47 protein-coding genes and 1 riboswitch (1 of these 48 running past the window's edge) are annotated in these 57671 nt (G+C 38.1%); of the genes, 36 read left to right on the forward strand and 11 right to left on the reverse strand.

The window, feature by feature from the left end; translation table 11 throughout:
- The 3 genes from IGL32_RS05405 to IGL32_RS05415 all read right to left on the reverse strand — a co-directional run.
- Positions 1 to 607: the 5' portion of a sugar ABC transporter permease gene (locus tag IGL32_RS05405; RefSeq protein WP_002360454.1), read on the reverse strand. 257 nt of this gene lie to the left of the window's left edge; only the first 607 of its 864 coding nucleotides appear in the window; its start codon is at positions 605 to 607; the stop codon falls past the left edge of the window.
- Between the two features lie 3 nt (positions 608 to 610).
- Positions 611 to 1954 carry a carbohydrate ABC transporter permease gene (locus IGL32_RS05410; protein ID WP_156210050.1) on the reverse strand — a complete coding sequence of 448 codons (1344 nt, stop codon included), beginning with the start codon at positions 1952 to 1954 and terminating at the stop codon, positions 611 to 613.
- Between the two features lie 85 nt (positions 1955 to 2039).
- Complete coding sequence (locus tag IGL32_RS05415) at positions 2040 to 3290, reverse strand: extracellular solute-binding protein (RefSeq protein WP_002382263.1); 1251 nt, start codon at positions 3288 to 3290, stop codon at positions 2040 to 2042.
- Between the two features lie 259 nt (positions 3291 to 3549).
- On the opposite strand from IGL32_RS05415, the gene IGL32_RS05420 reads away from it, so the two are divergent.
- The 9 genes from IGL32_RS05420 to lpdA all read left to right on the forward strand — a co-directional run bounded on the left by IGL32_RS05420 (position 3550) and on the right by lpdA (position 18291).
- Positions 3550 to 5316 carry a glycoside hydrolase family 13 protein gene (locus tag IGL32_RS05420; protein ID WP_002379398.1) on the forward strand — a complete coding sequence of 589 codons (1767 nt, stop codon included), beginning with the start codon at positions 3550 to 3552 and terminating at the stop codon, positions 5314 to 5316.
- A 27-nt stretch (positions 5317 to 5343) separates the two neighbouring features.
- Positions 5344 to 6969 (forward strand): glycoside hydrolase family 13 protein, encoded by a 1626-nt coding sequence (locus IGL32_RS05425; protein WP_002379399.1) that lies wholly within the window; start codon positions 5344 to 5346, stop codon positions 6967 to 6969.
- A 1-nt stretch (position 6970) separates the two neighbouring features.
- On the forward strand, positions 6971 to 8584 hold the full coding sequence (locus IGL32_RS05430) for a glycoside hydrolase family 13 protein (RefSeq protein WP_002379400.1): 1614 nt from the start codon (positions 6971 to 6973) through the stop codon (positions 8582 to 8584).
- 170 nt (positions 8585 to 8754) lie between these two features.
- Complete coding sequence (locus IGL32_RS05435; protein ID WP_002407466.1) at positions 8755 to 9336, forward strand: TMEM175 family protein; 582 nt, start codon at positions 8755 to 8757, stop codon at positions 9334 to 9336.
- 81 nt (positions 9337 to 9417) lie between these two features.
- Positions 9418 to 9585: riboswitch (M-box (ykoK) riboswitch) on the forward strand.
- 223 nt (positions 9586 to 9808) lie between these two features.
- Complete coding sequence (gene mgtA, locus IGL32_RS05440) at positions 9809 to 12421, forward strand: magnesium-translocating P-type ATPase (protein WP_002413922.1); 2613 nt, start codon at positions 9809 to 9811, stop codon at positions 12419 to 12421.
- Between the two features lie 598 nt (positions 12422 to 13019).
- A complete protein-coding gene (pdhA, locus tag IGL32_RS05445; RefSeq protein ID WP_002357768.1) occupies positions 13020 to 14135 on the forward strand; it encodes a pyruvate dehydrogenase (acetyl-transferring) E1 component subunit alpha in 1116 nt (371 codons plus the stop codon).
- A 2-nt stretch (positions 14136 to 14137) separates the two neighbouring features.
- The gene (locus tag IGL32_RS05450; protein ID WP_002357767.1) at positions 14138 to 15115 is read left to right on the forward strand and encodes an alpha-ketoacid dehydrogenase subunit beta; all 978 of its coding nucleotides are present in this window, start codon (positions 14138 to 14140) and stop codon (positions 15113 to 15115) included.
- Between the two features lie 142 nt (positions 15116 to 15257).
- Positions 15258 to 16877 (forward strand): dihydrolipoyllysine-residue acetyltransferase, encoded by a 1620-nt coding sequence (locus IGL32_RS05455; RefSeq protein WP_002357766.1) that lies wholly within the window; start codon positions 15258 to 15260, stop codon positions 16875 to 16877.
- A gap of 7 nt (positions 16878 to 16884) precedes the next feature.
- Positions 16885 to 18291, forward strand: coding sequence for a dihydrolipoyl dehydrogenase (gene lpdA, locus IGL32_RS05460; RefSeq protein ID WP_002357765.1), 1407 nt, complete (start codon positions 16885 to 16887; stop codon positions 18289 to 18291).
- Positions 18292 to 18403: 112 nt separating this feature from the next.
- Here the strand turns inward: lpdA and IGL32_RS05465 are convergent, their stop codons facing one another.
- The gene (locus IGL32_RS05465; protein ID WP_002382271.1) at positions 18404 to 19390 is read right to left on the reverse strand and encodes a PocR ligand-binding domain-containing protein; all 987 of its coding nucleotides are present in this window, start codon (positions 19388 to 19390) and stop codon (positions 18404 to 18406) included.
- A gap of 160 nt (positions 19391 to 19550) precedes the next feature.
- Here IGL32_RS05465 and IGL32_RS05470 point away from each other — a divergent pair, with 160 nt between their 5' ends.
- The 5 genes from IGL32_RS05470 (at position 19551) to IGL32_RS05490 (ending at position 23606) form a co-directional block, all read left to right on the forward strand.
- On the forward strand, positions 19551 to 20690 hold the full coding sequence (locus IGL32_RS05470) for a glycerol dehydrogenase (RefSeq protein ID WP_002363858.1): 1140 nt from the start codon (positions 19551 to 19553) through the stop codon (positions 20688 to 20690).
- A 12-nt stretch (positions 20691 to 20702) separates the two neighbouring features.
- Positions 20703 to 21101, forward strand: a complete 399-nt coding sequence (gene dhaM / locus IGL32_RS05475) for a dihydroxyacetone kinase phosphoryl donor subunit DhaM (protein WP_002357762.1) — start codon at positions 20703 to 20705, stop codon at positions 21099 to 21101.
- A complete protein-coding gene (gene dhaK / locus IGL32_RS05480; protein WP_002357760.1) occupies positions 21102 to 22085 on the forward strand; it encodes a dihydroxyacetone kinase subunit DhaK in 984 nt (327 codons plus the stop codon).
- A gap of 12 nt (positions 22086 to 22097) precedes the next feature.
- On the forward strand, positions 22098 to 22700 hold the full coding sequence (dhaL, locus tag IGL32_RS05485; protein WP_002360441.1) for a dihydroxyacetone kinase subunit DhaL: 603 nt from the start codon (positions 22098 to 22100) through the stop codon (positions 22698 to 22700).
- 123 nt (positions 22701 to 22823) lie between these two features.
- Complete coding sequence (locus tag IGL32_RS05490; RefSeq protein WP_197080435.1) at positions 22824 to 23606, forward strand: hypothetical protein; 783 nt, start codon at positions 22824 to 22826, stop codon at positions 23604 to 23606.
- 72 nt (positions 23607 to 23678) lie between these two features.
- Here the strand turns inward: IGL32_RS05490 and IGL32_RS05495 are convergent, their stop codons facing one another.
- Positions 23679 to 24830: a hydroxymethylglutaryl-CoA synthase gene (locus IGL32_RS05495; protein WP_156210048.1), complete on the reverse strand. Its 1152-nt coding sequence runs from the start codon at positions 24828 to 24830 to the stop codon at positions 23679 to 23681.
- Between the two features lie 185 nt (positions 24831 to 25015).
- On the opposite strand from IGL32_RS05495, the gene IGL32_RS05500 reads away from it, so the two are divergent.
- Positions 25016 to 27427 carry a hydroxymethylglutaryl-CoA reductase, degradative gene (locus IGL32_RS05500; RefSeq protein WP_156210047.1) on the forward strand — a complete coding sequence of 804 codons (2412 nt, stop codon included), beginning with the start codon at positions 25016 to 25018 and terminating at the stop codon, positions 27425 to 27427.
- Positions 27428 to 27446: 19 nt separating this feature from the next.
- Here the strand turns inward: IGL32_RS05500 and IGL32_RS05505 are convergent, their stop codons facing one another.
- The 5 genes from IGL32_RS05505 to IGL32_RS05525 form a co-directional block, all read right to left on the reverse strand.
- Positions 27447 to 28499 (reverse strand): AI-2E family transporter, encoded by a 1053-nt coding sequence (locus IGL32_RS05505; RefSeq protein ID WP_002357754.1) that lies wholly within the window; start codon positions 28497 to 28499, stop codon positions 27447 to 27449.
- A gap of 16 nt (positions 28500 to 28515) precedes the next feature.
- Positions 28516 to 29721 carry a YdcF family protein gene (locus IGL32_RS05510; RefSeq protein ID WP_010817250.1) on the reverse strand — a complete coding sequence of 402 codons (1206 nt, stop codon included), beginning with the start codon at positions 29719 to 29721 and terminating at the stop codon, positions 28516 to 28518.
- A gap of 155 nt (positions 29722 to 29876) precedes the next feature.
- Positions 29877 to 30077, reverse strand: coding sequence for a cold-shock protein (locus IGL32_RS05515; protein WP_002357750.1), 201 nt, complete (start codon positions 30075 to 30077; stop codon positions 29877 to 29879).
- 297 nt (positions 30078 to 30374) lie between these two features.
- Entirely contained in the window at positions 30375 to 31496 is a 1122-nt protein-coding gene (locus tag IGL32_RS05520; RefSeq protein ID WP_002357749.1) for a hypothetical protein, read from the reverse strand.
- 338 nt (positions 31497 to 31834) lie between these two features.
- Positions 31835 to 32185 carry a helix-turn-helix domain-containing protein gene (locus IGL32_RS05525; protein WP_002357747.1) on the reverse strand — a complete coding sequence of 117 codons (351 nt, stop codon included), beginning with the start codon at positions 32183 to 32185 and terminating at the stop codon, positions 31835 to 31837.
- 191 nt (positions 32186 to 32376) lie between these two features.
- Here IGL32_RS05525 and IGL32_RS05530 point away from each other — a divergent pair, with 191 nt between their 5' ends.
- The 5 genes from IGL32_RS05530 (at position 32377) to IGL32_RS05550 (ending at position 37437) form a co-directional block, all read left to right on the forward strand.
- Complete coding sequence (locus IGL32_RS05530) at positions 32377 to 33810, forward strand: MFS transporter (protein ID WP_002357746.1); 1434 nt, start codon at positions 32377 to 32379, stop codon at positions 33808 to 33810.
- A 204-nt stretch (positions 33811 to 34014) separates the two neighbouring features.
- Positions 34015 to 34689 (forward strand): metal-dependent hydrolase, encoded by a 675-nt coding sequence (locus IGL32_RS05535; RefSeq protein ID WP_002379405.1) that lies wholly within the window; start codon positions 34015 to 34017, stop codon positions 34687 to 34689.
- A gap of 9 nt (positions 34690 to 34698) precedes the next feature.
- Complete coding sequence (locus IGL32_RS05540; protein WP_002382281.1) at positions 34699 to 36018, forward strand: DRTGG domain-containing protein; 1320 nt, start codon at positions 34699 to 34701, stop codon at positions 36016 to 36018.
- Positions 36019 to 36031: 13 nt separating this feature from the next.
- On the forward strand, positions 36032 to 36985 hold the full coding sequence (locus tag IGL32_RS05545; protein ID WP_002357742.1) for a DHH family phosphoesterase: 954 nt from the start codon (positions 36032 to 36034) through the stop codon (positions 36983 to 36985).
- Positions 36986 to 37098: 113 nt separating this feature from the next.
- On the forward strand, positions 37099 to 37437 hold the full coding sequence (locus IGL32_RS05550) for a zinc ribbon domain-containing protein YjdM (RefSeq protein WP_002357741.1): 339 nt from the start codon (positions 37099 to 37101) through the stop codon (positions 37435 to 37437).
- A gap of 60 nt (positions 37438 to 37497) precedes the next feature.
- Here the strand turns inward: IGL32_RS05550 and IGL32_RS05555 are convergent, their stop codons facing one another.
- The gene (locus IGL32_RS05555; RefSeq protein ID WP_002382283.1) at positions 37498 to 37896 is read right to left on the reverse strand and encodes a hypothetical protein; all 399 of its coding nucleotides are present in this window, start codon (positions 37894 to 37896) and stop codon (positions 37498 to 37500) included.
- A 55-nt stretch (positions 37897 to 37951) separates the two neighbouring features.
- On the opposite strand from IGL32_RS05555, the gene IGL32_RS05560 reads away from it, so the two are divergent.
- The 16 genes from IGL32_RS05560 to IGL32_RS05635 all read left to right on the forward strand — a co-directional run bounded on the left by IGL32_RS05560 (position 37952) and on the right by IGL32_RS05635 (position 57358).
- A complete protein-coding gene (locus tag IGL32_RS05560; protein ID WP_430600110.1) occupies positions 37952 to 39133 on the forward strand; it encodes a VanZ family protein in 1182 nt (393 codons plus the stop codon).
- Between the two features lie 53 nt (positions 39134 to 39186).
- On the forward strand, positions 39187 to 40545 hold the full coding sequence (locus IGL32_RS05565; protein ID WP_002382285.1) for a DEAD/DEAH box helicase: 1359 nt from the start codon (positions 39187 to 39189) through the stop codon (positions 40543 to 40545).
- Between the two features lie 546 nt (positions 40546 to 41091).
- Positions 41092 to 41775 (forward strand): helix-turn-helix domain-containing protein, encoded by a 684-nt coding sequence (locus IGL32_RS05570; RefSeq protein WP_002381934.1) that lies wholly within the window; start codon positions 41092 to 41094, stop codon positions 41773 to 41775.
- A 345-nt stretch (positions 41776 to 42120) separates the two neighbouring features.
- The gene (alaS, locus tag IGL32_RS05575) at positions 42121 to 44763 is read left to right on the forward strand and encodes an alanine--tRNA ligase (RefSeq protein ID WP_002357736.1); all 2643 of its coding nucleotides are present in this window, start codon (positions 42121 to 42123) and stop codon (positions 44761 to 44763) included.
- Positions 44764 to 44965: 202 nt separating this feature from the next.
- On the forward strand, positions 44966 to 45682 hold the full coding sequence (locus tag IGL32_RS05580) for a tRNA (adenine(22)-N(1))-methyltransferase (protein ID WP_002357733.1): 717 nt from the start codon (positions 44966 to 44968) through the stop codon (positions 45680 to 45682).
- Positions 45666 to 46784 carry a Nif3-like dinuclear metal center hexameric protein gene (locus IGL32_RS05585; protein ID WP_002379409.1) on the forward strand — a complete coding sequence of 373 codons (1119 nt, stop codon included), beginning with the start codon at positions 45666 to 45668 and terminating at the stop codon, positions 46782 to 46784. Before IGL32_RS05580 ends, IGL32_RS05585 begins: the two co-directional genes overlap by 17 nt.
- A gap of 29 nt (positions 46785 to 46813) precedes the next feature.
- Positions 46814 to 48043 (forward strand): peptidase T, encoded by a 1230-nt coding sequence (gene pepT / locus IGL32_RS05590; protein WP_002360428.1) that lies wholly within the window; start codon positions 46814 to 46816, stop codon positions 48041 to 48043.
- Between the two features lie 145 nt (positions 48044 to 48188).
- Entirely contained in the window at positions 48189 to 48455 is a 267-nt protein-coding gene (locus tag IGL32_RS05595; protein ID WP_002379410.1) for a DUF1294 domain-containing protein, read from the forward strand.
- Positions 48456 to 48474: 19 nt separating this feature from the next.
- Positions 48475 to 49503, forward strand: coding sequence for a lysylphosphatidylglycerol synthase transmembrane domain-containing protein (locus IGL32_RS05600; protein WP_002360426.1), 1029 nt, complete (start codon positions 48475 to 48477; stop codon positions 49501 to 49503).
- A 139-nt stretch (positions 49504 to 49642) separates the two neighbouring features.
- The gene (mobA, locus tag IGL32_RS05605; protein WP_002371211.1) at positions 49643 to 50218 is read left to right on the forward strand and encodes a molybdenum cofactor guanylyltransferase; all 576 of its coding nucleotides are present in this window, start codon (positions 49643 to 49645) and stop codon (positions 50216 to 50218) included.
- A 15-nt stretch (positions 50219 to 50233) separates the two neighbouring features.
- The gene (locus tag IGL32_RS05610) at positions 50234 to 51058 is read left to right on the forward strand and encodes a formate/nitrite transporter family protein (protein WP_002357725.1); all 825 of its coding nucleotides are present in this window, start codon (positions 50234 to 50236) and stop codon (positions 51056 to 51058) included.
- Positions 51048 to 51629, forward strand: coding sequence for a hypothetical protein (locus tag IGL32_RS05615; RefSeq protein ID WP_002371209.1), 582 nt, complete (start codon positions 51048 to 51050; stop codon positions 51627 to 51629). The genes IGL32_RS05610 and IGL32_RS05615 overlap by 11 nt, the downstream gene beginning before the upstream one ends.
- Positions 51617 to 52105: an NAD(P)H-dependent oxidoreductase subunit E gene (locus IGL32_RS05620; protein WP_002357722.1), complete on the forward strand. Its 489-nt coding sequence runs from the start codon at positions 51617 to 51619 to the stop codon at positions 52103 to 52105. Before IGL32_RS05615 ends, IGL32_RS05620 begins: the two co-directional genes overlap by 13 nt.
- An 11-nt stretch (positions 52106 to 52116) precedes the next feature.
- Positions 52117 to 53415: a complex I 51 kDa subunit family protein gene (locus tag IGL32_RS05625; RefSeq protein ID WP_002371208.1), complete on the forward strand. Its 1299-nt coding sequence runs from the start codon at positions 52117 to 52119 to the stop codon at positions 53413 to 53415.
- A 2-nt stretch (positions 53416 to 53417) separates the two neighbouring features.
- Positions 53418 to 56138 carry a formate dehydrogenase subunit alpha gene (gene fdhF, locus IGL32_RS05630; RefSeq protein ID WP_002371207.1) on the forward strand — a complete coding sequence of 907 codons (2721 nt, stop codon included), beginning with the start codon at positions 53418 to 53420 and terminating at the stop codon, positions 56136 to 56138.
- Positions 56139 to 56155: 17 nt separating this feature from the next.
- Positions 56156 to 57358, forward strand: a complete 1203-nt coding sequence (locus IGL32_RS05635) for a molybdopterin molybdotransferase MoeA (protein ID WP_002371206.1) — start codon at positions 56156 to 56158, stop codon at positions 57356 to 57358.
- Positions 57359 to 57671 lie beyond the last annotated feature (313 nt).

The following is a 57671-nucleotide window of genomic DNA, read 5'->3' on the forward strand; positions in this document are numbered from 1 at the left end:
TAATTGGTTTCGACAATGGCAACGTAATTTTTGTGAAAATTTGCCACTTGTTGGCACCGTCAATCATAGCCGATTCGTCTAAAGCCATCGGAATGGTGTCGAAGAAACCTTTGGCGATGTAAAAACCTAGCGCCGAGCCTGCAGAGTAAACCAGAATTAAAGCGAATAAACTTTCAGTTAAATTTAAGGCTTTTAAAATATAGTAAACGGCAATCATACTCATAAAACCAGGGAACATATTTAAAACGAGCGCCACTTTTAAAAATGGTTTTCTTAAGCGGAAACGCAACCGTGACAGCGCATAAGCCATTGCGATTGTAATGAAAGTTGATAACAGACAGCTTGCGATGGAAACGAACAAGGTGTTCAAAAACCAACGGACAAAGGGGAAGTTGCCAGTCTGATTTGTTAATAATACTTTATAATTTTCTAAAGTGAATGTTTTGGGAATGATATAGGGAACAAATGCACCGCCTTCGCCACGAAAACTTGTTAAGATAATCCACACAATGGGGAACATCCAAAAAACTGCTAAAATGGTTAGAATGATGTAAACGCTGGTAAGTGCAGTGCGTTGTTTTTTCTGGTAACTTTTTGCTTTAGCCATAAGTTACGCCTCCTTAAATGAATTCGTACGTGTATAGGCAATTAAACTGAAGACTGCGGAGAGAATGAAGATTAAAATACCAATCACAGAGGCTAAATTGTAATCCATTGTATCGACAGTCAATTTGTATAGCCAGGTAACTAAAAGGTCAGTTGAGCCTGCACCGTAGAAGTTAGAATTGGCTGGCCCACCACCTGTTAATAGATAAATGACATTGAAGTTATTGATGTTGCCAATAAACTGTTGAATCAGCGCTGGGGTCATCACAAATAGAATTTGTGGAAACGTAATACTTTTAAAAATTTGCCATTTATTGGCACCGTCAATTCTAGCTGCTTCGATTTGATCTTCAGGAAGGTTTTGGATAATCCCTGTAGAGATTAACATCGTAGCAGGAATACCAATCCACATATTGACAACAATAATGGTTAATTTTGCCCAATTCGGATCTGTTAAGAAGGGGATAGAAGAATCGATTAAGCCCCAATTTAACAACAGAGCATTGATAGGTCCAGAACCATTTAAGAGGTTTCGCATAATTAAAAGTGAAACAAACGGAGGTACGGCCATCGTGATAACAAAAATAGTCCGCCAAAACGCTTTATATTTTAAGCCTTTTGTATTGATAAGCAAGGCTAAAATGATTCCAAAAAAGAAACAAGTTGCGGTTGCGAAAACAGCCCAAATCAAGGTCCAGCCAAGTACTGGAAAGAACGTTGAAGCCATATCGCCTGTGACTACATTACCTAGATTTGCCAATCCAACCCAAGTAAAAAGGTTTTTCGGTGGTAAATGGTTATGGTCGTAGTTGGTAAAAGCAATTGAAATCATATATAACAACGGCAAGATGGTAAAGAAAAGAACGCCTAGTAAGGGGATCGTCATTAAAGTTGCATGGAAACGTTCGTTTAACAAGCTGCGTAAATCATCCATAGTTGTTGGAATTTTTTTGCCGGCTGTCTTTAATTCATATAGGTGACGGGCGCTTTTTAAATTGATTACATATAAAATGATTAGCGATAAACAGACTAAAATTGCTGCAATTCCGAATAATAATAAGAGCATTGAATTATCGCCTTCTTTTAGAACTTCAATCCCTAAAGAATCATCATATACTAATCCTTGCTGTTGGGTCCCTAGTGTTCCTAGCATCATTAATGCGTGGAAACCATTACGGATTAACCAATAGATAAAGCCAATTTCAGCTGTTAAAAAGATGATTCCCTTTAACCACTGCTTGTTGGCGAAGTTTGCAGCACCCATAACTAAAAAAGATAGTTTTGTAGCGAAGTCGCCTTTTTTAAAGACCTCTCGAAATGACGTCTGGGCTTTCTTTTTCTTGAACATCTTCGTTCACTCACTTTCTACTTAAATAAAAAAGATAGAGGAAATGGGACAGCAGATTGAAGCTCGTCCCATTTCTTTACTCTTTTTATTCTTTTGCTTCTTTTGATGTGTCTTGGACTAATTTATCTAATTTTGCTTGATAATCCGCAGGTTTGATATTGCCTTTGTACGTATCATTGATCACTGCATCCATCGCAGGCCAGAATGAAACGATTTCTGGGATTTTTGGCATTACCACAGAGTGGGTTGGTTGCGCCATTTCTAAGATAGCTTTTGCAACAGTATCTTGTGTAATTTCTTCGTTTGTTTGTAATTTTTTGTTTGAGGGGACAAAACCGATTTCTTTGAAGTAAGTCATTTGTGCTTTTTCACTTGTTAAATAGTTTGCTAATGTCATTGCGGCCAATGGTGCTTGTGTTTGTTGGTTGACAGCAAAACTACGAACGCCCAAGAAAGCTTTCATTTGTTTTTCTCCATTGCCAAAATCAATGGTTGGGTAGGCAGCGGCCCCCATTTTGTCGCCAAGAGCTTTTTCTACATCGTTTTTAGACCAAGGACCAGAAAGGAAGGCATCCGTTTTGCCAGAACCTAGATTAGACAATGCTTCTGTATTTGATTGGATCACACCAGGATTATTTTTTTGATCGGCAATCCATTGTAATACTTCTATACCTTGTTGGTTGTTAAAGTTGGTACCTTTCGGATCTTCGCCATTTTCACCATATAAGTAATCGCCGTTACTCATAAATAGAGGACCGAAGATATAATTTGCGCCATCTTCGCCAAAATTGGTACCGATTTTGCCTTTTTCAGTTAAAGACTTCCAAGTTTTAATTTCCTCTGGAGAATACGTATCTTTGTTATAATAAAGAACTTGTGACTCTACGGCATAAGGGTAGGCATAGACTTTGTCTTTCCAAGTGACTCCTGCGACTGCCGAGTCGATATTGTTTTCTTTGACTTCTTTTTCATATTTTGTGTTAGGGTAAATCAGACCAGCTTCTGCCATTTGACCAATTTGATCATGTGGCATCATGAAAACATCTGCGGCAGCTTTAGGATCTTTTGCAATGTCTTTTTTAGCATCTGCCGAATTTCCAGCAGTTAAGTTAACTTTAATATCGGGGTTTTCTTTTTCAAAATCGGCGACAACTTTTTTAAAGACGCCCATATATTCAGTATCAACCCATAATTTTACGTCACCAGCTGCTTTATTTGCTGAACCGCTTTCATTTTCAGCTTTCGTTTTTTCTGCGCCACCACAGGCAGTAAGTAAAACCGCGGAAGCACTTAAAAGGATACCGCCCATTAAAATCTTTTTCCAATTCGCTTTCATTTTTGAACCCTCCAAAAATTATTTTTTACAAGTCTTATTATGCAACCGATTGCGGAAATAATCAAGTGTTTTTCATCGAGAAAGTTAAAAAAGTTTTTTTGTTATAAATAACATACTGTTTATTTAAAGTGGTGTATACCACTAATTGAGCATTTTAAATAAAAAAATAAAAAAGGGTATACAAATGCAATCGTTTGCGCTAAAATGTGTTCGAGTATTAGAAAATACACGAAAAGCGACAATTAAAGGAGAGAATTAAATGAACACTGCTGCAATCTACCATCGTCCAGAAAGTGAATTTGCTTATCTTTATACAGAAGAAACCATGCATATTCGTTTGCGTACGGCAAAAGGCGACATTGCCTCTGTCCAATTAGTGCAAGGAGATCCTTATCTTTTAGGGAAAGAAAAGTGGTACCAACAGTCGTTAACCATGGAGAAGTTAGTATCTACGGAGTTATATGATTACTGGTTTATTGCATTAAGTGCAAAATTTAAACGCCTTTCATATGCTTTTACTTTAGTAGGGGCGGATGGTTTGAGGGCGTTTTATGGCGAACACGGCATTTATCCTTTAGAAGAAAAGTATTTAGAGATGGCGAATAATTATTTTCGGATGCCGTATTTTCATGAAATCGATCGTTTTAAAGCACCTGAATGGGTAAAAGAAACGGTTTGGTATCAAATATTTCCAGAGCGTTTTGCAAATGGTGATCTCGCCAATGATCCTGAAGGGACGTTGCCGTGGGGATCTAAAAGACCAGATCGACAAGATTTTTTTGGTGGGGATTTGCAAGGGGTGCTAGATCATCTTGATTACATTGAAGATTTAGGTGTTAACGGCTTATATTTTTGCCCAATTTTTGAAGCGTTTTCTAATCACAAATATGATACGATTGATTATTTAAAAATTGACCCAGCTTTTGGTGATGGTGCTACCTTTAAGCGTTTAGTCGAAGAGTGTCATCGACGGGGCATCAAGATTATGTTGGACGCCGTTTTTAACCATATGGGGGACACTTCGCCTCAATGGCAAGATGTGTTAAAAAATGGCCAGGACTCAATTTATGCCGATTGGTTCCACGTAAATGAGTTTCCAGCTAGCTATGAAGAAAGTGCTGATTTTGAAGAAGCAAGCAACATTACCTATGATACTTTTGCATTCACTCCGCATATGCCTAAATTAAATACAGCAAATCCAGAAGTGCAAGCCTATCTTTTAGAAATTGCTCGTTATTGGATTGAGGAATATGATATTGACGCCTGGCGTTTAGATGTGGCAAACGAAGTGGATCATGCGTTCTGGAAAAAATTCCGGCAAACATGTGATGACGCAAAAGAAGATTTTTATATTTTAGGAGAAATTTGGCACTCGTCGCAAAGCTGGCTCCAAGGAGACGAATTTCATGCAGTGATGAATTATGCATACACAGATGCGATTATGGGCTACTTTGTCAAGCAAGAACTGTCCTTGGAAAAGATGCTTTCTGAAATGAACAACCAGTTAATGCTCTATCGACAACAAACGAATCAAATGCAGTTTAATGTTTTAGATTCCCACGATACACCACGCTTATTGCATGAAACGAAAGAGGATAAAGAGCTGATGCGCCAAGTATTAGCGTTTACGTATATTCAACCAGGTGTCCCTTGTCTTTACTATGGTGATGAAATTGGTATGACAGGTGATATGGATCCTGATTGTCGTCGTTGTATGGTTTGGGAGGAAAATCAGCAAGATTTGGATTTGAAGGAATTTGTAAAATCATTGATTGCCCTTCGCAAAAAGTATGCGGCTGTTTTTTCTGGTGGAACAATCGATTGGACAGGAACTTCTTTTGAAACGGGGTTGATTAGACTCGCTTGTCGTTTGGAGGAACAGACGATTTATGGGATTTTTAATACTGGCCAAGAGACACAATTTGTCGATAGAACTGATCGAGAAGTTTTGCTAAGTTCTTCTATCGAAATTGCTTCAGAACAGATAATGGTTTTACCAAAAGGTTTTCTTTTATATCAAGCATAATAATTAAGCAAAGGAATGTGAAGAAGAATGGAAAAACATTGGTGGCAAGAAGTCGTGGTTTATCAGATTTATCCTCGCAGTTTTAAGGATAGCAATGGAGATGGCATTGGAGATTTACCAGGAATTATTGAAAAATTGGATTATTTGGAAACGTTAGGCATTGGGGCTATTTGGTTATCACCAGTTTATCAATCACCCAATGATGACAATGGTTATGACATTTCTGATTATGAAGCGATTATGACAGAGTTTGGGACGATGGCGGATATGGATCGTCTAATTGAGGAAGCGAAAAAGCGAAAGATTGAAATTATTATGGACTTAGTGGTTAACCATACGTCAGATGAACATCGTTGGTTTATTGAAGCGAAAAAAAGCAAGGAGAACCCCTACCGAGACTATTATGTATGGGCTGATCCTGCTTCAGATGGCGGTGCGCCTAACCGATTGAAATCTGCCTTTTCGGGTTCGGCGTGGACGTTTGATGAAGCGAGTGGGCAATACTATTTGCATTTGTTTAGTAAAAAACAACCAGATTTAAATTGGGAAAACCAACAAATGCGTCAGTCGGTTTACGAGATGATGAATTTTTGGATTGATAAAGGAATTGGCGGTTTCCGTTTAGATGTAATTGACTTAGTGGGTAAAATTCCAGGAGAAGAGATCACCGCGAATGGGCCTCATTTACATCGTTATTTACAAGAAATGAACGCCGCGACATTTGGCGGCAAAGAGCTGTTAACTGTAGGTGAAACATGGGGGGCCACACCTGAGATTGCAAAAATGTACTCTAGTCCAGAGCGTCATGAATTATCTATGATTTTTCAGTTTGAACATATGAGCTTGGATCAACAACCAGGTAAAGAAAAATGGGACCTTCAGCCAATGGAAGTTGCCAAGTTGAAACAGGTTTTTGCAAAATGGCAAACAGAATTAGGAAATGATGGCTGGAATTCTTTATTTTGGAATAACCATGATTTACCGAGAATGATTTCACGTTGGGGAAATGATCAGGAATATTGGTTGGAAAGTAGTAAGTTATTCGCTATTTTACTGCACATGATGAAAGGCACACCTTATATTTATCAAGGGGAAGAAATTGGTATGACCAATACGCCGATTACAGATATTCGTGAAGCGCGGGACATCGAAACGATTAACATGTACCATGAGTATCTAGAAAAAGGATATTCTAAAGAAGAAATTTTGCTGAAAATTAATACTAAAGGTCGTGATAATGCACGCCGGCCTATGCAGTGGACCGCTGAAAAAAATGCGGGCTTTACGACTGGTACACCTTGGATTGATGTTAATCCCAATTATCAAACGATTAACGTCGCTGCTGCTTTGGCAGATAAAAATTCACTATTCTATACGTACCAAGAAATGATTCGTTTGAGAAAAGAACATCCTTTAATCGTTTGGGGCAACTTTGAATTGCTGGAAACAGTGGAGGAAGTGATCAGTTTTTATCGTACCTATGGTGAGGAACGCTGGCTTGTTGTAACGAACTTTTCTGACAAAGTTCAGCCATTTTCTGCAGACGTTTCTGTAGAACAAGTAATGATTGAAAATATGCCGACAGATGTCACTGCTTTAGCAGACTATTCGTTAGCGCCTTGGCAAGCATTTGTTGTGAAAGTGAGTCAATAAGATGGACCAATGGTGGAAAAATGCTGTCGGTTATCAAATTTATCCTCGGAGTTTTAAAGATAGCAACGGGGATGGCATTGGTGATTTGCAGGGAATTATTGAGAAATTACCGTATTTAAAAGAACTAGGGGTCGATTTTTTATGGTTAAATCCGATTTACACTTCGCCAAACGTTGACAATGGTTATGATATTGCGGATTATCAAGGGATTCAGCCAGAGTTTGGTACGATGGAAGATTTTCAAGAACTTTTGGACCAAGCGCATCAATTAGGTTTGAAGATTATTCTTGATTTAGTGGTCAATCATACCAGTGATCAACATCCGTGGTTTGTTGAAGCGAAAAAAAGTTTAGATAATCCGTATCGTGAGTATTATTTATGGGCCGATGCGACACCAGATCGTATGCCGAATGAATGGCAAAGCTTTTTTGGTGGCTCGACTTGGACGTATGACGAAGGTACAAAGCAAGCATATTTTCATGTGTTTGCAAAAGAGCAACCTGATTTGAACTGGAAAAATCCTAAAGTTCGTGAAGAGATTTATGCGATGATTCGCTGGTGGTTAGATTTGGGAATTGATGGTTTCCGATTGGATGCGATTAGTCATATCCAAAAAGAACCTTGGGATTTTAAAATTACCACGAATCCGTGGGCTCCATTTATGAATGTAAAAGGCATTGAAGACTATATGCTGGATTTGAAAGCTATTTTTGCTGAGTATGACATCATGACAGTGGGGGAAGCTAGTGGCGTTTCAAGTAAAAAAGCGGTGGAATGGACCAATGATGCGGGCTATCTGAATATGATTTTTGAATTAGAGCACAATGTTCGAGAAGGAAAGCCAGGAGAAGAACGGTTAAATATTTTAGGCTATAAAAAAGTAATGGCTCGCTGGCAAAAGCATTTAGGGACAGAAGGCTGGAATGCATTATATGTAGAAAATCATGATAATCCCAGAATCAATTCAATTTTAGGCAATGAAACCTCTCATTCTGCTAAGGCGATTGGAACAATCGCCTTGCTCTTGCGAGGAACACCGTTTATTTATCAAGGACAGGAAATCGGCATGGTTAATTATCCGTTTCAACAGATTGACGAGTTAGATGCTAAAGATTCTCATAACCATTATCGTTTGCTTATAGAAAGTGGCTACGATGCGAAACAAGCATTAAAAGAAGTGGCGCATTGGACGCGGGACCATTCGCGTACGCCTATGCAGTGGACGAGTCAAGAGGCAAGTTCATTCACCTCGGGGCATCCGTGGTTAGCAATTCATCCCAATTTCAAAGAAATAAATGTGGCTGACCAAGAAACGGATGCGCAATCCGTATTGAATTATTATAAAAAGTTAATTGCGTTGCGGAAAGACAATCCGGTCTTTACAGATGGACAGTTTGAACTATTAGCGCCCAATCATCCGTCTGTTTTTGCTTTTTTAAGAAAAACAACTGAGGCAACAGCGTTAGTGATTGTCAATTTAAGTGGAGAAAAGTGCCAATTTGACTTGCCGAATAAATTACTAGGCAGAAAGTGGCAACAATTATTAGGGAATCAAGATTTTACGGTGAAGAAACGGATGCAGTTAGCACCTTATCAGGCAGGCGTCTTCCAATAACTGATTTGTTCTATAACGAGTGCAAGAGGCTTACTTTTAAGTGGGGCTCTTGCACTCGTTTTTAGGAACTTCAACAACCGAGAGACTTCATAAATAATTGAATTTTTACAGAAATGCGTTATACTTACTTTGGGTAAGTTATTTAATTTTTATGAAAGTAGGGGGAAATGATGCCGAAAACACGTGTAGAAGCATTTACAGATGCAGTCATTGCGATTATTTTAACGTTATTAATTTTAGAATTAAAAATTCCTGAAAAAGCAGATTGGTCTGCTCTGACTCAATCTGGACACAAAATCATTATTTATTTAATTAGTTTTGTTACTTTATTGATTTATTGGAACAATCATCATCATTTATTTCAAAGTGTCCGTAAAATTGATGGACGTGTCCTTTGGATGAATAATTTTCTAATTTTGACGTTGACGTTTTTCCCGTTTGTTACTGGTTGGGTAGGTGAACATCCGTTTTCTTGGCCGCCACAAGCTTTGTATGGCTTAGTAGTATTAGGAGCTGATGTTGCTTATTATCTAGTGGTGCGGGCATTGATTCAGGCAAATGGGCCCAAATCCGAAGTACAACGTTTGTTTGGCCACTATCCAAAATTAACGCTTTCGATTGTGTTGAATATTATTGCGTTGATTGTGGGTAAACTGGTAGCACCAATCGCTGTCCTGATTATTGATACGATTGTTTTAGTCATGTGGTTTATTCCTGAGCGAAAAGCAGAAATAAAGGAAATTTTAAAGTAGTTATTTTTTATTTATAACAAAAAAGTCATAAATCTTTTGACAAGAATGTCAAACTCCTCTATTATAAGAAGTGGATAAAAACTGAATAATTGTTAGGTGAGGCTCCTATTTGGACAAATGCTGCTGCCGCGAAAGGATCGAGAGACCCTTAGTTGGTTGAACAGGAATAATCGTGAAGGTTATTCATAATGTAGCTGATACATGTTATCTACGCCCTATAGTGCTAAAGCTCAACGATAGAGAATCTTATTTAAAGATGGTATTTTGGGACGTACTCTATTGTTGAGTAGGTCCTTTTTTGTGTGTTTGGCAAAAAAGCAATTATTCACTGGAAGTATAAATAAGAAAAAGAAAGGATGACTGTCATGGAAGACCCTGGAAGTGAACAGAGAAACAAAATACAGTCACCAATGAAAGGAGAAGATTTTAGCGCTCTTTTCGGCAGGTGACCACAACCTTGGAGGAAAAGAAAATGATGAACAAAAAAACAATGGATATGAGAAAAGCAACCAAAGATCAAGAATTACGTAAATTGGCTTTGCTTTCTGAACGGGAATTAATGATGGAATTACGGACATCTGAAAAAGGACTCTCGAATGAAGATGCCGAAAAAAGATTAGAGGAATTTGGACCAAACGAAGTTTCTGCACAAAAGCCAACCCCAGCAATTATTTTATTTTTAAGTGCATTCAAAGATCCGTTTGTCTATGTCTTAGCCTTATTGATGGTCGTTTCAACATTAACGAAAGATTTCGAAGCCGCTATCGTGATGGGCGTGATGATTTTAGCCAGTGTCTTGATTGCTTTTATACAAGAATATCGTTCTCAAAAAGCGAGTTTGGATTTAAAAGAATTAATTGAAAACACCGCTGCAGTGACACGGGAAGGAATTACGAAAGAAATTCCAATGGACGAAATTGTTCCAGGAGACATTGTAACTTTAGCTACAGGAGACATGATTCCTGCAGATGCCGTGTTGATTTGGACCAAAGATTTATTCGTTAATCAATCGTCGCTAACAGGCGAATCCATGCCTGTCGAAAAATTTGTGGATGCAGGTGTGGATCGTCAACAAACAGAGGTTTCTGCATTAGATATGCAAGACCTAGTGTTTATGGGCACAGATGTCTTGAGTGGACAAGGAAAAGCGATTATTTTAAAAACTGGGCAACATACATTTTTTGGTGATATTGCTAAAAATGCTACAACACAACGAGGAAAAACTAGTTTTGACTTAGGCTTAGCAAAAGTCAGTAAGTTTTTATTACGAATGGTAATGATTTTGTTTCCAATCGTTTTCTTGATTAATGGTTTAACTAAAGGTGCTTGGGGCGAAGCGTTTTTCTTCGCGATTGCCGTTGCAGTTGGTTTGACACCAGAAATGTTGCCAATGATTGTTACGAGTAACTTAGCCAAGGGTGCATTATCCTTATCGAAACATAAAGTCATTGTTAAAGAATTAGCGGCTATCCAAAATTTGGGTGGTATGGATGTGCTCTGTACAGATAAGACTGGAACGATTACCGAAGATCGTGTAGTTTTGGTTCAACATTTGAATCCATTAGGTGATTTGAGTGACGAGGTTCTAAATTTAGCCTACTTAAATTCTTCTTATCAAACAGGTTGGAAAAATTTAATGGATATTGCCGTTATTAATTTTTATGAAGAGCATCAATGGAAAACGCCGTTTAAAAATGTCACTAAAATTGATGAAATTCCTTTTGATTTTTCCAGACGCCGCTTAACGGTTGTCGTGAATGCAGATGATCATCAATTGATGATTACGAAAGGCGCCGTGGAAGAAATGGAAGAAGTGTGCACGCATGCGCAAATTAATGGCGAAATTGTACCATTAAGCAGTGCTGTACGAGAAGAACTACGCCGAGTAAATGTTCAAATGAACAAACAAGGGATGCGTGTGTTAGCGGTAGCTGTAAAAAAAGATGTCCACAAAGAAGCAGTTTATTCAGTTGAAGATGAAAAAGAGATGACATTGATTGGATTTATGGGTTTTCTTGATCCAGCAAAAGAGTCAGCCGTCAGCGCTATCCGCTCCTTACATGAACATGGTGTCAACGTGAAAGTGCTAACGGGCGATAATGACATTGTCGCCAAAAAAGTCTGTAAAGATGTAGGCATTGAAGTTTCCCATGTGTTATTAGGTTCTCAAATTGAAGCAATGACAGATGAAGAGTTGCGGGCGCAAGTAGAAGAAACTAATTTATTTGCCAAATTAAATCCGATGCAAAAATCTAAAATTATTGAATTGCTACAAGCAAAAGGTCATACGGTTGGTTTTATGGGGGATGGCATTAATGATGCACCGGCATTACGAAAAGCTGATGTGGGCATTTCAGTAGATACTGCAGCTGATATTACTAAAGATGCTAGCTCGATTATTTTACTGGAAAAAAGTTTAAATGTACTGGAATCTGGTGTGATTGAAGGACGAAAAGTATTTAGCAATATGATGAAATATATTAAAATTACCATCAGCTCCAATTTTGGGAATGTCTTTTCAATTTTAGTAGCCAGTGCCTTTTTACCATTTCTACCAATGCTTTCCTTACAACTCTTGATTCAAAATTTGATTTATGATGTGGCTCAGTTGACAATTCCTTGGGATAATGTCGATGAAGAAGAGTTATTAAGCCCTGTTCGGTGGGAAACGAACGGACTAGCGAAATTTACAGTATGTATTGGCCCGGTAAGTAGTATTTTCGATATTCTAACGTATCTTGTCATGTGGTTTGTGTTTAGCGCCAATAGTTTGGCAACTCAACATTTATTCCAAACAGGTTGGTTTATGGTGGGACTTGTTAGTCAAACGTTAGTTGTTCATATGGTCCGGACGCGGAAAATACCATTCATTCAAAGTCGTGCGTCAATGCCTGTGATGTTAAGTAGTTTAGGCGCAATTTTACTCGGTTTCCTGATTGTAGCAACGCCTATAAGAGAGGTTTTTGACTTTGTGAAACTTCCGGCTAACTACTGGCCATGGTTCTTTGGAATCATCATTGCGTACATGTTAACTGTTGAAGTAGCTAAACGTTTATATATTAAAATTACTAAGGAATGGATTTAGTAAAATCTACTGAAAGAGAAAAGAAATTGCTAAGCTGTATTACTCGTTTTGCGAAAATTTGGTGATTTTAAGCAATGAATGTTCGTGATAAAACCTAAGGCAAAGTATTTGGCAAAAAAACGAGCCAAAAAAAATAAAAATTAACGAAAAAAACTTTGTTCTCTAAAAAATAAAAAACCGCATGCTGAGTAGGTTACTCGGCTGACGGTTTTTATTTTTTGGTTTTTTCAAGATAATTTTCATGAAAACGCAAAGTTCGGAAATCAGATTACTAGCCAGCTCGGGGATGAGGGGGCTCGAATTAATAGAACTGTTATATAATATTTTCAAAATAGAATATAACAGTTAGGAGAAAAATAGTACAGAAGAAGTGTGGAACAGAAACCGTTTTCTTGTTTGTGAAAATTATCACTAAACCGCAAAAACATGCGGTTTTGCTCTTTTGTGAAAAAATGAAGAAATTAGAGTTTTTTTCTTGCGCTTTTTCGAATTTAGTGATAATTTGTTAAGTGTAGTCGATAAAAAGTAATACAGTTTCGCACTCTGTTTTACTTTTATCGAAATTAAAGAAACGTAATAGAGAGGATTGTGTGACAAAATGGCAAAGGCTAAGAAACAAAAACCTATTGACTTTAAAGAGCTAATGGCTAAAGTCGACGCTGATTTCCCAACTTTCCAAATCTTGGATCAAGATGGAAAAATTGTGAATGAAGATTTAGTACCTGATTTATCGGATGAGGAATTAGTTGAATTAATGACACGCATGGTTTGGTCTCGTGTGTTAGACCAACGTTCTACTGCATTAAACCGTCAAGGACGCTTAGGATTCTTCGCGCCAACAGCTGGACAAGAAGCAAGCCAATTGGCAAGTCAATTTGCAATGGAAAAAGAAGACTACTTACTACCAGGTTACCGTGATGTACCTCAATTAGTACAACATGGTTTACCATTAAGAGAAGCTTTCTTATGGTCTCGTGGTCACGTAGCAGGGAACTACTACGCGGAAGATTTAAATGCATTACCACCACAAATTATCATTGGTGCTCAATACATCCAAGCAGCTGGTGTTGCTTTAGGATTGAAAAAACGTGGAAAAGAAAATGTTGTCTTCACTTATACTGGTGACGGCGGTTCTTCACAAGGGGACTTCTATGAAGCAATTAACTTTGCTGGTGCTTACCAAGCAAACGGTGTCTTCATTATCCAAAACAATGGTTTTGCGATTTCTACACCTCGTGAAAAACAAACAGCGGCTAAAACTTTAGCTCAAAAAGCTGTTGCAGCAGGAATTCCTGGTATTCAAGTTGATGGTATGGATCCATTAGCAGTTTACGCAATTGCAAAAGAAGCACGTGATTGGTCAGCTGCAGGAAATGGTCCAGTTTTAATTGAAACATTAACTTATCGTTATGGTCCACATACTTTATCTGGAGACGATCCAACACGTTACCGTTCAAAAGAAATGGATGACGAATGGGTACAAAAAGATCCATTGACTCGTTTCCGTAAATATCTAACAGATAAAGGCTTATGGTCTGAAGCAAAAGAAGAAGAAATTATTGAAAAAACAAAAGAAGAAATCAAAGTAGCGATTGCAGAAGCGGATAAAGCGCCAAAACAAAAAGTTTCTGATTTCTTGAAAAATATGTTTGAAGTTCAACCTCAAACAATTAAAGAACAAATTGCATTTTATGAAGCGAAGGAGTCGAAATAAAAATGGCACAAAAAACTATGATCCAAGCAATTACAGATGCCTTAGCTCTTGAATTAGAGAAAGACGAAAATGTCTTAATCTTCGGTGAAGACGTTGGTAACAACGGTGGGGTTTTCCGTGCAACTGAAGGTTTACAAGAAAAATTTGGTGAAGACCGCGTCTTCGATACACCTTTAGCTGAATCTGGTATCGGTGGATTGGCTTTCGGTCTTGCCTTGCAAGGTTACCGTCCAGTTCCTGAAATCCAATTCTTTGGTTTCGTTTTTGAAGTATTTGACGAAATCGTTGGTCAAATGGCTCGTACGCGTTACCGTATGGGTGGAACTCGTAATATGCCAATTACTGTTCGTGCCCCATTTGGTGGTGGTGTTCATACACCAGAACTTCACTCAGATAACTTAGAAGGATTAATCGCACAATCACCAGGTGTTCGTGTTGTTATTCCATCAAACCCTTACGATGCAAAAGGACTATTAATTTCATCTATTCGTAGCAACGATCCAGTTGTCTACTTAGAGCACATGAAATTATACCGTTCATTCCGTGAGGAAGTGCCAGACGAAGCTTATGAAGTGCCTTTAGATAAAGCGGCTGTAACTCGTGAAGGAACAGACGTATCAATCATCACTTACGGCGCTATGGTTCGTGAAGCGATTAAAGCAGCTGATAGCTTAGCGAAAGACAATATTTCAGCAGAAATCATTGACTTACGTACAGTGGCTCCTTTAGATGTGGAAACAATTATTAACTCTGTTGAAAAAACTGGCCGTGTGGTTGTCGTTCAAGAAGCACAAAAACAAGCTGGCGTTGGCGCTATGGTTGTTTCTGAAATTTCTGAACGTGCCGTATTATCATTAGAAGCACCAATCGGACGTGTATCTGCTCCAGATACAATCTTCCCATTCGGACAAGCAGAAAATATCTGGTTACCAAATGCGAAAGATATCGAAGCAAAAGCTAGAGAAATCGTCGAATTTTAATAGTTATTCGAAGTAGATAAACGAAGAATTAAACAGGTGGATTACGGCTATAGGCATGAAATGTTCAGCTACTATAGTCGTTTCCCCGCGTTTTGCTCCTAAGAAAATAGACAGATCCAACGAAGAAGGGAAGACTTAAAAAATGGCTTATCAGTTTAAATTACCGGATATCGGTGAAGGGATTGCCGAAGGCGAAATCGTTAAATGGTTTGTGAAACCTGGCGATACAATCAACGAAGACGATACGTTATTAGAAGTACAAAATGACAAATCAGTGGAAGAAATTCCATCACCAGTAACAGGTACTGTAAAAAATATCGTTGTACCAGAAGGAACAGTTGCAAACGTTGGTGACGTGTTAATCGAAATCGACGCACCTGGTCACGAAGATAACGATGCAGCACCAGCAGCTCCTGCACAAGAACAAACACCAGCACAACCTGCTGCTGTACCAACAACCGAAGCAGCTGGCGGATTTTTCCAATTCAAATTACCAGACATCGGTGAAGGAATTGCCGAAGGCGAAATCGTTAAATGGTTCGTTAAAGCGGGCGACACAATTAATGAAGATGATTCATTATTAGAAGTACAAAATGACAAATCAGTAGAAGAAATTCCATCACCAGTAACAGGTACTGTAAAAAATATCGTTGTACCAGAAGGAACAGTTGCCAATGTGGGTGACGTGTTAGTTGAAATTGACGCACCTGGTCATAATTCAGCAGCACCGGCAGCCGCAGCACCAGCTACTGACGCTCCTAAAGCGGAAGCATCAGCTCCAGCCGCTTCAACAGGCGTAGTTGCAGCCGCTGATCCAAACAAACGCGTTTTAGCAATGCCATCTGTTCGTCAGTATGCGCGTGAAAAAGACGTTGATATTACACAAGTAACTGCAACTGGTAAAGGTGGCCGTGTCATTAAAGCGGATATTGATGCCTTTGTTTCTGGTGGCTCCCAAGCAGCACCAGCTACTGAAGCTGCCGCAACAGAAGCAGCACCTAAAGCGGAAGCAGCAGCACCTAAAGCAGCGCCAAAAGCCTTTACTTCTGATTTAGGCGAAATGGAAACACGTGAAAAAATGACACCAACACGTAAAGCAATTGCTAAAGCAATGGTTAACAGCAAACACACTGCTCCTCACGTAACATTACATGATGAAGTAGAAGTTTCTAAATTATGGGATCACCGTAAGAAATTTAAAGATGTTGCTGCTGCAAATGGTACAAAATTAACATTCTTACCATACGTTGTAAAAGCATTGACTTCAACTGTTCAAAAATTCCCAATCTTGAATGCATCAATCGATGACGCAGCACAAGAAATTGTTTACAAAAATTACTTTAACATTGGTATCGCTACTGATACAGATCATGGCTTATATGTACCAAATGTTAAAAATGCTAATACGAAGAGCATGTTTGCTATCGCTGATGAAATCAACGAAAAAGCAGCATTGGCTATCGAAGGCAAATTAACTGCACAAGATATGCGTGATGGTACAATCACAATTAGTAACATTGGTTCAGTCGGTGGCGGCTGGTTTACACCAGTAATCAACTACCCTGAAGTTGCTATTTTAGGCGTTGGTACAATTGCACAAGAACCAGTTGTTAATGCAGACGGCGAAATCGTTGTGGGACGCATGATGAAATTATCATTAAGCTTTGACCACCGTATCGTTGACGGCGCAACTGCTCAAAAAGCAATGAACAACATTAAACGCTTATTAGCTGATCCAGAATTACTATTAATGGAAGGATGATTAACAAATGGTAGTAGGAGATTTCGCCATTGAACTAGATACAGTCGTAATCGGAGCTGGTCCTGGAGGATACGTTGCCGCAATTCGTGCCGCAGAAATGGGTCAAAAAGTTGCGATTATCGAACGTGAATACATCGGAGGCGTTTGTTTAAACGTTGGATGTATTCCTTCAAAAGCTTTAATTGCTGCTGGACATCATTACCAAGAAGCACAAGATTCTTCAACTTTTGGTGTAACAGCTAAAGGAGTCGAATTAGACTTTGCAAAAACACAAGACTGGAAAGATAACACAGTTGTTAAATCATTAACAGGCGGCGTTGGCATGTTATTGAAAAAACACAAAGTAGAAATTATTGAAGGCGAAGCATTCTTCGTTGACGAAAATACATTGCGTGTTATTCACCCAGACTCAGCACAAACTTACTCATTCAATAATGCTATTGTAGCAACAGGTTCTCGTCCAATTGAAATCCCAGGATTCAAATTTGGCGGACGCGTGTTAGATTCTACAGGCGGTTTAAACTTAAAAGAAGTTCCTAAAAAATTCGTTATTATCGGTGGCGGTGTCATCGGTGCTGAATTAGGTGGCGCTTATGCTAACTTAGGTTCAGAAGTAACAATTTTAGAAGGTAGCCCATCAATTTTACCAACTTATGAAAAAGATATGGTTAAAGTTGTCACAGACGACTTCAAGAAGAAAAACGTAACAATCGTGACTTCTGCAATGGCTAAAGAAGCTGTTGACAATGGCGATAGCGTCACTGTTAAATATGAAGTTAACGGAAAAGAAGAAAGTGTTGAAGCAGATTACGTAATGGTCACTGTTGGACGTCGTCCAAACACAGACGACTTAGGCTTAGAACAAGCGGGCGTTGAAATTGGCGAACGTGGTTTAATCCCAGTTGACAACCAAGGACGTACTAACGTGAAAAACATCTTCGCAATCGGCGACATCGTACCAGGTGCTGCGTTAGCGCATAAAGCAAGCTACGAAGCAAAAATTGCTGCTGAAGCAATTTCTGGTAAGAAAGTTGCAGTTGATTACAAAGCAATGCCAGCTGTTGCCTTTACTGATCCAGAATTGGCAAGCGTTGGTATGACTGTTGCAGAAGCAAAAGAAGCGGGAATCGAAGCAAAAGGCTACAAATTCCCATTTGCTGGTAACGGCCGTGCAATCTCTTTAGATAAAACTGAAGGATTCATGCGTTTAGTTACAACTGTAGAAGACAATGTCATCATCGGTGCACAAATTGCCGGTGTCGGTGCAAGTGACATGATTTCTGAATTAGCTTTAGCTATTGAATCTGGCATGAATGCAGAGGACATTGCTTTAACAATCCACCCACACCCATCATTGGGCGAAATTACTATGGATACAGCTGAATTGGCTTTAGGTTTACCAATTCATATTTAATAGTATCACTTTGTCGCACGACAGATATAATGCGCCTTTTGCACTTGTTGCATTAGCCACAGCAAGAGCAAAAGGTGTAAAAAAACAACGACTTCTCGGAGTCGTTGTTTTTTTATGCTCTGTTCTTTCTTTTACGGTATTTAAGAGGTGTTTCACCCGTTTCTTGTTTAAAGATCCGGACAAAATAGCTATCTTCAACAAACCCTAAATCTTCACTGATTTGGGCGATCGTTTTATCTGTCTCCAAAAGAAGCTGTTTAGCCCATGTGATTTTTAATTGTCGATAAAATTGACTAAAGGGAATACCAAACTCCTCTTTTAATAAACGACTTAAATACGTCGGTGTCAAATGAACAAGGTCTGCCAGTTCTTGTAAATTTAAACGCAGCGATTTGTTTTCCCAAAGGGCATCTAAAACCGGTTGTAATTGCTTATTTTTAGTTTGATAGGCACTTGAAGGAGTTAATTGAGCAGTTAATAAAGTTTGTTGAATATCTTTTTGGATCATATTCAATGGCTCCAGCTCTTCTTTTCGCGAACTAATCTGTAAGGATTGTTTGTACGTATTGATTAAATAATCTTTTTTGATGGCTTCAGAAATAATATATTGGCTTAGATCAGCGATTAATGTCGCGCTTTTTTCTAAGTCTGCTAGTTCTAAAACAGGGTATTGTTGATACAGCTCTTGGTGTGTTACTAAAAATTCTTGAATGAAGGCATCATTCATGGTTAAAACCTGTTCTAACTCTTCTTGGTGATCTTCGAGCAAAACTTCACCAGCCATAATGGCTCCTACATACTGGTCATCAACAATAATGGGGATGGCCATATCAACGATGTTAAAGTGACAACGGTAGATAAAAGGCTGACCAGTGCGAACAGCTTCCAAGCCACCACGAGCATCACATTTTTCACAAAGTTTCGAGAGCTCAGGGGAGTGACGTACCAGTTGGCAAAAGGGTTGAACTTGACTATGTTTCGTCACAGGACGACCTTTATAATCGACTAAAATAATGGCTAAACGAGTGCTTAAGGCCAATGATTCTTGCAATTTTTCCCACTTTTCTAAATCTAAAATATTTTTTAATTCTACAGTCATAAGGCAATCCTTCAATCTAAAGTTTAAAAATCATAATATTTTATTATTTCACAAAATAATTCTATCATTTTTTGCAAGAAAACGATACCAAAAGTTCAATGCTTTTTTGATGAAAGCGTTTTATACTATGTATGTAAACAAAATATAGGAGGCTATCAACATGAGAAAAGCATTGATTTTACCAACGAAATATGTTCAAGGGGAAGATGAATTACTAAACTTAGGTTACTTCGTTTCAACTTTTGGAAAAAAAGCGTTACTAATTGCAAATCCTGCTGACGTTGATCGTGTACGTCCACAATTGGAAGAAACAGCGAAAAAGTTTGACATTACCTTCGTAGAGGGTGGCTTTAGTGGAGAAGTAACGCGTGAAGAAACAAAGCGCTTGCAAAACGTTGGACAAAAAGAACAAGCAGACTGTATCATTGGTTTAGGTGGCGGTAAAGCAATCGATGCTTCAAAAGTCGTAGCAGAAGGTGAAAACTTAATTATTGTACCAACGATTGCGGCTCAAGATGCACCAACTTCGCATTCAGCTGTACTATATCATGAAGATGGCTCATTTGATGATTATGCTTACTTTAAACAAAGTCCAAGCGTCGTTATGGTTGATACAAAAGTGGTTGCCAAAGCGCCAACTAGATTTTTAGTTGCTGGAATGGGGGATGCCTTATCCACATATTTTGAAGCACGCGCAACACACAATTCATATTCTCGGGTTAATGCTAGTTTGCCAATGGGTTCAAGAGAAGGCTTAACGCCTGCTGCTAGCGGCACATATGCAGCTTTGGCCATGGCAAAACTTTGCTGGGAAAACCTACAGGAAGATGGGTTAAAAGCGAAATTAGCTTGTGATGCAAATGTGGTTACTGAATCATTGAATAAGATTATCGAAACAAATATCTTACTTTCAGGCTTAGGTTTTGAAAGTGGCGGTTTAGCTGCAGCGCATGCGATTCATAACGGTATGACAGTCTTACCTGGTGCGCACAGTTATTTACATGGTGAAAAAGTAGCCTTTGCAACGATTGCACAACTTGTATTAGAAGATGCAGCAAAAGACGAATTAGAAGCTGTTTTAGACTTTAGCGCTTCTGTAGGTTTACCATTAACGCTTTCAGACATTGGTGTCGATGAAATCACTTATGAAGAAGCGTTGGAAGTAGCCAAAATTGCTTGCATTCCAGAAGAATCAATTCATTCAATGCCATTCCCAATTGTCGTTGAAGAAGTAGCGAATGCAATCATTGTTGCAGATAAAGTCGGACAAGAATATAAAACAAGACATAAATTAGATTAAGGAAGTGTCCACATGAAAGCAGATATTTTACTCGTTTCACATAGCAAAATGATTACAGATGGTATTAAAGAGATGATTGAACAGATGAATGCCAGTGAAGAAATTACGATTCATTCACTTGGTGGCACATCAGATGGTTCATTAGGTTCAGATCCAATGAAAATCATTGACACGATTAACGAAGCGGACTCTGACCGAGAATTTTTAATTTTTGCCGATTTAGGCAGTGCCGTTTTAAGTTCAGAATTAGCTTTTGATATGCTAGAAGAAGACCAACAGAAACATTATCATTTAGTCGATGCACCATTGGTTGAAGGTGCCTTTGCGGCAGCAATTACTGCAGGTGTCTCAGATGATTTGACGCAAATTTTAGCAGAAGCTCAAAATGCTGGTAAGAAAGGGTGGAACTAAATGAAAAAAATTATTAATGAACCTGGTAAAATTGTCGAAGAAATGCTCCAAGGAATTGTGAAAAGCTATGGAAACCTTGTTCATCAAGTCGAAGATTCTCGCGTGATTGCTCGCAACGACTCAAACAAACAAGTTGGGTTAGTATCTGGTGGTGGAAGTGGTCATGAGCCTGCACATGCTGGGTTTGTTGGTGATGGAATGTTAAATGCCGCAGTTTTAGGTGATGTCTTTACTTCACCAACACCAGATCAAATTTTAACAGGGATCCAAGCGGCAGACCAAGGGGCCGGTGTTCTGTTAATCGTAAAAAATTATACAGGCGATATTTTGAACTTTGAAATGGCCAAAGATATGGCTGATATGGAAGACATTCATGTAGAAATGGTCGTTGTCGATGACGATATTGCTGTCGAAGATAGCACCTATACCGCTGGAAAACGCGGCGTTGCCGGGACTGTTCTTGTCCATAAAATTTTAGGACACCATGCCCGCCAAGGTGCTTCTTTAGAAGAGCTCGTTTCTTTAGGAGAAAAGATTGTAGCAGCCACGAAAACAATTGGAGTGGCTTTAAAAGCAGCCACTGTGCCTGAAGTTGGCAAACCAGGTTTTACTTTACCAGAAGATGAAATTGAATTTGGCGTAGGGATTCACGGAGAACCAGGCTATCGTCGTGAAAAAATCCAACCATCGAAAGAGTTAGCGAAAGAATTAGTTGAAAAAACATTAAGTAGCTATGAGCAACAACCACAAACAGTGGGGGTACTTGTCAATGGCATGGGCGGCACGCCATTAATGGAACAATTTGTATTTATGAACGACGTGCTAACATTATTAGAAGATAAAGGTGTTCAAGTGACCTTCCATAAAGTGGGTAACTATATGACGTCTATTGACATGCAAGGATTATCTTTAACGATGATTGACTTGGCGACAAAAGACTGGCAAACAGCGCTAGAAAGCAATGTAACAACAATTTCTTGGTAAGGGTGATAAAAGATGGAATTAACAGTAAAAGACATTCAAACATGGTTAGACAATTATTCAAAAGTTATTGAAGAAAAAAAAGACTATTTAAGTGAATTAGACACGCCGATTGGTGATGGGGATCACGGTAACAACATGGCTCGTGGTATGGCTGAATACAAAATTGCGTTTGACAAAAAAGTACCAACAACAATCACGGAGACATTTAAAGTCCTATCCATGGCTTTGATTTCAAAAGTTGGCGGAGCTTCTGGTCCTTTATATGGTACTGCGTTTATGAATATGACTAAAGCGACAAAAGATTTGGAAACCATCAGTTCGCCAGAGCAATTAAAAGAAATTGTTCAGCAAGGTCTAGCTGGGATTCAGATGCGTGGCAAAGCTGAACCAGGAGATAAAACGATGGTTGATGTCTGGGCACCTGTTGCTGAAGTGATTGGAACGGAACAATTTAATGAAGAAAAAATTGAACAATTTGCTGAAGCAACAAAAGATTGGGTGGCGAAAAAAGGACGTGCCTCTTATTTAGGGGAACGAGCAATTGGTCATATTGATCCAGGAGCAGCATCTAGTGCATTATTATTTGAAGAACTAGTCAAAGTAATCAATCAATAACAGTGAGAAAAAAGTTTAGCAAGTGCCTCTCTTGAAGCGCTTGCTAAACTTTTTTATAAATAATGGTTTCTTTTGTTCATCTATGGGATAATTTAAGTAACAAAAAATAACAAAGATAAACAAATGGGGGATTTAAAGATGAAAAAGCATGTGATTGTGGGATGTTTATTAATCGTTAGCTCAATGTTTGTAAGTGCTTGTGGAAGTTCGTCAGACGTGACCACGGAAAAAACCAGTGTCACAAAACAAGTCGAAGCTACGGGACAAAGCACATCCTCTTCTGTAGACCAAACCAAGTATGATGCCATTATTACAGAAGCTAAAAAGTTAACGGCAGAGGGGCAATATAAAGAATCAGAAGAAAAATTAGCTACGATCCCTGTTAGCGATTTAGGGAAACCTCACTATTCGATCGTTAAAGAAACGGTTGAGAAACTAAATAATCAAAATAATGAAGGCTTAAAAAGACAAGAAGAAGTCGCGGTTGAAAAGCAAACGAAGTCGAGTCCGGCACCAACGGAATCACTTAAACCAATTCCAGATGAATTTGCTAAATGGGCAACCACGTATCTTTTTTATTATCCACGAGGAGATCAAAAGCAAGCGGGTTTAATCATTGAGTCGAATGGAGCAGTCACGCAGACGAATACGAATGGCGAAATTTACACAGGAAAAGCCGAAATAAGTGGAGCTTCGGGCACTATTTTAAGTTATGATACGACTAGTAATCGCCCGACGACCCAACCAGCTACAAAATCGATTACTCCAAATGTTAAAATCACTGTTACTTGGAACAATGGCGGCGGTGTTGATGTTTATTATGGCTACGTTTCTTATTCACAACGTTTAGCTTTGACAGATGGTATCGCCGTGACAGACGGGGTCAAAGAAGTTTGGCTTTCATAAAAAGAGCTAGACATTCAAGCAAAAACTTGAATGTCTAGCTCTTTTGTTGATTGAATCGGGGGATTTAAATACTTAGTTTCGATAAGAACGAACGGTATTATTAATAGCAGAAATACTATATTTTAATTCATCTTCTAACGTTTGATCAATGTCTGTGTCTAAAGTTTCTGCAAACATGGCTTCATATTCAGCGATAGAAAGTTCTGTCCGATTATCCAGCAGTGCTAAATGAGTTTCTTTTTGTAAATGATTTTGATAACCAGCTACTAATTCACCAGTGAAAAATTCAGCGACAGCACCAGAACCATAACTGAATAACCCAATTTGATTGCCTGCGGTTAAAGTCGTTGCATTTTCTAAAAGGGAAATGAGTCCCAGATAAAGTGAACCCGTATACAAGTTTCCTACGCGACGACTATAGATGATGCTTTCTTCATAACGAGCTAAAATTCGTTCCTGTTCTACTTCAGATTGATCGGAGATTTTTGCTAATAAGGCTTTTTTACCCATTTTTGTGTAAGGAATATGGAACGCTAAAGCATCATAATCTGCAAAATCAAGACCGGTTCGTTTTTTATGTTCATCCCAGACTTGGGCAAAAGATTGGATGTAGGTTTCGTTTGACAAAGGACCATCGACCATAGGATACGGATGGCCTGTTGGACGCCAAAAGTCATAGATATCTTGCGTCAGCATCACATTATCCTCTTTTAAAGCCAAGATGCGCGGTTCACTAGCAACTAACATTGCAACCGCCCCAGCTCCTTGTGTAGGCTCACCGCCAGAATTTAAGCCATATTTTGCAATATCTGCCGCTACGACCAAGACTTTTTTATCTGGATGTAAGGCTACGTGATTCTTAGCTAACTGTAAGCCTGCTGTTGCTCCGTAACAAGCTTCCTTGATTTCGAAAGAGCGAGCGAAAGGTTGAATCCCCATTAAACGATGTAAGACAACTGCGGCCGCTTTTGACTCATCGATACTGGACTCAGTCCCGACAATCACCATATCAATGGCCTCTTTATCTTCTTTGGTCAAGATCGCTTCTGCGGCATTGGCTGCAAATGTCACAATATCTTGGCTGATTGGGTTCACCGCCATTTGGTCTTGCCCAATACCAATATGAAATTTTCCAGGGTCTACATTTCTGGCTTCAGCCAGTGCCGTCATATCAATATAATAAGGGGGCACAAAAAAACTAATTTTATCAATCCCAATTGTCATTTCTTTAACTCCTTTACGATAAATAGATTCATTATATAAAATAGCACGAAATGAACCAAAATGGGGAATTTTTGTATTAACTTCATAGATTATTAAAAAATATCTTATAAGTCTGTTAACATTCAGTAATTGGCACTTGTGATTCTGGGATTTTATGATATATTTCAAGATGGAGGTGCATTTAGTTGAAAACAGTAGTTATTATTGATGCATTACGAACACCAATTGGAAAATATAAAGGTAGCTTAAGTCAAGTAAGTGCCGTAGACTTAGGAACACATGTTACAACACAACTTTTAAAAAGACATTCCACTATTTCTGAAGAAATTGATCAAGTAATCTTTGGAAATGTTTTACAAGCTGGAAATGGCCAAAATCCCGCACGACAAATAGCAATAAACAGCGGTTTGTCTCATGAAATTCCCGCAATGACGGTTAATGAGGTCTGCGGATCAGGAATGAAGGCCGTTATTTTGGCGAAACAATTGATTCAATTAGGAGAAGCGGAAGTTTTAATTGCTGGCGGGATTGAGAATATGTCCCAAGCACCTAAATTACAACGTTTTAATTACGAAACAGAAAGCTATGATGCGCCTTTTTCTAGTATGATGTATGATGGATTAACGGATGCCTTTAGTGGTCAGGCAATGGGCTTAACTGCTGAAAATGTGGCCGAAAAGTATCATGTAACTAGAGAAGAGCAAGATCAATTTTCTGTACATTCACAATTAAAAGCAGCTCAAGCACAAGCAGAAGGGATATTCGCTGACGAAATAGCCCCATTAGAAGTATCAGGAACGCTTGTGGAGAAAGATGAAGGGATTCGCCCTAATTCGAGCGTTGAGAAGCTAGGAACGCTTAAAACAGTTTTTAAAGAAGACGGTACTGTAACAGCAGGGAATGCATCAACCATTAATGATGGGGCTTCTGCTTTGATTATTGCTTCACAAGAATATGCCGAAGCACACGGTCTTCCTTATTTAGCTATTATTCGAGACAGTGTGGAAGTCGGTATTGATCCAGCCTATATGGGAATTTCGCCGATTAAAGCCATTCAAAAACTGTTAGCGCGGAATCAACTTACTACGGAAGAAATTGATCTGTATGAAATCAACGAAGCATTTGCAGCAACTTCAATCGTGGTCCAAAGAGAACTGGCTTTACCAGAGGAAAAGGTCAACATTTATGGTGGCGGTATTTCATTAGGTCATGCGATTGGTGCCACAGGTGCTCGTTTATTAACGAGTTTAAGTTATCAATTAAATCAAAAAGAAAAGAAATATGGAGTGGCTTCTTTATGTATCGGCGGTGGCTTAGGACTCTCTATGCTACTAGAGAGACCTCAGCAAAAAAAAAACAGCCGATTTTATCAAATGAGTCCTGAGGAACGCCTGGCTTCTCTTCTTAATGAAGGCCAGATTTCTGCTGATACAAAAAAAGAATTTGAAAATACGGCTTTATCTTCGCAGATTGCCAATCATATGATTGAAAATCAAATCAGTGAAACAGAAGTGCCGATGGGCGTTGGCTTACATTTAACAGTGGACGAAACTGATTATTTGGTACCAATGGCGACAGAAGAGCCCTCAGTTATTGCGGCTTTGAGTAATGGTGCAAAAATAGCACAAGGATTTAAAACAGTGAATCAACAACGCTTAATGCGTGGACAAATCGTTTTTTACGATGTTACAGATCCCGAGTCATTGATTGATAAACTACAAGTAAGAGAAGCGGAAGTTTTTCAACAAGCAGAGTTAAGTTATCCATCTATCGTTAAACGGGGCGGCGGCTTAAGAGATTTGCAATATCGTGCTTTTGATGAATCATTTGTATCTGTCGACTTTTTAGTAGATGTTAAGGATGCAATGGGGGCAAATATCGTTAACGCTATGTTGGAAGGTGTGGCCGAGTTGTTCCGTGAATGGTTTGCGGAGCAAAAGATTTTATTCAGTATTTTAAGTAATTATGCCACGGAGTCGGTTGTTACGATGAAAACGGCTATTCCAGTTTCACGTTTAAGTAAGGGGAGCAATGGCCGGGAAATTGCTGAAAAAATTGTTTTAGCTTCACGCTATGCTTCATTAGATCCTTATCGGGCAGTCACGCATAACAAAGGGATCATGAATGGCATTGAAGCTGTAGTTTTAGCTACAGGAAATGATACACGCGCTGTTAGCGCTTCTTGTCATGCTTTTGCGGTGAAGGAAGGTCGCTACCAAGGCTTGACTAGTTGGACGCTGGATGGCGAACAACTAATTGGTGAAATTTCAGTTCCGCTTGCTTTAGCCACGGTTGGCGGTGCCACAAAAGTCTTACCTAAATCTCAAGCAGCTGCTGATTTGTTAGCAGTGACGGATGCAAAAGAACTAAGTCGAGTAGTAGCGGCTGTTGGTTTGGCACAAAATTTAGCGGCGTTACGGGCCTTAGTCTCTGAAGGAATTCAAAAAGGACACATGGCTCTACAAGCACGTTCTTTAGCGATGACGGTCGGAGCTACTGGTAAAGAAGTTGAGGCAGTCGCTCAACAATTAAAACGTCAAAAAACGATGAACCAAGACCGAGCCATGGCTATTTTAAATGATTTAAGAAAACAATAAAAAAACAGTTCAGCAGAAATTATTCTGCTGAACTATTTTTTTTCACATTAGGTAGCCGTTTCAGGCCACGAATTGGTTTTACTTTTAAGACATCTAAGAAGAAAGTGAACACAGGGATTCCTACAATAAGTCCCCATACACCAAAGAGACGCTCACTAACTAATAAAATGACAAACGTATAAAAGATTGGTAACTCTGTTTTACTAGACATGAATTTAGGATTTAGCACGTAAGATTCAAATAAATGGACGATTGTAATTAAAGCTAAGATATAAATCACATCGTTCAAGCCACCTTGGGAATAAGCGATGAAACTTAGCGGAATGCAGGAAATAATCACACCAGCAACTGGGACTAAGCTCAAAATGAAGATCATAATGGCTAAACTAGGTAACTGAGTAAAGCCGATTATCGCCAAGGCCAAGGTAGTAATGACTGTATTCACCACAGCAATGAAAAACTGAGCTTCCATTACGACACCAAATGTGTTAACGAACTTGTTGGCGAAATAATAGATATCCTGAAAAAACCAATCAAAATCACTTTTTAAAAATAACTTAGAAAAATCAGCCATTTGCTTCTTCTCAATCATAAAGAAGAAACTTAAAATAAAGGACATGACAAATGATAAACCGACAGCACCAATATCTTGAATGTAGCGTAAAATCATTGAAGCACCATTCTGGAGTTGAGAGAGTAAGTTAGATTTTTCCAAGTATTGATCAATAAATTGCAATACTTGATTTGTATCTGTATGTGGACTTTGATAAAAATCAACTACAGAATTAATCATTTGAGTCGTTTGGTTAACTAGAACGGGAACATATTTAGTAATCGCTAAATAGATTAGAAAAACAACCAATGCATAGGTTAAGAGAACGATGACAATCGTCGGGATTTTCATATAGCGTTGAACAAAATGGACCAAACGAACAGCTAAATAGGTAAAGATAAATGTTAAAAGAATTGTTGTAATCATACTTCTGGATAAATAAAGCACAAAAATAATCAAAGCAAGGACGCAAAAACGTCGCAAACGTTCATTTTGAATAAATTTTTGATACAAACTCATAGGGGAAACTCCTTCTTTACTGAATAATCAATCCTGTTAAGAATAACATAACCATACCGATGGCAGCTAGGCCGCAAACAATAATATGGCGGCGTTTGTACATCACTACAATGGCGATGAACTCTCGAATAAACGCGTTAGGTAAAAAATAAAAAGCGGTTTTTGCACCAATGCCATCAGCTTTTAAGCCAGCCATTCGAGCGAAAAGACCCGCTCGGAAAAGGTGATAATTGTTTGTAGTAAAAATGGCTTGGAAATTAGCATTTCCAAAATCCTCAATCATTGTTTCTTTGGAAAAACGCATATTTTCTAGTGTGTTTTTTGAATGAGCTTCTACTAAAATATCATCATCAGGAATACCTTGTGTCAAAGCATACATTTTCATCGCGACACTTTCAGGAAGTAATTCATCGGGACCTTGGCCACCAGACATGACGATTTTTGGTGGATTTAACGTTGCGCGATTTTGAGCCTTGTAAAATTGAATGGCTTTGTTGATGCGGGCTTGCAATAACGGCGGCACAATCTCACCATTGATTAACCCCGAACCTAACACAACAATATAATCCTGTGTATATTTTGGCTGATTAAATTGATACAACGTAGAAACAGTTAAAAAATTATAAAAAACAAACGCGAAATAAGTCAAAATAAATGGCGCAATAGTTAAGGGTAAGGAGAGCCAAGTTGGTAACAACGATTGAAAAAAGAAATTATAAATTAATAGTAATGTTAAGCCAATTGCCAGCAACAACGTCAACAAGTTCCCTAGAGACCGACCTTCTTTTCTCATAACAACGACCGCATTCCAATAGAGGAAAATAATTAAAGCATAGATTCCTAGAGCCAAAGCAATTAAAATAGCTAGAATTGCAATAATTGCTAAGGTTATTAAAAAGTAGTTGTTTGTACGAATCGCAGTAATCCCTAAATAAGTCGCTAGAACCACAAGAAAAATATTAAATAATGTTCCATTCAGTAAACGCCTTTTTTCTTTGAAGTAGAAGAGCGCAAACAAGCCAAAAAAAGCAATGGGAATTAAAAAGAAGGCTGTGCCACGAATGATTTCTAAATATAAAACATATGAGAAGAACATAAAGACAGTCCAGCCAAACATCCACGGCAACCAATCGTGTTCTTTTTTCTTTTTCCGCCACGAGGGAATGAAAAAGAGACCCAATAAATAAACACCTAAAAAGGTTAAATCACCATAAAATTGCATAAATAAACTCCTTTAAAACATTTTTCCTCTTCAGTATAACGAAAACTCTTCAAAAAAAATAGAGGAAGCACTTAGTTTCAGAAAGTTTTCTTGTTCTTTTTTTTATAAAAAAAACCTGACGATTAACGTCAGGTTTTTGAGTCAGTATTGTTTAATTAAGCTTTAGTAACGTTAGTTGCTTGAGGGCCACGTTGACCTTCTTCGATTTCGAAAGTTACTGCTTGACCTTCTTCTAAAGTTTTGAAGCCGTCACCTTGGATAGCTGAGAAATGTACGAATACATCGTTTCCGTTTTCTGCAGTGATGAAGCCAAAGCCTTTGTCTGAGTTAAACCATTTTACTGTACCTGTTTCCATAATAAATATCCTCCTAGATGTGTGTTATAACACATTCATATTTTGCAATTACTTGAAAGGTGAAAAATGTGGAAGATGTTTATTTGAAACAGCTACCCATATTACCGAACAAAAACTACATCTATTACTATAGCATACTAACTGGTTTTTGTATAGCGATAACCTTATTTTCTTTTTTATCGGATGTTTTTTAAAAACTAGAAAGTGAAGATAAGGCTGTTATAGTGCTGTTTCAATAAGTCTCAGAAAAAAAGCCCATTGTAAGGCGCTTTCTTACAATGGGCTTTTTGCCTGTTTTTAATAACGGAGGATAGCCGCTAAAGACTTTTCATCTGGTGCAGCTTTTTGGTCTAAAACAAAAACTTGACCGCCGTTTTGAATGACTTGGTAAGCAATGGTGTTTAAAAGTTTGCGGCGATCGTACTCTTCAGATGACATTTCATTGTTTTCAGTAACAAAGAGTGACGTTGCAATAAAAAGATGGGAAATTTTGCCGTCAGCTGCCGCTGGCGAAATATCTGTAAATTGATCTAAGAATTTACGATCTAGTAATTTGTTATAAGAAGCTGTTTCTTTTTCTGTTAACTCTGCAGCTATTTTTTCACTAGCGCTGCGGATATCTTGAATGGTTGCTTGTGCAGGTGAAGCAGCAACTGAAATTGAGCAATCATAATAAGGATTTTTAGCAATCTTTTTAAAGAGTGTTTGGTTTTCTGGTAAAGCATAAAGATAAAGCGGTAATTTTTCAGGATTATCCAGTTGATCTTTTAAGAAAGTATCGACTGCTTGATAGTAGTTCACCCAATCAATTTCAACTTCTTTATCTTTAGTATTGATGCTATGATAAGCGACACCTTCTTTAGAACCGTTAGAACTACCTTGAGTTGAAAAGTTTAAATTACCACCCGTTAATTCATCACCTAAAGCTGTGACCACGTCTGTTGGCGCGTCTTTAGGCAATTCAACAGGAGTCACAGTCGTATGATCGACTTTGTAAAGTTTCATTGAATCGCGATTTAGAGCAAGTAGGTAATAATGGTAGTTAAATTGTTTGTCTTTGACTAGTCCAAGTAAATAAGGGATCGTGTCCACGTAATATTGATCGTCAACGGGCACATCTAATCGTTGAACAAAGGTGTTTTCTGGAGATAAGATGATTGAAACACTTGCTGTGCCGTTGCGCCAGAAGGAAGCATCAGCTAGAAGTGCGTCAATTTTTTCTTGGAAAACAGCCCATTTTTCCTCAGGAAATTTTTTTTCAAAGCGTGTTTTTGCCGCTTTTGCAAAATTTTTCAAAACAAGCGAATCTTTTTCTACGTTTTGATGAGCGACATGGGTGTTAAACAAGAAAGTAACAAACGGTCCATGAACTTCTTCAGAAAATAATGTTGATAAGCTATCTTTTTTTTGATTTGCCATAATAAAATCCCCCTTCTAAAAGTAAGTGTAGCACAGGAAATCGAATGTTTAAAACAATATGTTCAATAAAAGAAAACGCTTTAAATAATCTAAATAAAGGACTGTTAATGGTGTTCTAATAAAAGTTTTATAAAAAATATAGCTGAAACTCATGATAAAAAAGGCACAAACCACTATACTTACGTTATGCCAATTATCCCGAATTGGTTTTTTCATACTTACTCCTACCAAGAGTAAATAACAACCTTCATTTCCACCACAGACGACGGTCGTGGTGGTTTTTTTTGTTTAGGTGCTAGTTTTTTTGCTATCAATTGACTAGGAGAAGTGAACGTTCTTTAAGAATTTGTCATTTCAAATTTACGGAACCGCAAGAAACGATTTGCTTCTTCCTCTAACTGAGTAATTTCTTCTTCTGTTAACTCTTCCGTAGTAATGTGAATATGTAACTCTTTTTGTGTGCTTGTCATAGGTGCCTGATGATTGATCTCTGTTTGTTGGGTGCGGCCCATTAAATAGTCCAAGGAAACAGAAAAATAGTCTGCTATTTTTAAAAGATTCTCTACTTTAGGCGAAGAGGTATCCCAACGACGAATTTGTCCATTGGAAATGCCGACGTTTCTTTCTAATTGGGCGAGGGTTAATTGCTTTGACTGAGCTAGTTGTTTAATGCGAGAAATTAAGGTCATTTCAAGTCCTCCTTGTGTTTTCCGTTTGCTAATTTTAAATTAGCGTAAAAGCGAATGGTTGTCAATTGCGAGCGTGTAATAAGAAGGTGAACATCTCATGAGTGATTTTTTAGAAAATTTCCGATGAAAAAAAGAAGAAATAGAGTTATTATTAGTAAGTAAACTGTTTTGGAGCGAGAGGGGATGAATCAATGGAGAAAATTAAAAGTTACCAAGAGGATTCTGAAGTGCAGAAAAATCGTTGGTGGATCTTAGTTTCTGTGGCTATGTTTACCTTCATGTCTACATTAGATTCCAGCATTGTAAATATTGCTTTACCGACTATTTCAAAAGAAATGTCCGTACCCATGAATCAAGCGGAATGGGTCGTATCTATTTATTTAATGGTTGTCTGTGCTTGTTTATTATTATTTGGAAAAATTGGCGACAGTTTTGGAAAAATAAAAGTTTATCGAATTGGCACGGTTATTTTTACGATTGGTTCGTTACTTTGTGGCTTTAATCAATCGCTGAGCTTTCTATTATTTGCGCGAGTCGTTCAAAGTATTGGTGCTAGCATGACCATGGCGACCAATTCAGGAATTATTACGGAAGTATTCCCTTTAAATGAAAGAGGGCGGGCGCTTGGTGCAGTAGGTGCCTTTGTCTCTTTAGGCGCGATTGCTGGTCCTGGGATTGGTGGATTGATCTTATCAAACTTTTCTTGGTCGTATATTTTTTGGATTAATGTTCCCGTGGGGCTAGTTACAATTTTAATTGGTGAAAAGTTTCTACCAAAAGATATTACAAAAACAAAAGAAAAAATCGATTTTTCAGGATTTGCTTGTATTGCCATTGCGATTATGACGTTCTTCGGCGGGATTTTCCTCGGACAAGAGAGCGGGTTTGGCTCGTTACAATCCTATTTATTGTTCATTATTGCAGTAATCGCATTAGGATTATTTATAATGGTTGAACGAAAAAGAAAAAGCCCACTTATTAAGTTCGCAATTTTTAAAAACAAAATTTTTACTTTAAGTTTATTGTCCGCCGTTTTAATTTTTGCCTCAAACTTTTTTGTAAATGTTGTCATTCCATTTTATTTGCAGGATGCACGCAAACTAAGTGCTAGTTATGCTGGTCTATTAATGATGGTATTTCCGTTATTAATGGTGGTTGGGGCTCCTCTGAGTGGCTATTTGACGGATAAAATTGGCCCAGGTATTTTAACATTTGGCGGATTGTTGCTCTTGTGCTGTACGTCGTTAATGTATATGTTTTTAGATATGAATTCGCCTATCTGGTATTATGTGATTGCAACGGCCATTATGGGCTTGGGAAATGCACTTTTCCAGTCTCCAAACAATACAATGGTTATGAGCAGTGTTGAAAAGCAAGATTTAGGTGTAGCAGGAAGTATGAATTCTTTTGCTAGAAACTTAGGAATGGTCATTGGGATTGCGTTGTCAACGACCATTTTATATCGTGGCATGAGCGAAGCCTATGGTGAACGAGTAACCACGTATCTGGCTAATCGCCCAGATATATTTATTGTGGGAATGCGTGAAACCTTTTTTGTCGCCTTTCTATTATGTGTGGCGGCCTTTATATTAACGATTTTACGTTTTCGGAAAACAACCAAATAAGTAAAAAGAAACAGACGAGAAAGATTCATGATTTTTCTCGTCTGTTTCTTTACTAGCTAAGAAAATAAGCAAATGCGATTGTATATTTCTGATTCTCTGTTACAATAAAGAAAGTAAACTGTACTAAACTGTACTACTTTTAAGAATGAATTTGACGATTAATTATCATAAGATTGTGTAGAAAATACCGTAGGAGGAATACAAATGGAACTGATAGGACATGGACATTCATGTATTGAAATTCGTCTAAACGACGGCACGAACCTTTTATTTGATCCTTTTATTAATGGCAACCCTTTAGCGGACGTTTCACTTGCAGATTTACACCCTGATTACATCTTAATCACCCACGGACACAGCGATCATATTGGCGATATGCTAGCAATTGCTCAAGCCAACAAGGCAACGATTATTGCGATAGCTGAAGTGGCTATGTATGCGCAGTCGCAAGGTGTAAAAGCGCATGGAATGAATCTAGGTGGGCGTTATGTCTTTCCTTTTGGTTCGGTTAAATTTGTGCCAGCTTTGCATAGTTCCGGTTATGAAATAGACGGCGTAATGACCTACATGGGCGAAGCAAGTGGGATTATTTTAGAAGCAGAAGATAAAAAAATTTATCACGCTGGTGATACTGCGTTGTTTTCAGATATGCGCCTTTTTGCAAAAGACAAATCCATTGATGTAGCGTTCTTACCAATTGGCGATAATTATACGATGGGACCAGAGGATGCGCTAGAAGCAATCGCTTACTTAAATCCCGAAATAACCATTCCAATTCATTACAATACCTTTCCTGTTATCCAACAAAATCCAGCAATATTCGTAGAGCAAGTAGTTGGCGGGAAAGTATTAAACCCAGGAGAGACGATCCTAGTTTAGGAGGAAATTATGGCGACGAAACATGATCAAATTTTAAAACATATTGAAGACTTACCAATTGGCGATCGAATCTCTGTTCGAAGCATTGCCAAAAGTTTAAGTGTTAGTGAAGGAACAGCGTATCGGGCCATCAAAGATGCAGAAAATATTGGGCTTGTTTCCACCATTCAACGTGTTGGTACGATACGAATTGAGCGGAAGTTAAAAAAACATATTGAAAAATTAACATTTGGTGAAGTGGTCCGGATTATTGAAGGGGATGTGTTAGGCGGTAGCTCTGGTCTAGACAAAGTCCTTAATAAATTTGTAATTGGTGCGATGACAGAAACCGCGATGACGCGATATATTACTCCCGGATCCTTAATGATTGTTGGTAACCGCCAAGGTGTGCAAAAGCTTGCTTTAGAAAATGGGGCAGCCGTTTTAATTACAGGTGGATTTGAAACATCTGAAGAGATTGCGCAGTTAGCAGATCGTCTGGGTATGCCTGTCTTGAGAACCACATATGATACATTTACTGTGGCTACTATGATTAACCGTGCTTTAAGTGATCAGCTGATTAAAAAAGACATTTTACTCGTCAGTGATATTTATACAGCGCTTGAAAAAACCAATTATTTATTGACAACTCAGACGATTGCAGATTATCAGGCATTATCTGAAAGTACCCATCATTCTCGTTTCCCAGTAGTAAATAAGAAATTACGTTTAGTGGGGATTGTCACAGCCAAAGATGTCATTGGTAAAAGTGAACATTTAACCGTGGATAAAGTCATGACAAAGGATCCCAATGTTGTGAAAAAGATGATGAGTGTAGCGAGTGTCAGTCATCAAATGATTTGGGATGGTCTAGAAGTCATGCCGGTGGTGGAAGATGATTTAGCGCTTGTTGGGATTGTTTCTCGCCAAGATGTGATGAAAGCTATGCAATTGGTGCAACGACAACCACAAATTGCAGATACAATTTCAGATCAAATTTCCGGGGAAGTGATGCCTGTTGAAGAAAATGGCAAAGAAACAACCCGTTTTCGTTTTTCGGTTGCGCCCCAAATGGTTAACAGTGTTGGTACCATCTCGTTCGGTGTCCTAAGTGAAATTATTTCTAACGTGACACAACGAACAATGTTGATGAATCAAAAAAGAAATGTACTAATTGAACAAGTGAATCTACATTATTTGCGGCTAATCCAGTTGGAAAGTGAATTGGACATTCGTCCACGGATTTTAGAAATTGGCCGTCGCTCTGCAAAATTAGATATTGAAGTTTATTTAGAAAATGTCATTGTGGCAAAAGCAATTGTTGTTTGCCAAGTGATGGAGAGAACGTAGGAGGCTACAAAGAATGGACGTAGTAAAAGAAATTATGGCAGCAATTAAACAATATGAAACAATTATTATTCATAGACATCAAAGGCCGGATCCAGATGCAATTGGCTCACAGGTTGGGTTAGCAGAACTCTTAAGAGCGAGCTTTCCTGAAAAAAATATTTATCAAGTAGGCGGACCAGTGGAAGGCTTAGAGTTTTTAGCTGAAATGGACGTTATTACTGACGATGTCTATCGAGGTGCATTAGTCATTGTAACAGATACTGCAAATGCTCCACGAATTAGTGATGCGCGTTTTTCTTTAGGCGATCAATTAATTAAAATCGATCATCATCCGAATGATGAACCTTATGGAGATTTAGTTTGGGTGAATACAAATGCAAGTAGTTGTAGTGAAATTATTGTTGATTTTTGGCAACAGCATTTAGCAGAATTAACGATGACAGATAATGCAGCTCGTTTATTGTATGCTGGGATTGTGGGGGATACAGGACGTTTTCTTTATCCTTCCACTTCGGCGCATACACTCGCTGTCGCTGCGCAATTGCGTACGTTTAACTTTAATGCCGCAGACTTAAATCGTGAGTTAGACCAAATGCCTTTAAAGGTTGCTAAATTAGCGGGTTATATTTATCAAAATTTAGAAATCGACGCAAATGGCGCTGCTCGTGTCGTTTTACCACAAAGTATTTTAAACAGTTATGATATTGTCGATTCTGAAACGGCAGCCATTGTTTCAATGCCAGGAAAAATTGAAGATGTTCTCTCATGGGCAATCTTTGTTGAACAGCCGGAAGGTTATTATCGCGTTCGGTTACGTTCCAAAGGACCAATCATTAATACAATTGCTAAAAAACATCATGGCGGCGGCCATCCTTTGGCAAGTGGCGCTAATGCACGTGATGCGGCTGAAATTGAAGTGATTTACCAAGAAATCCAAGCAGCTTGCCAAGAGTGGGCTCAAAAATAAATAAGTAATTAGAAAGTAGTTATCGGACGTTGATAAATCATTAGGACTACTTTTCATTCACTAGAAAATAAGGTAAAATGAAAAAGAATTATTTTTTACAAAGGAGAACGTTAATGACAGAGCAATTACCAAACTGCCCTGAATGTGGGTCGGCATATGCCTATGAAGATCGCGGATTATTTATTTGTCCAGAATGCGGTCATGAATGGTCACCAACAGAAGAAGTTGCAGAAGAAGGCTTAGTAGTTAAGGATTCAAATGGCAATCTTTTAGCGGATGGTGACAGTGTTACTGTAATCAAAGATTTGAAAGTTAAAGGTGCCAGTGGCGCAATTAAACAAGGCACAAAAGTGAAAAACATTCGTTTAGTGGAAGGTGATCATAACATCGATTGTAAGGTAGATGGCTTTGGTCCAATGAAGTTAAAATCAGAGTTTGTTAAGAAAAATTAAATTTCATTTGAATGATGAGACAGTAAGAGTCTAGGACACAACCATCGTCCTAGACTCTTACTAATGTTTATCGGTCTTGTATTTTATCATTGTACGAAGGCCGTGCCAAGCGTTGTAAAGTGTGAGGATTAACCCGATACCTAAAGGAATCCATAACCATTGCGGAGAATAAGCGGCATCTTTTAACGTTTCAGGGTTGATGGTCCATGATTCTTGCAATACTTGGAAACTAAAAACCATGAGAAATGTTGAAATAAGTAACAAAATAAACCGTAAATAATGAATCGTTGTTTGACGGTGAATCAGTGCAAAGAGTAAGTAGAGCACAAGTAAAAATAGCGGCACTCCAAACGCAAAATATGGCTGTAACATGAGAACGTCCTCCTTTTTCTTAATGATACTGCAAAGGAGAGGATTTGCAAAATAAAATTTATTGTTGGTACATTTTTTTAGAAACAAGTATAGTGTTATTGAGGCATTCATACTTGAAATTGTTTATCTTGGAGGGATTTTTATGGCAGTATATAGCGAACCAATTAAATGGGCAATCATTATTTTCCCGTTTCTAGCATTTTTTATTTCTGGGGCATTATTAATCTATGAATACCGCAAATATGGTTCATTTGTTTGGACACGAGCAATGATTTTGTATTCATTTGTTTTTTATTTATTATGTGCCTATTTCTTGGTAATTTTACCGTTGCCATTTCGAGCAGAAGTGGCTCAATACACAGGACCAACAATGGAACTGCGGCCTTTTCATTTTATTTCAGGGATTTTAAACGAAACTGTTTTTTCGATCAAAGATCCTAGTACGTATTTGCCAGCATTAAAACAACATGCCGTTTTAGAACCACTGTTTAATGTTTTATTAGTTTTACCTTTTGGTGTGTATTTACGGTATTATTTCAAATGTTCATTTTTAAAAACAGTTCTTGCGAGTTTTTTATTGTCATTATTTTTTGAATTAACACAGTTATCTGGCCTTTATTTTATTTATCCACGTTCGTATCGCTTGGCGGATGTCAATGATTTAATTAATAATACCGTCGGAGGCATGGTCGGTTATTGGTTGACGCCACTCTTTACCTTTTTATTGCCAACACGAGAAGAAATTGATGCCACCTCTTATGAAAAAGGGCAGACAGTTAGCCTGTTGAGACGTTTCTTTGCATGGGGGATTGATTGGTTGGTGATTGGCTTTGTGCAAGGCCTGCTCGTTTTTGGACTAAATTTCATTCCAGCTTATAAAAATTGGGCAACCAATTATCCGATTTTTTCAGATCGGATGTGGTTCTTTATCATGGTGTTTGCGGTCTTTATCGTCATGATGAAACTGACAAATGGTCAAACGTTAGGGAAAAAAGTTGTTCGCATTCGGGTGGTTGAAACAGGACATGAAAAAATTCGTTTAAAAGCCTTGTTTGTTCGCTACGGTTATTTGTATTTTGTGTATGGTTTAATTAGTATTTATCTAGCTAATGCCACTGATTTATTGAATTCTTCTAATCGGATGTTGCAAATGGTGTCACTGCTTCTGTATTTATTCTGTTTAATTTTATATTTACTATTTTTGATCAACGTTTTGTTAACCTTGATTCGTAAAAAACGGCGTTTGTTTTATGAAAAAGCCAGCCACACTTATACAGTCAGTACATTAGAAGTTGCGAAAACAAAGGAATCAGCAGGTGAGTAAAAGTTGTTTTTGTGTTATAATGCCAAAGTGCATAAAGAATTTAACGAGAAGAGGTGAGGCAAGTGCCTTCATTTAAACAATTTCAATTTCAACCTTTTATCAACGAAGCACTCGCAGAAAAAGGGTTTGAAGAACCAACAGAAGTCCAAGAAAAATTAATCCCAATCATTAAGAAAGGGAAAAGTGTTATTGGACAATCGCAAACAGGAAGTGGAAAGACGCATACTTTTTTACTTCCATTAATGGATAAAGTTAAGCCAACTATCGACGAAGTACAAATTGTGATTACTGCGCCTAGTCGTGAATTAGCCAATCAAATTTATCAAGAAGCGCAGCAACTGGCTCGTTTCAGTCAACCAGAAATTCGAGTGTCAAATTTTGTTGGCGGAACAGATAAACAACGTCAATTAAATAAATTAAAGCATCAGCAACCTCATGTGGTGATTGGTACACCAGGGCGTATTTTAGATATGATGAATGAACAAGCCTTGAAAGTGCATACGGCTTTTGCCTTTGTTGTCGATGAAGCAGACATGACATTAGATATGGGCTTTTTAGCAGAAGTCGATCAAATTGCGGGTCGTTTGCCAGAAAAATTACAAATGCTCGTTTTTTCTGCAACCATTCCAGAAAAATTACGACCATTTTTAAAAAAATATTTAGAAAATCCAGTGATTGAACATATCAAACCAAAAGCAGTTATTTCAGAAACAATTGACAATTGGTTGATTTCCACCAAAGGAAAAAACAGCAATAAAATAATTTATCAATTATTGACTATCGGGCATCCTTATTTAGCGATTGTTTTTGCAAATACTAAACAAAGAGTTGATGAAATCACCGATTACTTAAAAGATCAGGGCCTAAAAGTTGCCAAAATTCATGGAGACATTACACCACGCGAAAGAAAACGTGTGATGCGTCAAGTTCAAAATCTTGACTACCAATATGTAGTAGCTACTGATTTAGCCGCACGTGGGATTGATATTGAAGGGGTTTCACATGTCATCAATGCAGAAGTTCCACATGAATTGGACTTCTTTATCCATCGGGTTGGCCGCACAGGACGTAATGGATTGAATGGGACTGCCATAACATTATATTCACCAGCAGATGATGAAGCGATTACTCAGATTGAGCAGTTAGGTGTTTCTTTCAAACCAAAAGAAATTAAAAATGGTGAGATTGTAGAGACGTATGATCGTAATCGTCGAACAAAACGAGAAAAATCTCGAGAAGAATTAGACCCAACGTTAATTGGTTTAGTGAAAAAGAAAAAGAAAAAAATTAAACCAGGATACAAGAAAAAAATTAATTGGGCAATTGAAGACAGCAATAAGAAAAAACGTAAAATTGAACGTCGTCAAAAAGATCGTTCTGCTAGGAAAGCAAAAAAGAATTCTTCTAACTAAAAACGTTGTGGATTATAAAAAGTAAGGGACTAGAATCGTAAAGATTTTAGTCCCTTACTTTTTATATGATAAATATTTAAGTCACTTTTAAAATAACTCTTTTTTAAAAGTAGTTATCGTTAAAAGTAGAGAAAATTACCGATTAATTGTAAAGATTTTTGTCGAAAACATCAAAATGTTAGTGTTAAACATCAACATTTTGATGTTTTCTCGAGAAAAAAATAATAAAATTACAGAATTTTTGGCGTGTTTTAGCAAAAAGTAGGAAGTTTCGGCACTTTTTTTGTTAAAAAATCAGCTTTATTAGTTGATATTAAAGGAAATTCATTTTTTTTTACGGAGGATAAAAAAATTTTACACACAAAAAAAATCATTTTCTAATATAATATAAATAACCACCAAAATAAAGAATAAAGGAGCGAAGAGAGATGAAGATAAAAAGGTGTTTATTAACCAATCGATGGAGAAAACACGCGATTTGGTAACGTATTTTGATTGGTGCGTTTAGTTATTGGTAGCAGAAAGAGTTCTAGGAGGAAAGAAGAAATGAGAAGGATTTTGGTATTAACAAAGAACATTTTAGTTGAGCAAACATTTCAGCAGCAATTACAACATTTAAATTATGAAGTCTTTTGTACGAACTGCTGTGAAGAAACTATAGAACATGAGTTAACTTTTTTTAATTATTTTGATGCAATTGTATTAAGCGAAACACTATCTCAGAACGATTGCTTGAGATTATTAGGAAGTCTTTCATCGTTAGAGAAGCCGATTTATCGACGTTCACAATCGATGTGTAATAAACGTGAAGCGGAGATTTGGCAGGAAAGAGGTATTATCCGGTGGTTAGGCCTCAAAGATTCATTGGAAGATATTCGTGAAAAAATTGACACGGTCGATCAAAGTTTTGCCGAAGTCACAGCCGAGCTACTTGATGACCAAGTAAAAAAGATTCGCTTTACAAAAAACGAGCAACGCTTTTTAAAAATCTTGTATCAGCATGCCCACGAAGGGTTGGATCGTGATCAAATTTGTCGCTTGCTTTGGCAGAAAGAACCAGATGCTTCTACAAAATCGCAGCTGTCTTTCGTATGTAAACGAGTGAAACAAAAATTTAGTGATGCAGGTATGAACGAAGAGATTATTACAACCTCTTGGGGAAAAGGGTATCAAATAAATGAACAAATTTTGCCTTATTTAGAGCAAACGTTATTTGAAACAGCTCAGTAAGGAAAGATTCCTACGAAAACAATTGACTTTTTAGCAGATCTTTCTTATACTTTTGACTATAAGCTAAAGGATATGAGGAATCTTATTTTGATCACAGAAAGCCGTTCATTGCTGAGAGAAGGGCATCAGATAAATTTACTTGCTCCCTTTAGATGGACTTGATAGAAATATCAACGCGACTCTGCGTTATAGAGCTTAAGAGGTAATGATCCAACATCATTGCAATCAAGGTGGTACCGCGAGCAATCGTCCTTGACTGCAATGGTGTTTTTTGTGTACACAATCTGCCACTTAAGAGGGTACAAAATATAAATAGTTAATTATTAATAGAAAGTAGGAAAATCAATGAAAGAATTAACAAGTAGTCAAGTTCGCCAAATGTATTTAGACTTCTTTAAGTCTAAAGGACATTCAGTAGAACCAAGCGCTTCTTTAGTACCAGTAAACGATCCAACATTATTATGGATTAACTCTGGTGTTGCAACCTTGAAAAAATATTTTGATGGCTCTGTTGTGCCAGAAAATCCAAGAATTACGAATGCTCAAAAATCTATTCGTACAAATGATATTGAGAATGTTGGGAAAACGGCTCGTCATCATACAATGTTTGAAATGTTAGGGAACTTCTCAATTGGAGATTATTTTAAAAATGAAGCGATTCACTGGGCTTGGGAATTTTTAACTGGTGCTGAATGGCTTGCTTTTGACCCAGAAAAATTATATGTGACTGTTTATCCGAAAGATACAGAAGCAAAACGCATTTGGCGTGATGAAGTTGGTTTATCTGAAGATCATATTATTGATGTAGAAGATAACTTCTGGGATATCGGTGCTGGTCCAAGTGGTCCGGATACGGAAATCTTTTATGATCGCGGCGAAGAATTTTTAGATATTCCAGAAGATGATCCAGAAAATTATCCTGGTGGCGAAAATGAACGCTATTTAGAAATTTGGAACTTAGTGTTCTCTGAATTTAATCATACACCAGAAGATACGTACGAACCATTACCACATAAAAACATTGATACGGGCATGGGCTTGGAACGTGTTGTATCTATCATTCAAGATGCACCAACAAATTTTGAAACTGATTTATTTATGCCAATCATTCATGCGGTAGAAGCTTTAGGAACTAACGTGAAATATGGAGATGCACCACAAACGGATGTTTCCTTTAAAGTGATTGCTGACCATATTCGTGCTTTATCCTTTGCAATTGGTGATGGTGCGCTTCCTTCAAATGAAGGTCGTGGCTATGTGTTACGTCGTTTATTACGTCGTGCGGTAATGCACGGGAAAAAATTAGGCATTAATGAAGCCTTTTTATACAAATTAGTGCCTGTTGTTGGCGAAATCATGGTAAGCTACTATCCAGAAGTATTACAACAAAAAGACTTCATCGAAAAAGTGGTTCGGACAGAGGAAGAACGTTTCCATGAAACCATCAATGAAGGTTTAAGCATGTTAAATGAGGTTATTAAAGAAGTTAAAGATGCAAAAGGCGATACATTAGATGGAAAAATTATCTTCAAACTTTATGATACTTTTGGCTTCCCCGTAGAATTAACGGAAGAAGTTGCAGAAGATGAAGGCTTGAAAGTCGACCATGCTGGGTTTGAAACAGAAATGGAAGCACAGCGTGAACGTGCTCGTTCTGCCCGCAGTAAAGAAACTTCAATGGGTGTTCAATCTGCTTTATTAACAGATATTAAAGTAGAAAGTAAATTTGTTGGCTATACAGAATTAACACATGATAGTGAATTATTTGTTATTATTCAAGGTGACGCACTAGTAAATGAAGCATCTGCAGGAACAGCCGAATTAATTTTTGCTGAAACACCATTTTATGCTGAAATGGGTGGACAAATTGCTGACCGCGGCTATGTAAAAAATACCGCAGGGGAAGTCGTTGCCAACGTGGTGGATGTGAAAAAAGCACCAAACGGTCAATTTTTACACAAAGTAGAAGTTTTGGCGCCATTAGCAGAAGGTCAAATTTATCAATTGCAAGTGGACGAACGGATGCGGACACGTATTTTGAAAAATCATACGGCAACCCATTTATTGCATCGTGCTTTAAAAGATGTGTTAGGGGAGCATGCCAACCAAGCAGGCTCATTAGTTGCACCAGGACATCTACGTTTTGACTTTACTCATTTTGGGCAAGTTACATCAGAAGAACTAGCGCGGATGGAAGCCATCGTTAACGAAAAAATCTGGGAAGCTATTCCTGTTGTCACAATTGAAACAGATATTGATACAGCGAAAAACATGGGCGCAATGGCGTTATTTGGCGAAAAATATGGCAAAGAAGTCCGTGTAGTTAATATTGGGGATTACTCTATCGAATTATGTGGTGGAACACACGTTGCTAATACAGAAGATATCGGGATTTTCAAAATTGTTTCTGAATCTGGAATTGGTGCAGGAGTACGCCGTATTGAAGCAGTGACGAGTAAAGAAGCGTATCAACTTTTACAAGAAGAAGAACGTCAATTGAAAGAGATTGCTACATTAGTTAAATCACCTCAATTAAAAGAAGTGGTTACGAAAACAGAGCAATTGCAACAACAATTACGTGATCTACAAAAAGAAAACGAACAATTGGCAGGCAAATTAGCGAACCAACAAGCTGGTGACATTTTTAAAGATGTCAAAGACATCAATGGTGTTCGTTATATTGCCGCTCAAGTCAATGTTAAAGACATGAATCAATTACGCCAATTGGCTGACCAATGGAAACAAAAAGAATTGTCTGATGTACTAGTTCTAGCAACTGCACAAGATGAAAAAGTAAGCTTGTTAGCGGCTATGACAAAAGACATGAACGGAAAAGGCTTAAAAGCCGGTGACTTAATCAAAGCAATTGCGCCAAAAGTTGGCGGTGGCGGCGGTGGTCGTCCTGATATGGCTCAAGCTGGTGGGAAAAATCCAGCAGGGATTGCGGATGCCTTAGCAGAAGTTGAAAACTGGTTGGCAAATGCCTAATTAAAAATGTTTTCCCTATTATTAATATAAGGAGAATGCTCTTTATAGCAATAATGACAGCCCTCTTCAAAGTTATGAAATTGATTTTGAAGGGGGTTCTTTTTTTTAAATGATTAAGGAGAGGAAACAGTAGATTGCACGAATGTGTAAGTTTTCATCTTCAATTGACAATGGTATAATAAGCAACGGAGGAATCAAAAATATGAATGAAAATCAATTATCAAAACGTCTCGCAACGGTTGGTGATTTAATCCCTAGAGGAAGTCGCTTAGCAGACATTGGTTCAGACCATGCTTATTTACCAGTTGCTTTAATGTTAGAAAATAAACTGTCTTTTGCTGTGGCTGGGGAAGTGGTGGAAGGCCCCTATCAATCTGCCAAAACCCAAGTCAGTAAATCCAATTTGACGGATAAAATTATCGTACGTTTAGCGAACGGGCTAGATGCAATTGAACCTGAAGATCAAATAGACGTCATTAGTATTTGTGGAATGGGCGGCACATTAATCCGAGATATTTTAGAAGCTGGACGCAAAAAAAATCGTTTAACAGGGAAGGAACGCCTTGTTTTACAACCGAATATTGGTGAACCAACTTTACGCCGCTGGTTAATGGCAAATGACTACAGTATTATTGATGAAACAATCGTGGAAGAAAACCGTAAATTGTATGAAATTATCGTAGCCGAAAAAACAGAGCAATCCGTTTCTTATACGGACCAAGAATTACTATTTGGGCCAGTTTTAATTAAAAAACAAGGACCGGTTTTTACTAAAAAATGGCAACGAGAATTAAAACAGCGCAAAACTGTTCTTGCACAACTAGCAAAAGCAAGTGGAGAACATATTGAAAAGCAAGCGAAACTACAGCAAGACCAACAATTAATTGAGGAGGTACTGGCCAATGGCTGTGAACGGTAAGACATTGATTCGACGCTTCAATGACTATTGTCCCGAATGGTTAGCAGAAACGGGAGATCCTGTGGGCTTGCACATTGGTACATTAGATAAACCAATTGAAAATGTGATGGTTACCTTAGATGTTCGTCCTGAGGTCGTTGCAGAAGCAATTGAGAAGCAGGTTGATTTAATTATTGCGAAACACCCACCTATTTTCCGCCCAGTTAAGCGATTAACCACAGATAATTTTCAAGAAAAAATGTACGCTGATTTATTAAAACACGATATTGCTGTTTATGCAGCGCATACTAACATGGATATTATTGACAATGGGCTAAATGATTGGTTTTGTGAATTATTGGGAATTAAACAGACCACCTTTTTAACTAAAACACATACTGTTCCTTATAAAAAATTAGCCGTTTTTGTGCCAATTGATGAAGCTCCGCAAATGAGAGAAGCTTTAGGTCTAGCTGGCGCCGGGTCTCAAGGTGATTATTCTAAAACAAGTTACTCTTTAATTGGAACAGGACGTTTTACACCAACACAAGGAGCAAATCCAACGATTGGCGAAATTGGTCAAGAAAGTGTCGTCCAAGAAGCAAAAATCGAAGTGATTTTCCCTGAAACTAAGCAAGAACAAGTTCTTGCAGCTATGTTACAGGCGCATCCTTATGAAGAACCGGCGTATGATGTTTATACCATTGAAAATCAATCAAAAGAATTTGGTTTAGGTCGGGTTGGAGTATTAGACAAGCCTGTGAGATTCTCTTATTTTGTACAGCAAGTCAAGGAAGCTTTCCAATTGGATGGCTTGCGGGTCATTGCAAAAGATGATACTAAAATGATTCAACGGGTAGCCATTTGTGGTGGAAGTGGTGAAAAATTCTATCATGATGCATTACGTAAACAAGCCGATGTCTATATTACTGGTGATGTGTATTATCATACGGCACATGACATGATTGCTGAAGATTTACCAGTTATCGATCCTGGTCATTACATTGAAGCGCTTTGTAAGCCAAAACTTGTGGAATTAATGAATCAATGGAAACAAGAAAATGAGTGGGCTGTATCCATTTTTGAATCAGAAGCGAATACCAACCCATTTCGTTTTAAATAAAAAAATGAAGATTAAAGGAGTGTTCTTTTATGTATGAAAATCTATTACCTCGTTTTTTACGGTATGTGAAAACAGAAACACGCTCGGATGCAACTAGCACAACGACACCATCAACACAAACACAAGTAGCCTTTGCACAAACCTTAAAAAAAGAATTAGAAGAATTAGGGATGAGCGATGTTATTTATAACGAAACAAATGGTTTTGTGATTGCTACGTTACCTAGTAACGTGGAGAAAGACGTTCGTTCAATCGGCTTTATTGCCCATATGGATACCGCTGATTTTAATGCAGTGAATGTTTCTCCGCAAATTGTTGAGAACTATGACGGAGAATCAACGATTCCTTTAGATAAAGAAGGCAAATTCACTTTAAACACGAAAGACTTTCCTAACTTAAAAAATTATCGTGGTGAAACACTTATTACAACCGATGGTACCACTTTATTAGGAGCTGATGATAAATCAGGTATTGCGGAAATAATGACAGCCATGGAATATTTAATTAATCACCCAGAAATTAAACATGGCACCATTCGTGTGGCTTTCGGTCCTGACGAAGAAATTGGTGTAGGTGCCGACAAATTTGATGTCGCTCAATTTAACGTGGATTTTGCTTATACAATGGATGGTGGGCCAGTAGGCGAATTACAATTTGAAACGTTTAATGCGGCGCAAGCAGAAATTACAATTCAAGGGAAAAACGTTCATCCAGGAACAGCCAAAAATACAATGATTAATGCGTTACAATTAGGAATTGATTTCCATAATGCCTTACCTGCTGACGAAGTTCCAGAAAAAACAGCAGGTGAAGAAGGCTTTTATCATTTAGCAGCGTTTGCTGGAACGCCAGAAGAAGCTACAATGACGTATATTATTCGCGATCACAATCGCGAGATTTTTGAAGCACGTAAAGCTAAAATTAAAGAAATTCAGCAAACATTGAATGCACCATTTGATGAAGAACGAATCAAAGTTGATTTATTTGATCAATACTATAATATGCGAGAAGTGATTGAAAAAGATATGTCCATTGTCGAAATTGCTAAACAAGCAATGGAAGAATTGTCAATTCAACCAATTATTGAACCTGTTCGCGGTGGAACGGATGGCTCAAAAATTTCTTATTTAGGGATTCCCACACCAAATATCTTTGCTGGTGGCGAAAATATGCATGGCCGTTTTGAATTTGTTTCATTACAAGCCATGGAAAAAGCGACCAATGTGATTATTAAAATTGCTGAATTAAATGCAAAATAAATGAGGCACTCAATAGGAAAGTAAGAAAACGGGCAACCGAGAACTTACTTTCCTGTTGTAGTTTCATGAGTCATTGAAAAATTTTTTGCAATTAGAATCAGAACAAGGTATCCTAGTACAGTAACTAGTTAGGAGGCCAGAAAGAATGCTTCAGGGGATAGTAATCATTTATTTCCTCGTCATTAATTTAGTATTGTTTAGTATGATGGGTTATGATAAAAAACAAGCAAAACGTGGGAACTGGCGTATTCCAGAACGCCGCTTATTGACGATAGGACTTGTCGGTGGCGGTCTAGGTGGGCTAATGGGACAAAAGAAATTTCATCATAAAACCCAAAAACCAGTTTTTGCATTGTGTTATTCAATTGGCGTAATCGCGATGATTAGTTGCATCTATCTAACGTTTAAGTAAGAACAAAAAAGGAGAAGCGATGAAAGGAAAAGTAAAAATTGGCTTAAATATGTTGTTAATGATTATCGTTTTAGGCGTAATCTTTTATGTCATGGATAATTCATTAAGTGATATTTTTGCTCAACTGATGGAAACGAGTTGGCTGGTGCTGATTGCTGTTATTTTTTTTGGAGTAGTTTATCAATTTGCAGAAGGGCGCTCAATCAAGGAAATAGCTCGTTATTTTAACAAAGACTTTACGACAGTGGATGGTTTTTTTACTTCTTGTTATGTAGCATTTTATCGGATTATTTCATTTGGCACGGGAACCTTGCTTTCAGAAATTTATTTTTATAAGAAAAAGGGAATTCCTGTTTCTAAAAGTGTGGGGATAACGGCATTACATATGATTATGTACAAAGCAGCCGTGATTTTTTTAGCAATTATTGGTTTGATTATTCAATTTTCCCTGTTTTATGAAAATGCGCCTAAGATGATTCCATTCATTTTAGCAGGTGTTATTTTAACATTAGTAATAATTGCAGCATTACTTATTTTATCTAGTAGCTTAAAGTTGCAAGTTTTATTGGTTAAGTTTGCCAATCGTTGGTTTAAACGACCAAAACTAAGAGATTGGGTGGATAATTGTAATTTACAAATCTATTCCTTGCGGGCAGCTGTCCAAACAATTACACAAGATCGCTCAGCGTTGCTTCGAATCTTTTCATGGAATGTATTTAAATTATTATTTTGGTACATTATTCCTTACATTGTTTTAGTAGAAAATCACCCGAATATTGATTTATTATTAGTGATGTCCTTTACCAGTTTTGCTGTTATTCTTTCAGGAGTTATTCCGACACCTGCTGGCATTGGTCCATTTGAATTTGTTTACTTATTGTTGTTTAAACCATTGGTCGGCAATGTTGATGCCGTAGCATCTGTTTTACTGTATCGATTTGGTAGCTTTGTGTTACCCTTTTTGATTGGCTTGGTTTATGTCGCCATTGAGAAACGAAAATCATTACGCATTGAGATTGAAGAAATAAAACGTCAAACAGATGAATAAGGTAGAACGAGAAAAAGAGTCGCTCTTTTTCTCGTTCTTTTTTTTAAAAGGAATTGACTTGTACGAGGGATGTCTTATAATAGACTTAATACATGACTAAAAAATATTTTTTTGAACTAATAAAAATTATGGTAAAGGGGTGGCGAAAATTATTGCTGATTGTACAGCAGTGCTGTTATGCGGCGGGAAAAGTTCACGGATGGGATTTGATAAAGCATTATTGAAAATTCAAGGGCAATACGTGATCTTGCAAACAGCTGAAAAGTTAATGGAACTGTTCGAAGAGGTTATTTTAGTAACGAATGATAGTCAAAAATTTCCTAAGGCGTTTAGAAAATGCACAATCATTCAAGATATGTATCTTGGAAAGGGGCCATTAGGTGGGATTGTGACAGCAATGAACTATACTCAGAAAGCTGAAGTGTTTGTAATTGCCTGTGATATACCAACTTTTTCTCCTAAACTTGTGTATCAGTTAGCCTCTAAGCGTGGACAAAATCAAGTAACAATCTTTGACTTTGAAGGTCGTCAAGAACCATTATTTGGCTTTTATCGATGTTCTTGTTTACCAACATTTCAAAAACAGCTTGCGCAAAATAACTATCAGATTCGGCAAGAATTTGAGCGTCTATCTGTAAAAACGGTGCAACTATCAAAAGAGAATCAACTTAAAAATGTCAATCGAAAAGAAGAATTGTCTCAGTGGTATCGATAAAAAGGAGGAATCGTAATGGATTTTTTCAGTAGTGAAGAAATAGTTGCAAGCTTAGGTGATAAGGCAGAAATGAAAGGGAAATTATCGTTTGTTCGACTCTGTATTTTAGGCATCATGGCTGGTTTTTGTATTGCACTGGGTTACTTAGCGTTTATTCGTATCACTGGAACTGCCCCCACAGAATGGGGAAGTTTTAACAACTTTCTGGGTGGAGCTTTATTTCCAGTTGGGTTGATAGCGCTTACTTTTGTTGGTGGTGAGTTAGCAACAGGCAATATGATGGTAATGACATTAGGCGTATTACAGAAAAAGGTTCGAGTGGGCGCTCTTTGTTATAACTGGATAGTTGTTTTATTGACCAATTGTCTAGGCGGATTTCTTGTGGCGTATTTATTTGGCCATATTGTTGGGTTAACTGAAGGTGCGTTTCTGGATAAAACAGTCGCAGTTGCTCAGGCGAAAATTGCTGATCCACCGCTAGTTGCTTTTGTTTCAGGGATTGGCTGTAATATTTTTGTTTGTTTAGCGGTTTATCTCGGAGCGTTGGCAAAATCATATTTAGGTAAAATGTTTGGCTTATGGTTTCCTGTCATGGTTTTCGTTGTTTGTGGGTTTCAACACGTGGTCGCTAATGCATTTATTATTCCAGCGGCAATTTTTTCACAAAGTACCACAATCAGTTGGTGGGATTATTTGCAGAATACATTATGGGTATTTTTAGGCAATGCAGTAGGTGGCAGTCTTTTTATGGCCGTACCATTGATCTTTATGACAAAACCAGCAACTGTCAAACCAAGAGTTGAGAAAACGATTCAGACGGAGGAGCTCTATGGCAATTGAGATACCAAACATGATTCAAATTGGTTCTACTGGTCGGAATAGTGGCAAAACGACATTAGCCGAAGCCCTTATTAAACAGTACCAAGAAGTCTATCCAATTTATGGCTTGAAGATTATTACGATTAGTGGTCAACGAGGGGTGTGTCAACGAGGCACAAAAGGATGCGGAATTTGTACCAGTATTACAGCTGGTTATGAATTAGTAGAAGAGCAAGAGACGATTGGCAATAAAGATACCATGAAATTATTAGCTGCAGGTTGTCAAAAAGTTTTTCTATTGAAAGTTTTTCAAGAAAATTTGGCGGAAGCCATTCAGCAATTTCTGAAAGCTGTGCCGGCCCAAGCATTAATCATTTGTGAATCAAATTCATTACGTAATGTTGTGCAGCCAGGACTATTTCTTATGATGAATAACCAGAATCGCCAAAAAGAATCAGCAAAAAAAGTCATAGATAAAGCCGATTTTTGTTTACTATCTGCTGAAATACCAAAAAAATTGCGTATCTATTATCAAGGAGAACAACTTCAAGTTTCACTAAAAAGGGGGAATAAAAAGGAATGTGTGCATTAAGCTTAATTGAAAAAGAAGCGATTATTCTAGAAAACGATGCTGATCCACAACGAATTTTAAATATTTTAATTGAATTACAATTTGCTTCAGAGGAAGGGTATATCGATCAGGAGACAGCTCAATTAGTTGCAGAGCATCTACATTTAACGGAAGCGCGAGTCTATGAAATCGTCAGTTTTTATGCCATTTTAAAGACGGAACCGCAAGCGAAGTATGTCTTGAAGATTTGTAACAGCACACCGTGTCATTATACTGGTGGGGCGATGGTTGCCGAAGTTTTAGAAACCATTTTAGAAGTGCCAGAGAATCAGCCGACACCAGATGGCTTATTTATGTATCATAGTATTCCTTGTATCGGGGCTTGTGATTTAGGTCCAGTAATTAAAATTAAGGACACCGTTTTTAGTCAACTAACAGAAGAGAAAATTTATCAATTAATTCAACATTTACAAAATGATTGCTATGAAGGACTGTAGGAGGTGAGTCAATGCTTAAGAGAAACCAACCAATGTTATTAGAGAGAATGGGGAAAATGCAATCTGCGACCGATGTTGCTGAATATTGTAAATACGATGGATTTGATGGTTTAAAAAGAGCAATTTCACTATCGGATGAAGAAATTTTAAACGAACTGGATATTGCGCACTTAAGAGGTCGCGGTGGAGCAGCCTATCCTTTAGGAAAAAAATGGCGCCATCTTTATCATGCAAAAGGAACCACAAAGTACATTGTTTGTAATGCTGATGAAGGCGAACCAGGGACCTTTAAGGATAAAGTACTTTTATCTGAAGATCCATTGAGTGTGATTGAAGGAATGATTATTGCTGGCTATTTATTTTCAGCAAAAGCAGGTTATATTTATATGCGAGGAGAATATCGCAGAATCCAAAAAACATTTCAAGAAGCACTCGATAATGCACGACAAGCTGGCTTTTTAGGGGAAAACATTTTAGGAATTGAAGGATTCAATTATGATATTACGATTATTTCTGGTGCTGGCGCCTATATTTGTGGGGAAAATTCAGCACTTTTAAATTCAATTGAAGGAAAAACGGGGCGGCCGCGTGTCAAACCACCACACTTAGCAGATGTTGGTTTATATTTGCAACCAACATTAGTAAATAATGTTGAATCATTTGCAAGTGTTCCTGTAATTTTAAGAGAAGGTGGACAAGCCTTTTTAGAGATGGGTACTGCCGATGGTGGCGGAACAAAGCTAATTTGTTTGTCTGGACATATTAAAAATCGGGGCTTATACGAGGTCAACCTTGGAACACCATTAGAAGAAATAATTTATGGCGAGCAATACGGCGGAGGCTCTGCAACTGGTCGAGCATTGAAATTTATTCACTTCGGTGGACAATCCGGTCCAATTGGTGCTGTCGCAACGTTAAGGGATTGTTTGTATTCCTACGAAGATTTATGGGCCCATGACTTATCTGTCGGCTCTGGTGCAATTGTAGTAATGGATGATTCAGTTAATGTTGTGGACTATTTAGTACACGTGGCGGCCTTTTTTGCTCATGAGTCCTGTGGTAAATGCACCCCTTGTCGATTGGGAACAACTAGGATTTTGGAATTATTGAGTAAATTCAATCGGAACGAGGCAACAGCTAGTGATTTGCCGCGATTGGAAAAGATGCTCACACATGTCACGCGATTATCAGCTTGTGGTTTGGGCCAATCCGTCGCAAATCCAATGAAGAGTGCATTGGCTTTGTTTCCAGAAGAATTTGAAACGACTGCTGAAACAGAAATCTATGCCACCAGCAAAGGAGGTTGGTAAAAATGAAAACAAAGTTGCATACGCAAACAGTTACGTTGTCTATTGATAACCAAGAAGTAACTGTGCCTAAAGGGACTACCATTCTCGAAGCAGCGAAAGGGCTAGGTGTTGAAATCCCAACGCTCTGTCATTTAAAGGAATTAGCACCTGATGGTTCTTGTCGGATGTGCGTGGTTGAGGTGGAAGGTGGCCGACGTGGTGGCTTAACAACTGCTTGTACGGCACATTGTCAAGAGGACATGGTTGTGGCAACACATTCTGAAAAAGTTGCTGATTCCAGACGTTTTATTCTTGATTTATTATTGAGTAATCATAAATTAGAATGTTTTTCTTGTGGAAAAAACGGGGATTGTCAATTACAACAGTATGCGCTAGATTATGGGATTGATGTCACTAGCTTTACCGAGGGAAAAAGAATGCCTTGCCATCAAGAAGATACCAGTAATCCATTTTTCTCTTATGATCCAGAAAAGTGTATCATGTGTCGTCGTTGTGCCCGTGTCTGTCAATTGCGGCAGGGAAGAGATGTACTTAGTATTGCTAATCGTGGCTTTGAAACAAAAATGATGCCGAGTTATGGGCAGGCGTTTGATCAATCTATCTGTGAATCATGTGGCAATTGTGTCTCTTCCTGTCCTACAGGTGCGTTAACAGCAAAAGATACGAAAGAGTACCGCAAATGGGAAACCCAGAAAATTCCTACAACTTGTCCGCATTGTGGGACAGGCTGTCAGATGAATTTACTCGTTAAAAATAATCGTTTGGTGGGTGTTGAACCCCTGGATGGACCAGCTAATAAAAATTTACTTTGTGTGAAAGGAAAATTTGCTTCATATAAATTTGTTGGGTCAGGAGATCGCTTAACGGAGCCATTAATTAAACGGAATGGCATTTTTGAACCTGCTTCTTGGGAAGAAGCCTTAACGCTTGTTTCGTCAAAATTTAACGAAATTAAAGCAGAAAACGGTCCGGATGCTCTTGCTGGTTTTTCGTGCTCTAGAGCGACAAATGAAGATAATTATGTCTTTCAAAAAATGGTGCGTGCTGCTTTTGGTACCAATAATGTTGATAACTGTGCCCGTGTTTGTCATTCGGCTTCGGTCCATGGTTTAGCCCAAACCTTAGGCTCTGGTGCGATGACTAATCCTATTGCTGATATCACTGAAGATGTCGACATGATTTTATTAGTAGGTTCCAATCCAGAAGAAGCTCATCCAGTTATTGGTGCGCAAATTCGCCAAGCCATCCAAAGAGGAACGCAAGTTGTTGTTGTTGATCCGCGGAAAATTAACTTAGTGAAGGATAGTGCGCTGCATTTACAAGTTCAGGCGGGAACGAATGTCGCATTTGCTAATGGCATGATGCATGTGATTTTGAAAGAAGGTTTAGCAGATCGCCATTTTATTGAAGAACGGACAGAAGGATTTTTAGATTTAGAAAAAATGGTGGCTGATTATACGCCGGAAAAAGTCGCAGAAATTTGTCATATTCATCCAGAAGATTTAATTCAAGCAGCACGCATGTATGCAAAAGCAGAGAAAGCACCAATCATTTATTGTTTAGGTGTAACGGAACATTCGACAGGAACTGAGGGTGTTATGAGTATGTCTAATTTGGCAATGTTGGTTGGTAAAGTTGGAAAACCAGGCTGTGGTGTCAATCCTTTGCGAGGTCAAAATAATGTTCAAGGTGCTTGCGATATGGGCTGTATGCCTTATGATTTCCCAGGCTATCAAAAAGTCAATAATCCAGAAGTGATCGACAAATTTGAAAAAGCTTGGCATGTGCCGTTAAATCGAAACACAGGTTTAACTTCTACTAAAGTCTTACCAGCAGCAACGGCAGGAAGCGTCAAAGGCCTTTATATTTTTGGAGAAGATCCAATTGTTACGGATCCAGACACAGGACATGTTCGTCAAGCTTTAGAAAGTTTAGACTTTTTAGTTGTTCAAGAATTATTTATGACCGAAACGGCTGCTTATGCAGATGTCGTTTTACCAGGCATCAGTTATGCAGAAAAAGACGGGACATTTACAAATACAGAACGGCGCGTGCAAAGAGTCCGTAAAGCTGTTGAACCAAGAGGACAAGCGCGAGAAGACTATGAAATTTTTTGTGAAGTCATGACACGAATGGGCTATCCTTGTGCGTATGAATCTGCAAAAGAAATTATGGAAGAAATTTCAGCTGTGACGCCTTCGTTTGGTGGAATTAATTATGAACGATTAGAGAAGGAGAGCTTACAATGGCCTTGTCGGAGCTTGACAGATCCAGGTACGCCGATTATGCATGTGGGCAGTTTTGCTCGTGGGAAAGGTTTATTTAAAGCAATTCCGTATAAGCAAGCACAAGAATTACCAGATGAAGAGTACCCGTATTTAATGTCGACAGGCCGAATGCTTTACCATTACAATACCCGAGCAATGACAGGACGAACGGAAGGGATTAACCAAATAGCGAATCACTCTTATATTGAGATAAATGCAGTCGATGCACAAGCTCTGGGAATCCAAGAAGGTGACAAAGTTGAAGTTCATTCTCGACGTGGCAAAATCGAAACCTATGCGGCTGTCGGAAATCGAGTATTTCCGCAAGAAGTCTTTATGACATTCCACTTTCCAGATGGGAATGTTAACGAAATCACCAATGCTGTATTTGATGATATCGCCACAATTCCTGAATATAAAGTTTGTGCCGTTGCGATTAAACCAGTGAATAAATAAAAAAGGATGGTTAAAACATGATCGAGTTGGAAGAAGCACGAGAGAAAATGACCCAACATATGAAGAGTCAATGTGAAACAGAAGAAGTGGCGCTGCTTGATTCCTTGGGACGGATTAGCGGAGAAACCATTTTTGCAGAGACAGCGATTCCTCATTTTCCTCGTGCCGGGATGGATGGGTATGCCGTTCGTGCAGTAGAAACACGAGGTGCGACTGCTGAAAGCCCAAGTTGTTTAAAAGTCGTCGGTTCTTTAGTGGCAGGGGATTCCATGTTTTATTGTAATCAGACGAATAACTGTGCGATTAAAATAACAACAGGTGCTTTTATTCCAACCGATTTTGATGCTGTAGTGCCACAAGAATGGACGGATTTTGGGCAAGACCATGTTAAAATTTTTCGCTCTGTCACTGCGGGCCAAAACTATGCGGAAATTGGAGAAGATATTGCTTTTCAGCAAAAAATTTTAGCAAAACATCAACAGATTAATAGTCGCATGATTGGTTTGTTGGCAATGCAAGGGATTGATAAAGTTGTTGTTTTGAAGCGCATGAAGGTGGGGATTTTAGCGACCGGTAGTGAGTTAGTTTCTTTGGAAGAACCACTGTCAGTTGGGAAAATTTATAATAGTAATCTCTACATGTTAGCAGCTTTTGTCAAAGCGAGTGGTAATGAAGTAATCCACCTAGACCATTGTTCAGATGACCCTGAAGAATTAGCGAAGAGGCTGATTGAGATTTCACCAAAACTTGATGTATTAATTACTTGTGGTGGTGTTTCGGTAGGTGAAAAGGACAATTTACCTTTAGCAATTAAACGTATCGGAGGAACAGAGTTGTTTCATTTTGTAAATATGAAACCTGGAACCCCAGTTATGGGAAGTCAATTTCAAGAAACACTCATTTTAAGCGTTTCAGGCAATCCGTTTGCGGCAATGGTTAATTTACATCTTTTTTACTGGACATTATTAGCTACTTTTTTTAATTGTGTCGAGTTAAATCTCAAGGAACGAACAGTAATTTTAGCGCATGAATTAACCCCTAGTAGACTACGTCGATTTTACCGAGCGAAAGAAATAGATGGCACAGTAAATTTAGTGACAAAAAGTCATCTTTCATCCAATTTATCAAATACTTTAGAAACAAATTGCCTGCTAGAACAACCAGCTGGTGTACTACTCAAAAAAGGCGCGCTTGTAAAAGTCTATTATTGGCAAACTTGATGACAACCTGACCTAAGATTAGTATGAAAGTAAGAGCCTGGAACAAAAATCACTTTGGATTTTTGTTCCAGGCTTAAAAATTGATAAACGGCGGGGACAGAAGCAACACTACGCGTTGCTCCGATCTCAACAACTTCTAAGGTGTTTTCTCGACATGCGTCTCGTCACAGTACAGCCTTCAAAAGAGCTACAGCTCTAAGAGTTGCGATGTTTCACTGTGAAGCATGAACAGATGAAATCATCGTACCTACTTGGTGAAGGTCCTTCGGAAATAAGCCGAAATTGTTGAGAATCACGAAGAACGTAGTGATTC

Source organism: Enterococcus sp. AZ035, assembly GCF_050548325.1.
GTDB lineage: Bacteria > Bacillota > Bacilli > Lactobacillales > Enterococcaceae > Enterococcus > Enterococcus faecalis.

Coding starts and splice junctions, on each gene's coding strand:
- IGL32_RS05560 (WP_430600110.1), top strand. CDS start 37,952: ATGGCAGTATATAGCGAACCAATTAAATGGGCAATCATTATTTTCCCG.
- mgtA (WP_002413922.1), top strand. CDS start 9,809: ATGATGAACAAAAAAACAATGGATATGAGAAAAGCAACCAAAGATCAA.
- IGL32_RS05470 (WP_002363858.1), top strand. CDS start 19,551: ATGAGAAAAGCATTGATTTTACCAACGAAATATGTTCAAGGGGAAGAT.
- IGL32_RS05595 (WP_002379410.1), top strand. CDS start 48,189: ATGCTTCAGGGGATAGTAATCATTTATTTCCTCGTCATTAATTTAGTA.
- lpdA (WP_002357765.1), top strand. CDS start 16,885: ATGGTAGTAGGAGATTTCGCCATTGAACTAGATACAGTCGTAATCGGA.
- IGL32_RS05430 (WP_002379400.1), top strand. CDS start 6,971: ATGGACCAATGGTGGAAAAATGCTGTCGGTTATCAAATTTATCCTCGG.
- IGL32_RS05465 (WP_002382271.1), bottom strand. CDS start 19,390: ATGACTGTAGAATTAAAAAATATTTTAGATTTAGAAAAGTGGGAAAAA.
- IGL32_RS05615 (WP_002371209.1), top strand. CDS start 51,048: ATGGCAATTGAGATACCAAACATGATTCAAATTGGTTCTACTGGTCGG.
- IGL32_RS05495 (WP_156210048.1), bottom strand. CDS start 24,830: ATGACAATTGGGATTGATAAAATTAGTTTTTTTGTGCCCCCTTATTAT.
- IGL32_RS05635 (WP_002371206.1), top strand. CDS start 56,156: ATGATCGAGTTGGAAGAAGCACGAGAGAAAATGACCCAACATATGAAG.
- IGL32_RS05420 (WP_002379398.1), top strand. CDS start 3,550: ATGAACACTGCTGCAATCTACCATCGTCCAGAAAGTGAATTTGCTTAT.
- IGL32_RS05625 (WP_002371208.1), top strand. CDS start 52,117: ATGCTTAAGAGAAACCAACCAATGTTATTAGAGAGAATGGGGAAAATG.
- IGL32_RS05515 (WP_002357750.1), bottom strand. CDS start 30,077: ATGGAAACAGGTACAGTAAAATGGTTTAACTCAGACAAAGGCTTTGGC.
- IGL32_RS05580 (WP_002357733.1), top strand. CDS start 44,966: ATGAATGAAAATCAATTATCAAAACGTCTCGCAACGGTTGGTGATTTA.
- IGL32_RS05505 (WP_002357754.1), bottom strand. CDS start 28,499: ATGAGTTTGTATCAAAAATTTATTCAAAATGAACGTTTGCGACGTTTT.
- IGL32_RS05450 (WP_002357767.1), top strand. CDS start 14,138: ATGGCACAAAAAACTATGATCCAAGCAATTACAGATGCCTTAGCTCTT.
- IGL32_RS05410 (WP_156210050.1), bottom strand. CDS start 1,954: ATGTTCAAGAAAAAGAAAGCCCAGACGTCATTTCGAGAGGTCTTTAAA.
- IGL32_RS05570 (WP_002381934.1), top strand. CDS start 41,092: ATGAGAAGGATTTTGGTATTAACAAAGAACATTTTAGTTGAGCAAACA.
- IGL32_RS05540 (WP_002382281.1), top strand. CDS start 34,699: ATGGCGACGAAACATGATCAAATTTTAAAACATATTGAAGACTTACCA.
- alaS (WP_002357736.1), top strand. CDS start 42,121: ATGAAAGAATTAACAAGTAGTCAAGTTCGCCAAATGTATTTAGACTTC.
- IGL32_RS05455 (WP_002357766.1), top strand. CDS start 15,258: ATGGCTTATCAGTTTAAATTACCGGATATCGGTGAAGGGATTGCCGAA.
- IGL32_RS05525 (WP_002357747.1), bottom strand. CDS start 32,185: ATGACCTTAATTTCTCGCATTAAACAACTAGCTCAGTCAAAGCAATTA.
- dhaL (WP_002360441.1), top strand. CDS start 22,098: ATGGAATTAACAGTAAAAGACATTCAAACATGGTTAGACAATTATTCA.
- fdhF (WP_002371207.1), top strand. CDS start 53,418: ATGAAAACAAAGTTGCATACGCAAACAGTTACGTTGTCTATTGATAAC.
- pdhA (WP_002357768.1), top strand. CDS start 13,020: ATGGCAAAGGCTAAGAAACAAAAACCTATTGACTTTAAAGAGCTAATG.
- IGL32_RS05535 (WP_002379405.1), top strand. CDS start 34,015: ATGGAACTGATAGGACATGGACATTCATGTATTGAAATTCGTCTAAAC.
- IGL32_RS05415 (WP_002382263.1), bottom strand. CDS start 3,290: ATGAAAGCGAATTGGAAAAAGATTTTAATGGGCGGTATCCTTTTAAGT.
- dhaK (WP_002357760.1), top strand. CDS start 21,102: ATGAAAAAAATTATTAATGAACCTGGTAAAATTGTCGAAGAAATGCTC.
- pepT (WP_002360428.1), top strand. CDS start 46,814: ATGTATGAAAATCTATTACCTCGTTTTTTACGGTATGTGAAAACAGAA.
- IGL32_RS05585 (WP_002379409.1), top strand. CDS start 45,666: ATGGCTGTGAACGGTAAGACATTGATTCGACGCTTCAATGACTATTGT.
- IGL32_RS05435 (WP_002407466.1), top strand. CDS start 8,755: ATGCCGAAAACACGTGTAGAAGCATTTACAGATGCAGTCATTGCGATT.
- IGL32_RS05510 (WP_010817250.1), bottom strand. CDS start 29,721: ATGCAATTTTATGGTGATTTAACCTTTTTAGGTGTTTATTTATTGGGT.
- IGL32_RS05545 (WP_002357742.1), top strand. CDS start 36,032: ATGGACGTAGTAAAAGAAATTATGGCAGCAATTAAACAATATGAAACA.
- IGL32_RS05600 (WP_002360426.1), top strand. CDS start 48,475: ATGAAAGGAAAAGTAAAAATTGGCTTAAATATGTTGTTAATGATTATC.
- IGL32_RS05610 (WP_002357725.1), top strand. CDS start 50,234: ATGGATTTTTTCAGTAGTGAAGAAATAGTTGCAAGCTTAGGTGATAAG.
- IGL32_RS05490 (WP_197080435.1), top strand. CDS start 22,824: ATGGGGGATTTAAAGATGAAAAAGCATGTGATTGTGGGATGTTTATTA.
- dhaM (WP_002357762.1), top strand. CDS start 20,703: ATGAAAGCAGATATTTTACTCGTTTCACATAGCAAAATGATTACAGAT.
- IGL32_RS05520 (WP_002357749.1), bottom strand. CDS start 31,496: ATGGCAAATCAAAAAAAAGATAGCTTATCAACATTATTTTCTGAAGAA.
- IGL32_RS05620 (WP_002357722.1), top strand. CDS start 51,617: ATGTGTGCATTAAGCTTAATTGAAAAAGAAGCGATTATTCTAGAAAAC.
- IGL32_RS05425 (WP_002379399.1), top strand. CDS start 5,344: ATGGAAAAACATTGGTGGCAAGAAGTCGTGGTTTATCAGATTTATCCT.
- IGL32_RS05530 (WP_002357746.1), top strand. CDS start 32,377: ATGGAGAAAATTAAAAGTTACCAAGAGGATTCTGAAGTGCAGAAAAAT.
- IGL32_RS05550 (WP_002357741.1), top strand. CDS start 37,099: ATGACAGAGCAATTACCAAACTGCCCTGAATGTGGGTCGGCATATGCC.